This window comes from Microcoleus sp. N3A4 (assembly GCF_036701805.1).
Lineage (GTDB): Bacteria > Cyanobacteriota > Cyanobacteriia > Cyanobacteriales > Microcoleaceae > Microcoleus.
The window spans coordinates 1-57,671 of sequence record NZ_JAUBRJ010000013.1; the positions used below are offsets into that span (position 1 = coordinate 1).

53 protein-coding genes and 1 other RNA gene are annotated in these 57,671 nt (G+C 46.6%); 30 read left to right on the forward strand and 24 right to left on the reverse strand.

The annotated features are described in order from the left end of the window. Positions 1 to 217: 217 nt before the first annotated feature. On the reverse strand, positions 218 to 550 hold the full coding sequence (locus tag QUA56_RS10015) for a DUF565 domain-containing protein (RefSeq protein ID WP_333356561.1): 333 nt from the start codon (positions 548 to 550) through the stop codon (positions 218 to 220). 454 nt (positions 551 to 1,004) lie between these two features. On the opposite strand from QUA56_RS10015, the gene QUA56_RS10020 reads away from it, so the two are divergent. From QUA56_RS10020 to QUA56_RS10035, 4 genes are all read left to right on the forward strand, one after another. Then, positions 1,005 to 1,583, forward strand: a complete 579-nt coding sequence (locus tag QUA56_RS10020; protein ID WP_333356564.1) for a hypothetical protein — start codon at positions 1,005 to 1,007, stop codon at positions 1,581 to 1,583. A 313-nt stretch (positions 1,584 to 1,896) separates the two neighbouring features. After that, positions 1,897 to 3,825: a glycosyltransferase family 39 protein gene (locus QUA56_RS10025; RefSeq protein WP_333356567.1), complete on the forward strand. Its 1,929-nt coding sequence runs from the start codon at positions 1,897 to 1,899 to the stop codon at positions 3,823 to 3,825. A 46-nt stretch (positions 3,826 to 3,871) separates the two neighbouring features. Beyond that, positions 3,872 to 4,522, forward strand: coding sequence for a hypothetical protein (locus tag QUA56_RS10030; RefSeq protein WP_333356569.1), 651 nt, complete (start codon positions 3,872 to 3,874; stop codon positions 4,520 to 4,522). 172 nt (positions 4,523 to 4,694) lie between these two features. Then, on the forward strand, positions 4,695 to 5,651 hold the full coding sequence (locus QUA56_RS10035; RefSeq protein WP_333356572.1) for a nucleotidyl transferase AbiEii/AbiGii toxin family protein: 957 nt from the start codon (positions 4,695 to 4,697) through the stop codon (positions 5,649 to 5,651). Positions 5,652 to 6,094: 443 nt separating this feature from the next. Here QUA56_RS10035 and QUA56_RS10040 read toward each other — a convergent pair whose 3' ends face one another. Both QUA56_RS10040 and QUA56_RS10045 read right to left on the reverse strand, forming a co-directional pair. Further along, positions 6,095 to 6,259, reverse strand: coding sequence for a hypothetical protein (locus QUA56_RS10040; RefSeq protein WP_333356575.1), 165 nt, complete (start codon positions 6,257 to 6,259; stop codon positions 6,095 to 6,097). Positions 6,260 to 6,339: 80 nt separating this feature from the next. After that, entirely contained in the window at positions 6,340 to 7,080 is a 741-nt protein-coding gene (locus tag QUA56_RS10045) for a formylglycine-generating enzyme family protein (RefSeq protein ID WP_333356578.1), read from the reverse strand. A 341-nt stretch (positions 7,081 to 7,421) separates the two neighbouring features. Between QUA56_RS10045 and QUA56_RS10050 the strand changes: the two genes are divergently transcribed. The 8 genes from QUA56_RS10050 to QUA56_RS10085 all read left to right on the forward strand — a co-directional run bounded on the left by QUA56_RS10050 (position 7,422) and on the right by QUA56_RS10085 (position 15,282). After that, a complete protein-coding gene (locus QUA56_RS10050) occupies positions 7,422 to 7,649 on the forward strand; it encodes a type II toxin-antitoxin system Phd/YefM family antitoxin (protein ID WP_333356581.1) in 228 nt (75 codons plus the stop codon). Positions 7,650 to 7,718: 69 nt separating this feature from the next. After that, complete coding sequence (locus QUA56_RS10055; RefSeq protein WP_333356584.1) at positions 7,719 to 9,515, forward strand: serine/threonine-protein kinase; 1,797 nt, start codon at positions 7,719 to 7,721, stop codon at positions 9,513 to 9,515. A gap of 420 nt (positions 9,516 to 9,935) precedes the next feature. Continuing rightward, positions 9,936 to 10,327, forward strand: a transfer-messenger RNA (tmRNA) gene (gene ssrA, locus QUA56_RS10060). A 521-nt stretch (positions 10,328 to 10,848) separates the two neighbouring features. Continuing rightward, positions 10,849 to 11,967, forward strand: coding sequence for an NADH-quinone oxidoreductase subunit NuoH (gene nuoH, locus QUA56_RS10065; RefSeq protein WP_333356586.1), 1,119 nt, complete (start codon positions 10,849 to 10,851; stop codon positions 11,965 to 11,967). 205 nt (positions 11,968 to 12,172) lie between these two features. Beyond that, on the forward strand, positions 12,173 to 12,748 hold the full coding sequence (ndhI, locus tag QUA56_RS10070; RefSeq protein WP_333356589.1) for an NAD(P)H-quinone oxidoreductase subunit I: 576 nt from the start codon (positions 12,173 to 12,175) through the stop codon (positions 12,746 to 12,748). Between the two features lie 191 nt (positions 12,749 to 12,939). Further along, on the forward strand, positions 12,940 to 13,563 hold the full coding sequence (locus QUA56_RS10075) for an NADH-quinone oxidoreductase subunit J (RefSeq protein WP_333356592.1): 624 nt from the start codon (positions 12,940 to 12,942) through the stop codon (positions 13,561 to 13,563). 123 nt (positions 13,564 to 13,686) lie between these two features. Next, positions 13,687 to 13,992 (forward strand): NADH-quinone oxidoreductase subunit NuoK, encoded by a 306-nt coding sequence (gene nuoK, locus QUA56_RS10080; RefSeq protein ID WP_333333126.1) that lies wholly within the window; start codon positions 13,687 to 13,689, stop codon positions 13,990 to 13,992. A gap of 129 nt (positions 13,993 to 14,121) precedes the next feature. After that, the gene (locus QUA56_RS10085) at positions 14,122 to 15,282 is read left to right on the forward strand and encodes a glycerate kinase (protein WP_333356828.1); all 1,161 of its coding nucleotides are present in this window, start codon (positions 14,122 to 14,124) and stop codon (positions 15,280 to 15,282) included. Positions 15,283 to 15,473: 191 nt separating this feature from the next. On the opposite strand, the gene QUA56_RS10090 is transcribed toward QUA56_RS10085, so the two are convergent. Continuing rightward, positions 15,474 to 15,839: a hypothetical protein gene (locus QUA56_RS10090; RefSeq protein ID WP_333356595.1), complete on the reverse strand. Its 366-nt coding sequence runs from the start codon at positions 15,837 to 15,839 to the stop codon at positions 15,474 to 15,476. A gap of 326 nt (positions 15,840 to 16,165) precedes the next feature. Here QUA56_RS10090 and QUA56_RS10095 point away from each other — a divergent pair, with 326 nt between their 5' ends. Further along, positions 16,166 to 16,693, forward strand: coding sequence for an orange carotenoid protein N-terminal domain-containing protein (locus tag QUA56_RS10095; protein ID WP_333356598.1), 528 nt, complete (start codon positions 16,166 to 16,168; stop codon positions 16,691 to 16,693). Positions 16,694 to 16,743: 50 nt separating this feature from the next. Here QUA56_RS10095 and QUA56_RS10100 read toward each other — a convergent pair whose 3' ends face one another. Together QUA56_RS10100 and QUA56_RS10105 are read right to left on the reverse strand one after the other, a co-directional pair. Beyond that, the gene (locus tag QUA56_RS10100; RefSeq protein WP_333356600.1) at positions 16,744 to 16,887 is read right to left on the reverse strand and encodes a hypothetical protein; all 144 of its coding nucleotides are present in this window, start codon (positions 16,885 to 16,887) and stop codon (positions 16,744 to 16,746) included. 485 nt (positions 16,888 to 17,372) lie between these two features. Continuing rightward, positions 17,373 to 19,220: an ATP-binding protein gene (locus QUA56_RS10105; protein ID WP_333356603.1), complete on the reverse strand. Its 1,848-nt coding sequence runs from the start codon at positions 19,218 to 19,220 to the stop codon at positions 17,373 to 17,375. Between the two features lie 403 nt (positions 19,221 to 19,623). Here QUA56_RS10105 and QUA56_RS10110 point away from each other — a divergent pair, with 403 nt between their 5' ends. Beyond that, entirely contained in the window at positions 19,624 to 20,346 is a 723-nt protein-coding gene (locus tag QUA56_RS10110; protein WP_333356606.1) for a response regulator transcription factor, read from the forward strand. Between the two features lie 441 nt (positions 20,347 to 20,787). Further along, positions 20,788 to 22,440: an alpha-amylase family glycosyl hydrolase gene (locus QUA56_RS10115; RefSeq protein ID WP_333356608.1), complete on the forward strand. Its 1,653-nt coding sequence runs from the start codon at positions 20,788 to 20,790 to the stop codon at positions 22,438 to 22,440. A gap of 222 nt (positions 22,441 to 22,662) precedes the next feature. On the opposite strand, the gene QUA56_RS10120 is transcribed toward QUA56_RS10115, so the two are convergent. Next, positions 22,663 to 25,308, reverse strand: a complete 2,646-nt coding sequence (locus tag QUA56_RS10120; RefSeq protein ID WP_445242894.1) for a bifunctional diguanylate cyclase/phosphodiesterase — start codon at positions 25,306 to 25,308, stop codon at positions 22,663 to 22,665. 402 nt (positions 25,309 to 25,710) lie between these two features. Continuing rightward, positions 25,711 to 26,514: a DUF2267 domain-containing protein gene (locus QUA56_RS10125; protein ID WP_333356614.1), complete on the reverse strand. Its 804-nt coding sequence runs from the start codon at positions 26,512 to 26,514 to the stop codon at positions 25,711 to 25,713. Positions 26,515 to 27,154: 640 nt separating this feature from the next. Here QUA56_RS10125 and QUA56_RS10130 point away from each other — a divergent pair. Continuing rightward, positions 27,155 to 27,613, forward strand: coding sequence for a response regulator (locus QUA56_RS10130; protein ID WP_333356615.1), 459 nt, complete (start codon positions 27,155 to 27,157; stop codon positions 27,611 to 27,613). On the opposite strand, the gene QUA56_RS10135 is transcribed toward QUA56_RS10130, so the two are convergent. Further along, positions 27,582 to 27,998 carry a DUF2294 domain-containing protein gene (locus tag QUA56_RS10135; protein ID WP_333356618.1) on the reverse strand — a complete coding sequence of 139 codons (417 nt, stop codon included), beginning with the start codon at positions 27,996 to 27,998 and terminating at the stop codon, positions 27,582 to 27,584. The genes QUA56_RS10130 and QUA56_RS10135 overlap by 32 nt on opposite strands. A gap of 461 nt (positions 27,999 to 28,459) precedes the next feature. Then, positions 28,460 to 28,837, reverse strand: a complete 378-nt coding sequence (locus tag QUA56_RS10140) for a BON domain-containing protein (RefSeq protein ID WP_333356621.1) — start codon at positions 28,835 to 28,837, stop codon at positions 28,460 to 28,462. Positions 28,838 to 28,861: 24 nt separating this feature from the next. Between QUA56_RS10140 and QUA56_RS10145 the strand changes: the two genes are divergently transcribed. After that, a complete protein-coding gene (locus QUA56_RS10145) occupies positions 28,862 to 29,041 on the forward strand; it encodes a hypothetical protein (protein ID WP_333356624.1) in 180 nt (59 codons plus the stop codon). 523 nt (positions 29,042 to 29,564) lie between these two features. On the opposite strand, the gene QUA56_RS10150 is transcribed toward QUA56_RS10145, so the two are convergent. Continuing rightward, a complete protein-coding gene (locus tag QUA56_RS10150; RefSeq protein ID WP_333356626.1) occupies positions 29,565 to 29,849 on the reverse strand; it encodes a glycogen-binding domain-containing protein in 285 nt (94 codons plus the stop codon). A 692-nt stretch (positions 29,850 to 30,541) separates the two neighbouring features. Here QUA56_RS10150 and QUA56_RS10155 point away from each other — a divergent pair. Further along, on the forward strand, positions 30,542 to 30,790 hold the full coding sequence (locus QUA56_RS10155; RefSeq protein ID WP_333356629.1) for a hypothetical protein: 249 nt from the start codon (positions 30,542 to 30,544) through the stop codon (positions 30,788 to 30,790). Positions 30,791 to 30,956: 166 nt separating this feature from the next. Here QUA56_RS10155 and QUA56_RS10160 read toward each other — a convergent pair whose 3' ends face one another. Together QUA56_RS10160 and QUA56_RS10165 are read right to left on the reverse strand one after the other, a co-directional pair. Further along, the gene (locus tag QUA56_RS10160) at positions 30,957 to 31,802 is read right to left on the reverse strand and encodes a cyanophycinase (RefSeq protein ID WP_333356631.1); all 846 of its coding nucleotides are present in this window, start codon (positions 31,800 to 31,802) and stop codon (positions 30,957 to 30,959) included. 357 nt (positions 31,803 to 32,159) lie between these two features. After that, the gene (locus QUA56_RS10165) at positions 32,160 to 32,357 is read right to left on the reverse strand and encodes a hypothetical protein (protein ID WP_333356634.1); all 198 of its coding nucleotides are present in this window, start codon (positions 32,355 to 32,357) and stop codon (positions 32,160 to 32,162) included. 350 nt (positions 32,358 to 32,707) lie between these two features. Here QUA56_RS10165 and QUA56_RS10170 point away from each other — a divergent pair, with 350 nt between their 5' ends. The 4 genes from QUA56_RS10170 to coaBC all read left to right on the forward strand — a co-directional run bounded on the left by QUA56_RS10170 (position 32,708) and on the right by coaBC (position 37,477). Next, the gene (locus tag QUA56_RS10170; RefSeq protein ID WP_333356637.1) at positions 32,708 to 34,618 is read left to right on the forward strand and encodes an ATP-binding protein; all 1,911 of its coding nucleotides are present in this window, start codon (positions 32,708 to 32,710) and stop codon (positions 34,616 to 34,618) included. A 396-nt stretch (positions 34,619 to 35,014) separates the two neighbouring features. Beyond that, positions 35,015 to 35,641, forward strand: a complete 627-nt coding sequence (locus tag QUA56_RS10175) for an alpha/beta hydrolase (RefSeq protein ID WP_333356640.1) — start codon at positions 35,015 to 35,017, stop codon at positions 35,639 to 35,641. Between the two features lie 45 nt (positions 35,642 to 35,686). Beyond that, positions 35,687 to 35,899: a protein IsiD gene (isiD, locus tag QUA56_RS10180; RefSeq protein ID WP_006632739.1), complete on the forward strand. Its 213-nt coding sequence runs from the start codon at positions 35,687 to 35,689 to the stop codon at positions 35,897 to 35,899. Positions 35,900 to 36,277: 378 nt separating this feature from the next. Further along, positions 36,278 to 37,477 (forward strand): bifunctional phosphopantothenoylcysteine decarboxylase/phosphopantothenate--cysteine ligase CoaBC, encoded by a 1,200-nt coding sequence (coaBC, locus tag QUA56_RS10185; RefSeq protein ID WP_333356643.1) that lies wholly within the window; start codon positions 36,278 to 36,280, stop codon positions 37,475 to 37,477. Between the two features lie 151 nt (positions 37,478 to 37,628). Here coaBC and QUA56_RS10190 read toward each other — a convergent pair whose 3' ends face one another. The 4 genes from QUA56_RS10190 to QUA56_RS10205 are packed head-to-tail and all read right to left on the reverse strand — an operon-like array spanning position 37,629 to position 39,034. Beyond that, a complete protein-coding gene (locus QUA56_RS10190; RefSeq protein ID WP_333356646.1) occupies positions 37,629 to 38,018 on the reverse strand; it encodes a transcriptional regulator in 390 nt (129 codons plus the stop codon). Next, positions 37,987 to 38,388, reverse strand: coding sequence for a type II toxin-antitoxin system RelE/ParE family toxin (locus tag QUA56_RS10195; protein ID WP_333356648.1), 402 nt, complete (start codon positions 38,386 to 38,388; stop codon positions 37,987 to 37,989). The genes QUA56_RS10190 and QUA56_RS10195 overlap by 32 nt, the downstream gene beginning before the upstream one ends. Then, positions 38,340 to 38,717, reverse strand: a complete 378-nt coding sequence (locus QUA56_RS10200; RefSeq protein ID WP_333356651.1) for a transcriptional regulator — start codon at positions 38,715 to 38,717, stop codon at positions 38,340 to 38,342. The genes QUA56_RS10195 and QUA56_RS10200 overlap by 49 nt, the downstream gene beginning before the upstream one ends. After that, on the reverse strand, positions 38,714 to 39,034 hold the full coding sequence (locus tag QUA56_RS10205; protein WP_333356654.1) for a type II toxin-antitoxin system RelE/ParE family toxin: 321 nt from the start codon (positions 39,032 to 39,034) through the stop codon (positions 38,714 to 38,716). Before QUA56_RS10205 ends, QUA56_RS10200 begins: the two co-directional genes overlap by 4 nt. Positions 39,035 to 39,184: 150 nt before the next feature. Between QUA56_RS10205 and QUA56_RS10210 the strand changes: the two genes are divergently transcribed. Then, positions 39,185 to 39,658, forward strand: coding sequence for a hypothetical protein (locus QUA56_RS10210; RefSeq protein ID WP_333356657.1), 474 nt, complete (start codon positions 39,185 to 39,187; stop codon positions 39,656 to 39,658). Between the two features lie 92 nt (positions 39,659 to 39,750). On the opposite strand, the gene QUA56_RS10215 is transcribed toward QUA56_RS10210, so the two are convergent. From QUA56_RS10215 to QUA56_RS10230, 4 genes are all read right to left on the reverse strand, one after another. Further along, positions 39,751 to 41,442 (reverse strand): DUF262 domain-containing HNH endonuclease family protein, encoded by a 1,692-nt coding sequence (locus QUA56_RS10215; protein WP_333356660.1) that lies wholly within the window; start codon positions 41,440 to 41,442, stop codon positions 39,751 to 39,753. A 158-nt stretch (positions 41,443 to 41,600) separates the two neighbouring features. Continuing rightward, positions 41,601 to 42,671, reverse strand: a complete 1,071-nt coding sequence (locus QUA56_RS10220) for an aromatic ring-hydroxylating dioxygenase subunit alpha (protein WP_333356663.1) — start codon at positions 42,669 to 42,671, stop codon at positions 41,601 to 41,603. Beyond that, on the reverse strand, positions 42,671 to 43,357 hold the full coding sequence (locus QUA56_RS10225; protein ID WP_333356665.1) for a class I SAM-dependent methyltransferase: 687 nt from the start codon (positions 43,355 to 43,357) through the stop codon (positions 42,671 to 42,673). The genes QUA56_RS10220 and QUA56_RS10225 overlap by 1 nt, the downstream gene beginning before the upstream one ends. A gap of 574 nt (positions 43,358 to 43,931) precedes the next feature. Then, on the reverse strand, positions 43,932 to 45,884 hold the full coding sequence (locus QUA56_RS10230) for an FAD-dependent oxidoreductase (RefSeq protein WP_333356831.1): 1,953 nt from the start codon (positions 45,882 to 45,884) through the stop codon (positions 43,932 to 43,934). A 258-nt stretch (positions 45,885 to 46,142) separates the two neighbouring features. Here QUA56_RS10230 and QUA56_RS10235 point away from each other — a divergent pair, with 258 nt between their 5' ends. The 5 genes from QUA56_RS10235 to QUA56_RS10255 all read left to right on the forward strand — a co-directional run bounded on the left by QUA56_RS10235 (position 46,143) and on the right by QUA56_RS10255 (position 52,751). Then, the gene (locus tag QUA56_RS10235) at positions 46,143 to 47,822 is read left to right on the forward strand and encodes a N,N-dimethylformamidase beta subunit family domain-containing protein (protein WP_333356668.1); all 1,680 of its coding nucleotides are present in this window, start codon (positions 46,143 to 46,145) and stop codon (positions 47,820 to 47,822) included. Between the two features lie 532 nt (positions 47,823 to 48,354). Continuing rightward, positions 48,355 to 49,842, forward strand: coding sequence for a CHAT domain-containing protein (locus QUA56_RS10240; RefSeq protein ID WP_333356671.1), 1,488 nt, complete (start codon positions 48,355 to 48,357; stop codon positions 49,840 to 49,842). A gap of 70 nt (positions 49,843 to 49,912) precedes the next feature. Further along, positions 49,913 to 50,194, forward strand: coding sequence for a hypothetical protein (locus QUA56_RS10245; RefSeq protein WP_333356674.1), 282 nt, complete (start codon positions 49,913 to 49,915; stop codon positions 50,192 to 50,194). A 6-nt stretch (positions 50,195 to 50,200) separates the two neighbouring features. Then, positions 50,201 to 50,365, forward strand: coding sequence for a type II toxin-antitoxin system RelE/ParE family toxin (locus QUA56_RS10250; RefSeq protein ID WP_333356677.1), 165 nt, complete (start codon positions 50,201 to 50,203; stop codon positions 50,363 to 50,365). 295 nt (positions 50,366 to 50,660) lie between these two features. Next, a complete protein-coding gene (locus tag QUA56_RS10255; protein ID WP_333356679.1) occupies positions 50,661 to 52,751 on the forward strand; it encodes a hypothetical protein in 2,091 nt (696 codons plus the stop codon). Between the two features lie 58 nt (positions 52,752 to 52,809). On the opposite strand, the gene QUA56_RS10260 is transcribed toward QUA56_RS10255, so the two are convergent. Genes QUA56_RS10260 through QUA56_RS10270 form a run of 3 tightly spaced genes read right to left on the reverse strand, consistent with a single transcriptional unit; the run spans position 52,810 to position 54,396 of the window. Continuing rightward, positions 52,810 to 53,754 carry a hypothetical protein gene (locus QUA56_RS10260; protein ID WP_333356682.1) on the reverse strand — a complete coding sequence of 315 codons (945 nt, stop codon included), beginning with the start codon at positions 53,752 to 53,754 and terminating at the stop codon, positions 52,810 to 52,812. Between the two features lie 9 nt (positions 53,755 to 53,763). Then, complete coding sequence (locus tag QUA56_RS10265; protein WP_333356685.1) at positions 53,764 to 54,141, reverse strand: hypothetical protein; 378 nt, start codon at positions 54,139 to 54,141, stop codon at positions 53,764 to 53,766. A 33-nt stretch (positions 54,142 to 54,174) separates the two neighbouring features. Beyond that, positions 54,175 to 54,396, reverse strand: coding sequence for a hypothetical protein (locus QUA56_RS10270; protein WP_333356688.1), 222 nt, complete (start codon positions 54,394 to 54,396; stop codon positions 54,175 to 54,177). A 690-nt stretch (positions 54,397 to 55,086) separates the two neighbouring features. Here QUA56_RS10270 and QUA56_RS10275 point away from each other — a divergent pair. After that, positions 55,087 to 55,224: a hypothetical protein gene (locus QUA56_RS10275; RefSeq protein ID WP_333356691.1), complete on the forward strand. Its 138-nt coding sequence runs from the start codon at positions 55,087 to 55,089 to the stop codon at positions 55,222 to 55,224. 194 nt (positions 55,225 to 55,418) lie between these two features. Continuing rightward, a complete protein-coding gene (locus tag QUA56_RS10280) occupies positions 55,419 to 57,491 on the forward strand; it encodes an iron uptake porin (RefSeq protein ID WP_333356693.1) in 2,073 nt (690 codons plus the stop codon). Positions 57,492 to 57,671 lie beyond the last annotated feature (180 nt).

Here is a 57,671-nt window from a genome sequence, read left to right on the forward strand (position 1 = left end):
AGCGTCTCGCTCGCGACCTATGCCGCGAGCGAGACGCTCGCACTCTATATTATCCAATTATATTATTCTGATGCAACCGTCCACGATCTGAAAGCAAAAATGGGATGCTCCCGTCATTAGTCTATATTCTGAGCGCGGGGAGGGTGGGTTTTGTAATGGTAAATTCGCTTAATTGCATAGCTCCTAACTAAACCCGCCCCTAGTGATTCAAAATTTTTTAAGAGCCAAGTTTGAAAGCTTCCACAAATAAATTGTAAGTCAGGCCAATTTTCAGAGCGTTGAGCACCTCCACCCAAAAATAACGTGCCGCAGGCTTCCTCCCACCGTAAACCAGCCGGTTCACCAACTCCGTCAACAACACCAACAGCCCGCCCGCGATAATATCCCAATCAGCGGATTGTCCGGCGATCGTCGAAATAGCTGTTCCCAAAAAATTGCCTAACAGCAGGCTAATTATCAGGAGCGAAATCCGCCGCCAAGGATTGCTCAGCCAGCGTCCGAATTGCTCGCCCACAACGTCAATCAATCTGTTAATTCGGGTATTCTGCATAGAAGTTATATCATTTTAGATTTTAGATGAAAGAATTGGGAATGACTGATGGCGATCGGGGTTTGGATCTTGCCTAGAGTTGCATTATTTTTTTAAAATAGTCAGGACTTACGCACACAAACACGCAATTCTGTCACGGTTCGCTGTGCGTCGCAATCTTAAACCCTTGCAACACTGTTATAGTGCGTAAGTCCTGATGGTATTAAAAGTTATACTGATGAGTCAAAAAATGCTGCGTCAGACAAACTCCAAATCTTTGCCTAGCTTAGTAGGCCGCCATCTAAAATCTAAAATTTAACATATAAGATGGTATTGAGCGATCGCGGAGTTACAGTCCTGAACAGTCAAGTAATTAAGTGTAGCTGTATCTTGTGGCACCGCGGCCCCGGGCTCTACATTAAGGATAGTTATGAATAATTGCGGGTGTGCAGTCTATCCTTTAAGCAGAAAACTTATGAAACTTAAAATTTACCAGAGCGTAATTGGAGTGGCGATCGTCCTAATTACAGGAATGTTTCTAGGACGTTTTGAAATCACTATCTCCAACGGTTCAAATCGATCGAGCGATTGGCCCTCACAAGCTACCGCACTCCCCCCCACACCCCCGGTTTCCCCAGTCGCCACAGCTTCTGCAGACACCGCCAGCGCTCCCAAACCCGACTCAATACCAACCCCCCCAGAGTCAGAGGAGGAATTGCTTTCCTCAATCTCTGTAAATACTAAAGCCACCGGCAGTCTGCGCGTCAGCAACCGCAGCGAACACCCAGTGCGAGTGGCCCTGCTGTCGAAACGGCAAGCCGAGAAATCCTACGGCAAACCGGCGCACTGGGATTTTGCGCCGGGAGAAGGAGGCGACAAGGGACTGATGCTATCGCTGCCGGATGGCAAGTTACAAGTCAAACAGGGAGACATTCTGGTGGTTTTTGCTCAGGATGGTTCTCGCCGCTACTGGGGGCCTTACGTCGCCGGGGAGACAGCCTCGCCCGCTTGGAACAGTACAGCCGGAGAATGGCAATTAATTTTGCAGCCGTGAACGCTTAGCAGCAAGTGCCGAGATTTGGGTCGAGAAAGCCGGTTGATACGGTCTTGTTGAGAATGGTGCAAGATATGTGAGGTTGAACCTGATATCTTGCACCATTATCAAGAACAGGCTTTTCGGCCTGTTCCACAAAGACTAAATTTTCTCGCTTCACAGGCATCTTGCCTGTTCATCAAGCCTTATTGAGAATGGTGCAACATCTCAGTTGAACCGCATTCGATCGAATTGGGAGTTTCGAGAATGCGAATCTTTCGGTAGACTCTCTAAGCGAGCTAAAATTTAAAATCTAAAATCGCAGGAAGTTTGGGTGAAGGAAGTTATTAAAAGTTTGTCAGAGTTTAGGAATCGCCCGCTCGCACCAAAGCTGCTGTCGCTGTTGTGGCTGTGCGCGATCGCCTCGGTGGCTTTTTTGTGGAATCTCGGCAACATCGGCTTAGTTGACGAAACCGAACCGCTGTTTGCCGAAGCCGCCCGTCAAATGACCGTGACAGGGGATTTCATCACTCCTTATTTCAACGGCGAAACCAGGTTTGACAAGCCGCCGTTGATTTACTGGCTGATGGCGGTGGCTTACCGCACTCTGGGTGTTAACGAATGGGCCGTGCGTCTTCCCTCGGCCTTGTGCGCGATCGGTCTGACTTGCCTCGGATTCTATACCCTATCGAAATCGAAGGAAGAAGGAAGAAGGAAGAAGGAAGAAGGGCACGACACGGATTCGGACACGGATACACGGATGAATGCAACTGTGTTTCCTCCCTCGCTCTCCCACTCTCCCACTCTCCCACTCTCCCCCTCTCCTAGTATTCCTATTTTTCTTTCTACTCCTTGGATTGGTGCTGCCCTAATAGCTTTAAATCCTCAAACTATTGCCTGGGGACGGACTGGTGTTTCAGATATGCTATTAGTCGCCTGTATGTGTTCGGCACTGCTCGCATTTTTCCTCGGTTACACCTTAGAAGAAAAGAGAGAAAAAGCAGAATTTTCCACAGTTTCTGCATCGGTATTTCCCAATAAGTGGTATCTGACTTGTTACGTACTAATTGCCTTAGCAATTCTGGCTAAGGGGCCTGTGGGAATTGTCATTCCAGCGCTGATTGTGGGCGGTTTCGGGCTTTATTTGGGAAATTTTCGGCAACTTTGGCGCGAAATGCGTCCGGTGTCTGGAATCTTGATTATTCTGGCGATCGCCCTGCCTTGGTACATTTTGGTTATTTTAGCCAACGGTCAAACTTATATTGACAGCTTTTTTGGCTATCACAATTTCCAGCGTTTTACTGAAGTAGTCAACAAGCACTCGGCGCCTTGGTATTTTTACTTTTTTGTAGTGCTAGTTGGTTTTGCACCTTGGTCGATTTATTTGCCCGTGGCGATCGCCCGCACCCGTTTTTGGCAGCGCAGTTACTGGCGCCGTCAACCGCGATCGGCTCAGTTGAGTTTATTTGCCCTATTTTGGTTCGGCTGCATCTTTGGCTTTTTTACGATCGCCGTTACCAAATTGCCGAGTTATGTATTGCCTTTAATCCCCGCCGCTGCGATTTTGGTAACGCTGCTGTGGAGCGATATTATTGCAGGTAACGAACCCGATAACAGGCGGATAAAGTTAGAAAAAAAATCAAATTCTTTACCGCGAGGACTGTTAGTTACATACATTTTCAATGTCGTATTTTTATTAATTGTAGCCGGAGCAACTTTCTACTGCTACAACTGGCTGGGAGATGACCCGGCAATGCCAAATTTTCCCCAAGCAATTCAGCAGTCGGGATTGCTGATTGTCGGCGGTGCGATTTGGATAACTACAGCGGTGGCGATCGCACTTTTACTCTGGAAGCGGCAACAGCGCTGGATTTTGGTTGCTAACCTCATCGGCTTAGTAGCATTTATCATCTTTGGTCTTACTCCCGCCTACAAAGTGGTCGATATCAACCGCCAGTTACCTCTGAGACAGTTAGCGCAGGTTGCGGTGCAACAAAAACTGCCAGGGGAAGAGTTTATTATGGTTGGTTTCTGGAAACCAAGTCTGGTTTTTTATACCCAAGGGCCGGTGACTTACTACCGAGCTCTCACAAAGGCGATCGACTACCTTAAGGAATCTAAAAACTCAACTTCTCCCTCTATTTTGTTGCTGGGATATCCAGAGAAATTTGTGCAATTAGGATTGCAGCCAAATCAATATCAACTGTTGGATAGTCGGGGCGCTTACCAACTCGCCAGGGTTCCGAGAACAGCATTTCGATAGTGGATTGTATTGCGGCTGTGGTGAGCAGACCTGTTAGGAAGAATTCATGGAATTCACTGGAAAATTTGAAACTCACATTACCGTTTCCCTCAAAGACTTGGACAGAGTAGAGGCGCTTGAACAATGGGGCATTAATCATGGTCTAAAACTTCTCCATATAGTTCTAGACCGTGGGGTTACTGTATCTCAACTAATGTTGACGCGGCATGGGCGAGGTAGCCTGACAAACGAGTTAAAGACGGCATTTGATTCAAGCCAATCTCTAAATGCTGAAGGCTTCACGGTGACACGCATCAAAATTGAGGTGCCACAGTGGAACCAGAGTGTTCCGCAGTCTAATGCCGAAGCACTAAACCATCCAGGCGATCGCTACTTTGAGCATCATATCAAACTGTTGCTTGAACCTTCTGCTGATATTCGGCCTCTGATTGACCTGGCCGAAAGACATTCTGCTTATCTCTCTCGTAATCTTTTCCAGACTCGGAGCGACCAATATTACGAGCGATTTGTCACTCAGCGTTGTATCTCCGTTGGTCGTGTTGAAGCTCAACAAAAACTTCAAACTCTCTTAAAAGCGATCGCTAGTTTGAGATATTTAGCGATCGATCTCGAAGCAGAATTTGTTGTCTATGATAGTAATCTTGACCTTGATTCAGGTTGGATTAAAGGGAAAGAATCAGCAATTTCACAGGGATAATTATCACGCAGAATATAAAAGCCGAGGATAGCCCGAATAATAGGGAAAGAATCAGCAATTTCACAGGGATAATTATCACGCAGAATATAAAATCCTATGATAGGATGTATAATAAGGAAAGATTTACCAATTTCACATTAATAACTATCAAGCATAATATAAAGGAATATTAATGAAATACGATCCGAAGACATACATCATTATTTCAGAACAAGGTCAGAAAATTGAACGCCCAACAGTTTTTGAGCCTGCACTAATTCCCCAGAAGCATCTTCGGGGAGCATTTCGTCTGGGAGATCCAATATTTGAAGATCCAGAAATTAGAACTCAATGGCTGAATATGCGTCGGCAAGTGATGGATTATCTGCTGCAAATTATTAGTTGTTCAATCTGGAAAGATCGCCTTGTCTTACGAGGTAGTTTATTACTGAAAGCATGGTTAGGAGATGTGGCGAGAGAACCCGGTGATATAGACTGGGTTTTTAGACCTCACGATATTAGCGTCAATTCCCCTTTATCTAGAGAATTGTTCAATGGATTAATTCAGATAGTTTCAGATCGTCCTCATGTAGGTAATGCGATTATTGACGTTGACAAAATCTCCATAACAGAGATTTGGACTTATGAACGCGCATCAGGTAGGCGCATTATTTTTCCTTGGAAAGCAGACGGTTTTCCTTCAGGAGATTTGCATATGGATGTGGTTTTTAATGAAGAACTATTGTGCGCTCCAATTGAGGTCTATATCCCTTCGTCAATTGGTGAAAATAGGTTAGTGTGGGCAGCTTCTAAAGAACTGTCATTGGCATGGAAATTGCTGTGGTTAGAAACCGATATGTATCCACAAGGCAAAGATTTGTATGATGCAACACTCTTAGCGGAGCAAACTTCATTGTCCTTTGAGATTCTTTATCAAGTTCTTCAGTCAAGTGAAGATTGGAAGAATCAGGCTACAAAACCAGGATTTTCCTGGAAATCGGGATTTCCTTGGACAGAATCACAATGTTCAGCATATCTAGATTGGGACAACTTCAAGCTAGAGTATCCTGGGGTTGAAGGGGAGGCAAAGGATTGGCAAGCTCGGCTTTCACTGGCCTTAGCACCGACATTTGCCAACCTTGATGATTGAACCTTCGTAGTTATTAATGATGATAATTAGCCTGCCATTTGTTCGACCTACCCTCAACTTGCCTGAAACAATGGATAATGGATAGGATGCCATTTTAATTGTAAAAGTGTGGTAGCCATTCTGCCCGAATTAGCAAGTTGCAGTTGTTCTGTAGACTAAGCTGTTAGTCATTTAAATTTCTTGCCTGAACCCCTTACAGTATGGGATATAGACCACAAATAGTGCAGTTTAAATGTCGAACAGCTTAATCTTTCTCCTGCTTTGACTGTTGTTGGCGGCGTACTGGTAAATTCGGGGTCAATATTGGGGCCTGCTAGTTGGGAATTTGTGGCTGCAAAATCTACTCCAAACTTTGTATTGTTAGCGGTGACTGTTACTTCTTGATAAATGGGGTTGGTTGGATTCGTTTGAGTCCATCCGGGTTGTAATTGAGAGACTATGTGCTAGTTTCCGGGGGCGAGGGTGAAGGAATAGTTGCCACTGGCGTCGCTGTAAGTGAAGGGTTCGTTGGTATTTCGGATGCCGTCGCGGTTAGTGTCAACGTAAACTAACCAGTTTTCCATTCCTGGTTCGTTGTCTGTCGGTTTACCTAAACCTCGGACTACCATTAAGTTGCTAAAACCGTCCCAAGCGTTAAGGCGTTCGTACTTCTTTATTCATAAAGTTATCGCTTTTGCCGTCTAAGTTTTCAAAAGTTGATGGCTACTCTAAAACCTAATGATAAAGCCCTGTAATCAGGGTATTGGTAGGTTCGATAACTACATCTCGGCCAGCCTTGTTGCCACATCATTTGTCCGCCTCGAAAAACTTTGCATCTCCCTGTTGCTGGACCAGCAGGATTTTTTGTAACATTTGGGTCGGTTTGATAATATTCACCATCTTCATGATCGTATAGCTCTTCGTCATACCAATCCAAACACCACTCAGATACGTTTTGCCACATATCCAAACAAGCATAAGGACTTTGCCGATCTTGACGAGTTCCTACAGGCAGTGTAGTTTCAGGGGGTGGAGGAAGGATGTCGTACTCTTCAGGCTCCTCGCTTCCCCAAGGGTATAACTGTCCCTCTGTCCCTCGGCAGGCTTTTTCCCACTGTGCCTCAGTTGGCAAAGCATAGTTTTCTCCCAAAGAATCTTGCAACCACCGTGCAAACGCGCAGCAGTCATGCCAAGATACGCAAGTAATTGGATGCTGCTTGCTAGGCGATCTCTGGGCAACTTCATTGTGGAAAAACCAGTCATAGCCCGTTTTGTTTAGAAAGTCCTGCCATAAATTTACGGTTATTGGTGTTTTCTGAATGGCAAAAGTTGACAACCAAATTTGTCTTAATGGTGCTTCCCTAGTCTCGGCTTCATTATCTTCTAAACAAGCTCCCATTAGAAATTCTCCTTCGGGAACAGTTACCATATCTAGCAAAGATTCCTGCATATAAATTGACTCTCCTTTTTGCTCAATTTTTTGTAGCCATTCAATATCAAAAATCTAATTGCTGCATCCGCACGGGAATTCCATTCCCCACCGTTACTAAGTTACCTCCTTGACGCAGAAGTCCGTCTCCACCAATACTCCAATCTTCCATATCATCGCCTATATCTCTATATGTAAACTTAGCAAAAACTATCGAGCAGTTGGTCAGTTGGATGGAGACACTGTAATCTGGTTTTGGGTTGGTTCACACGCAGAGTACGACAAGTTTCTGGGACAGTTGTAGCAGTGTCTACAGCCAGCCAATATCAATTAGAAAAGTGTATTTAGACAAGTGGAAAATTATGATCCCAATCAAAGAAGCTCAACAGCATTTGCAGCAGTTGATCGATTCGGTGAGTGAGTCGCACCAACCGATCGTTATTGCAGGACAGACTAGCAATGCAGTGTTATTATCTGAATCTGACTGGGCATCTGTGCAGGAGACACTGTATCTTCTATCAGTGCCGGGGATGCGCGAATCGATTCGGGAAGGAATGGCAACGCCGATCGAGGATTGCGATCGCCCTTGAGACTGGTAACTAGGCCGACCATACGTGCCATAATCAGCGATATTATCTGGTACGCGATCGCCTGGACATATGGATGCGCTAATCGGCAAAACTTTACAGGGTGGAAAGTACACCCTCGAACAAGAACTGGGACGCGGCGGCTTTGGGATTACTTTCAGGGCAAATCACCGCTATTTAGGACAGCCTGTAGTCATTAAAACTCTCAACGAATCTCTGCGCCAGCAACCCAATTTTGCTGAGTTCGATCGCAAGTTTCAAGACGAAGCGAGGCGGTTGGCTTCCTGCGTCCATCCCAATATTGTCCGCGTCAGCGATTTCTTTGTGGAAGACGGGCAGCCTTACATGGTGATGGACTACATAGCAGGTCAGAATTTGGGCGATGTCGTACTCCCAAATCGGCCGCTGCCAGAAGAACTCGCTATTCTCTACATAACTCAAATTGGCGCTGCTTTAAAAGTTGTTCATCAAAAGGGTTTGCTGCACCGAGATATCAAGCCGCAAAACATTCTGCTGCGCCAAAACACCCAAGAAGTTGTGCTGATCGATTTTGGCATTGCCCGCGAGTTTACTCTGGGTGCAACTCAATCTCACACTAATATGGTGTCCGACGGCTATGCACCCCCAGAACAGTATTTTGCCCAAGGAAAATATACGCCCGCAACAGATGTTTACGGTCTGGCGGCGACGCTTTATACTTTGCTCACAGGACAAGTGCCGGTGGCTGCAATTTTGCGTACCAGCCAACCGATGCCTTCACCCCGCGACTTGCAGCCTCAGCTAAGTGCGGCTGTCAGCCAAGCGGTGATGCGGGGGATGACGGTAGAAGCTCAAAATCGCCCTGCTAGCGTGGATGAGTGGCTGTCGCTGCTGCACGGGCAGCCTCTTGGTGCAGCGTCGCCGAGCACCGGGCCGACGGTGGCGGTGATTCCGGGACACGGGCCTCAGTCGCCTGCGGGTTCGTCGAGAACTGCGCCTGCTGTGGTGTCTTCTGGGGGAGGAAACCGCAAGGTTTGGTGGATTTTGGGGTTGGTGGCGATCGCACTTATTGTTGCAGGTTTTATCGGTATTGCTAGGGTTTTCCTCAACCGGCCGTCTTCGGAACCCGCACCGGTGGCCCAGGACGATCGCACTTCGACCCCCGCAGATCCAGACGCGCGCTCAAACCCCACACCAATTCCCGCGCCGACACCAACGCCAGCCCCGACTCCCAGAGAAACTCCGCCGCCTGCTGCTGCTGAAACTCCAGCGCCTGCTGCTGAAACTCCAGCGCCTGCTGCTGAAACTCCAACACCAACACCAGCGCCAACACCAGCGCCAACACCAGCGCCAGCGCCAACACCAGCGCCAACACCCGAGGCTGCCGAACCCACACCAACAGAAAAACTTGTTGACAAAGAGTTCCCGCCAGATCGATCGCCCGCACCCAGCCCCGAACAACCGGGAACCAATTATCAGAAGACTCCCACAATCCCTGGGTTTGCCGTTGGTACGCCGGAAAGTCAGATTTTATCCCAATTGGGAGAACCGACTGACTCTCAAGCCCGGGGTTATTGGCCGAATACTCGCACCGCACTTTACGAAGTGCTGCCGAACCGGATTACTCTCGGCTACATTTACGATCGCGATTCAGGCAAGCTTGTGCAAACAGAGGGTTCTTTTGCCCAGTCGGTGGACGATTTGGTAGTCAAAACCACGTTAAACGGGATGTTGGGCGGCGCCAACCGGGAGATTTTGCAGGGCTTGCGCGACGTGCAGCAGCGCCGGAGTAATCGGTTTACGTTTAGGAAGGGTTCGCTCGAAGGAACGATCGAACGCAATGAGCGCGATCGGATTTACATCGGCGTCTGGGACGACAACTTGCATTAATTAGGAATTACGCACGGGTGGTCAGAAACCGGGTTTTTGCTCCAAGACTTCGTTAAAGCAGACAAAAACCGCAAAAAACCCGGTTTCTTTAATCCCCAATCCAAAATCTAAAATCTAAAATCTAAAATCTAAAATCGACTTGACGATCGGATTTACATAGGCGTTTGGGACGACAATTTGCATTAAATTTGGCAGCGGTGACATCCTGCACCCTTGTCAATAAACCTGGGCGGGCTCTTCGGCCCACCCCACAGGAAAACTCAACTCTTGTCGAACAGGCCCGAAAGCCTGTTCAAGAAAATGGTGCAAGATGTAAATATTCTTGACTCAGCTTTGTGCCAAAATCGAAAATCCAAAATCTAAAATCTAAAATCTAGTTGACGCAACACAAAATATTGTCTATAATTACAGAACACACGAGGGGCTGTAATGGTTTCGACAGGGTGGCGAAAGCTGCTCCGTGATGCAGGTCGAGAGTGAGTCTCCTCTCGCAAATACCGGCTCAAACAAAAAAGTAAATGCGAACAACATCGTTCCTTTCGCTCGCAAAGCCGTCGCTGTAGCCTAAAAAACTTCTTGAGCACGGTTTAGAGTGTATGCCACCTCACTCCGTTAACGGTAGCATAACAACCCCCAACGGATGCCCTAGCTAAACGTTTCTAGTCGGCTAGCTAGGAAAGCAATCACTAGAAAATCCCCCCATTTGGGATAAAGATGGTTCCCGCCCCGAGGATTAGAGGGGATAAACCTGTGAACGATCGGAAGGTAAATACCCGCTTTGGACGGCAGTTCGATTCTGCCCAGTTCCATAAAAAAAGTAGCGTAAAATCAATGGTTTAAACCATTTGAAAGCCACTTTAAAGCATTAAAAGGGCCCAGATTTAAATCTGGGCCCTTTTGTTTGCGCTATATCTCGCTTATAGCTGAGTCTAGATCCCCCTCTAAATCCCCCTTAAAAAGGGGAGTAGGGGTTGACTTTGAGCTCTCTTCTCCGCCCCTCTTATTAAGGGGGCTAGGGGGGCTCGAGGTTTGAGACAGGAGAGTGCGTAAATCGTGATTGATTGCTGACTCAAAATCGATCGACCAATCAACAGTCAACAGTCAACAGTCAACAGTCAACAGTCAACCATCAACCATAAATTACCGACCCATTAGCGAAGCTGCGGGCTCATATAATTAGAACTTCACCCTGTCTGTGCGTTCTAGGAGCCTGTCGGGCGATATACTATTAGGCGGTAAAGCATTAAAAATCTTTACAAAGACCCCGCTCTCTAAGCCTATTCCTACTAAGGATGGGTGCAAAAATATATGCGATCGCTCAAAAGCTGGAAACATGAACCCAGGAATTGACTTACAAGGAAGTTTTGTAGAAGCCCTGATGAATTTGGGCTTACCGGCGGACATCGCCCATCTGCTTTGGCTACCGCTGCCAATGGTGCTGATGATTGTCGGTGCCGTATTTGGGGTACTGACTAGCGTCTGGCTGGAACGGAAAATTTCTGCGGCGGCTCAACAGCGGATCGGCCCGGAATTTATCGGCCCTCTGGGAGTCCTAGCACCCGTTGCTGACGGGCTGAAGTTGGTATTCAAAGAAGACATTGTACCGGCCAAAGCTGACGCGCTGCTGTTCACGCTAGGGCCGGTCATTGTAGTGATTCCAGTTTTTCTGTCCTACTTAATCGTGCCCTTCGGAGAGCATATGCTGATCGCCGATATGGGGACAGCGATATTTCTGTGGATTGCCCTGTCTAGCATTCAGCCGATCGGCTTGCTGATGTCCGGCTATGCTTCTAACAACAAATACGCCCTCCTCGGAGGACTCAGAGCCGCTGCTCAATCCCTAAGCTACGAAATTCCCCTAGCTTTGGCAGTATTGGCAGTTGTGATGATGTCCAACAGCCTCAGTACGATCGACATCGTACATCAACAAGCAGGCTACGGGATTGTCGGCTGGAACGTTTGGCGGCAACCTGCGGGTTTCCTGATTTTCTGGATCGCAGCACTCGCAGAATGCGAACGTTTACCCTTTGACCTTCCAGAAGCAGAAGAAGAATTGGTAGCAGGATATCAGACTGAGTATACAGGCATGAAATTTGCCTTATACTACATCGCTTCCTACGTTAACCTCGTCCTTTCTTGCCTGCTAGTAGCCGTTTTGTACCTCGGCGGTTGGGAATGCCCGATTCCGGTCGGAGTTATCACAAATGCCCTGGGATTGAGCGAAACAACTCCTTGGTTGCAGGTAATTACCGGCACGCTGGGCATTACAATGACCTTGCTGAAAGCCTACTTTTTCCTGTTTCTGGCAGTTCTGCTCCGTTGGACTCTGCCGCGAGTTCGGATCGACCAATTGCTAGATTTGGGATGGAAGTTTTTGCTGCCCGTTGCTTTAGTTAATTTGCTATTGACCGCAGCTTTGAAGCTTGCCTTTCCTTTTGCTTTTGGCGGTTAATTCATAATAGGTAAAGGGTAATATAGCAGTTTTCAAGCGGATGAAATACAGCAGACGGCCTCCGGGACACGGCAGTGCTGTGTCCCTACCTGACACCTGTACTTTACTCAACTGAGAAGTTCGATCGCTAAAAAAAATAGCTGTTAACCAATTACCTATTATCAATTAGCAATTACCAAAAACTCAAGTACAGAGAGAGAACACGATGTTAAAATTCCTCAATCAAGTAGGCGAATACGCCAAAGAGACTCTTCAAGCTGCTAAGTATATCGGTCAAGGGCTATCTGTTACTTTTGACCACATGAGACGCCGACCGATTACGGTGCAGTATCCTTACGAGAAACTAATTCCTTCCGAACGTTTCCGGGGCAGAATTCACTTTGAATTTGACAAGTGCATCTCCTGCGAAGTCTGCGTTCGGGTGTGTCCGATCAATTTGCCCGTGGTGGATTGGGAATTTAACAAAGAAACTAAGAAGAAACAGCTCAAGCACTACAGTATAGATTTCGGTGTTTGTATCTTCTGCGGCAACTGCGTAGAATATTGCCCGACTAATTGTTTGTCCATGACAGAAGAATACGAGTTAGCCGCCTACGAACGTCACGAATTGAATTTTGACAACGTGGCCCTCGGACGTTTGCCCTACAAGGTTACAGATGACCCGATGGTGACACCGCTGCGGGAATTCGCTTATTTGCCGAAAGGTGCGATCGACCCCCATGAAGTTTCCTACACCGATCGCCGCGCCGGTCTCCGTCCAGAGGAAATTATCGAAAAGTAGGTAATGGGGCATGGGACATGGGGCATGGGGCTTAGTTAGTAGTTAGTGGTGAGTGGTTACTTGTTAGTGGTTACTTGTTAGTAGTTTTTCTAATAACAAATAACTACTAACAAATGCCCAATACCCAATGCCCAATGTCCCCATGCCCCATTACCAATTCCCAATTACCAATTACCAAAGGATTAAAAATTGTGAATCTAGCCGAAGGCGTTCAAATTGTTTCATTTGGCATACTGTCCCTAATGATGATTGGAGGGGCATTAGGAGTAGTGCTGTTCTCCAATATCGTTTACTCAGCATTTTTGCTGTGCGGCGTATTTACCAGCATTGCCGGTTTGTACCTGTTGCTGAATGCCGATTTTGTAGCAGCAGCGCAGGTGTTGATTTATGTTGGTGCTGTTAACGTCTTGATTTTGTTTGCCATCATGCTAGTAAACAAGCGAGAAGACTTCCGCACAATTCCCAACGCTTGGGTGCGTCAAGTAGCAACTGCACTGGTTTGTGCTGGTTTATTTGCGCTTTTGGGTACGATGGTGGTGTCTACTCCTTGGGCTATTGTAGCGACGACGGGAGCACCTGCAGAAAGTTCGATCGTGACGATCGCCAAACATTTCTTCACCGACTTTTTGTTGCCTTTCGAGTTAGCATCAGTGTTTTTGTTGATGGCAATGGTAGGAGCAATTGTCTTGGCGCGCCGCGATTTCTTTTCGGATGAACTGTCAAACAAGGTATCAGAAACACCAGCTTTTAGTTTGCCGGAACGGCCGCGCGAATTGGTTTCTGCGGGTGATGTTTCTTCACCAGAAACTAAGTAACAGCAGTAACAGTAGGGTTCGCAGTGTGCACCTCCGGCGAAAAACCTGGTTTCTGTTCGCAATTCCTCTATCTGCCTGTTTTGTAGTAATTTTGACTGAGAGAAACTCAAAAAATTTATGCAACTGCAACTCCAGTATTTCCTGTTATTAGCTGCTGCACTTTTCTGTATTGGCATTTACGGTTTAATTACCAGCCGAAATGCAGTGCGAGTGTTGATGTCGATCGAGTTGATGCTAAATGCAGTCAATCTCAACCTGATGGGTTTTTCTAACTATCTTGACCCCGTACAGATTAAAGGTCAAGTATTTACCGTGTTTGTAGTTACGGTAGCGGCTGCTGAAGCAGCGGTGGGTTTGGCGATTGTTTTGACGATTTACCGCAACCGCAATACCGTAGACATGGAAGAATTTAATTTGCTGAAGTGGTAGTTAGTCCTTAGTTATTAGTCGCTTGTAGGGGATTGTAGGGGCTTGTAGCGGCGGGTTTAGGGTCAAATATGTGTCGGTTGCAGATAGTATTTGGACAAAACCCGCCCCCGCATAGAGAGTGTTGAGAATATGGATCGATCGACTGTAACCCCTGTTGAAATTTTACACCGGTGGCAAGCGGGCGCTCGCCCGATCGCTCCCGACTTCGATCACCTTGCCTTTTGCGAACTTGCCGATGATGTGCGATCCTCTTCGAGGGCTTCGCTAACGCGCGCTTTTGGCATTACTCCTGACACTGTAGCCGATGTTGTCCGCTGCAAAACAGATTTATTCTTTTCTATTGTTGGCGAACTGCATACTTTCCCCCTCAAGTCAACTGCTTTTCTCGAAACTTTGTGGAATCTTTGGCTGCCCCTGGCAATGCAATTATCGACTGCAAAACAAAGTTTAAACCGTCCTCTAATTCAAGGGATTTTAGGAGGGCAAGGAACGGGAAAAACTACTTTAGCCCAAGTTTTGAGGCTGATTCTAGGGAAATTGGGATATTCTACTGTCAGCCTTTCTTTAGACGATTTTTATAAGACTTATGCCGATCGCCAACAACTCCAAAAAGCAGACCCGCGTTTAATTTGGCGCGGCCCCCCGGGCACTCACGATGTTGACTTAGGAATAGCAGTTTTAGACAAGTTGCGCGGTTCTCAAACTCGCGAATTAGCAGCAGTTGACCATCCAAAATCTGATGTTCTCAAAGCGAATATAATTAAAAATATAGAAATTCCCAGGTTTGACAAATCTGCCTGGGGAGGTGCAGGAGATAGAACTCAATCAGAAATAATTTCCGGTGCAGATATTGTACTTTTTGAAGGTTGGTTTGTCGGCGTGAATCCGGTGATTGATGCCAAATTGAACGAGTTTTTGGCGGGTGCGCCGTTTCCGATTTTTACTCCAGCCGACTGTCAGTTTGCGCGCGATATGAATGCGAAACTGCACGACTATTTGCCGCTGTGGAAACGATTAGATCGGTTGATGGTTTTGTATCCCCAAGATTATCGCATTTCTCAAGTGTGGCGCAATCAGGCGGAACGGGAAATGATGGCGGCGGGTAAGTCGGGAATGTCAGAGGCCGAAATTAATCGGTTTGTCGAATATTTCTGGAAAGCGCTGCATCCCGAGTTATTTATTAAATCGATGGTTGAGGGGGGCGATGGGGTGGATTTAGTAATTGAAATTTTGGGCGATCGCACTGTAGGCAAAATTTGTCGGGCGATCGACTTAAAATTAGGCGATTAGCGAGATTTAAAATTAATTCTTTAGGGACACAACATTGTTGTGTCCCTACTATATTGCAGCTTATCTTGCACTCTATTGAGAATTCAGGACTAATGCCAAAAAGTGGTTTGACGCGCGAATTATAGGAGTAAGGCGCGCCATCAGCACCCTACAATATAGAGGTTGTGCATCGAGGATGGAGAATTGCTCAATTAACTGCCGGGAGTACCACGATCGATCGCTTTGTCGATCAAATCGTCGGTAACATTGTCCGGTGTACCTGCGGGGTTAATTTCCTGAGCCATCGAACTAAAATCATCTGACTTGCCGCTTGAATCTGCCGGCTTTGCGATCTCTTTAGGAGCGGGAATATCAAATTTAGGTGCAGTTGCAGCGGCGGCAGCTTTGGCGCCAGCACCAGTGCGATCGATTTCACTAACACTAAATTCTTTTGAAGCTTCGTAGTCTGCGGATACATTAACCGTCGGCAACTTTTGTTCTCCAGCTTCCACGTTTTCAGTTATTTGCTGAGCGTCAAATGTTTGAGAGTTATTTGATTCTGTATTTTTTTCAGACATAGCCGACTCCTTTCTATTTTTTTTTACACTTCAATGTATTTACTGTGACTCAATTACGTTGCTTTTTAATCTATCCGCAGATGTATCGCGAGCTTCTATCTCAAGGATGATTTATTTTAGTATGACCGCTCAACATTAGACCTGTTTGCAAAAATTAGGCAACTAAATGCAAGCTCCAAACCCATACATCATCAGTCATTCTCTATTGTTTAATCTAAAATATAAAATTTAAAATCTAAAATCGTATTACCTCTCGGGGAGGGTGACTTGGACTTACAAATCTTGATATTTATATATTCTGTAAGCATTTTTAAGGAATTTGATTTATGAACTCACCCGCCGCGACCAATCCTCACTCTCTTTCCAACGACACTCAAAACATAGTTCAGACAATCAACGGGTTGGGTACAGACGAAAAACTGGCGCTGCTCTACTTTGTTTATGAAAAAATGGGAGATTCAATTACACCTGCCGCTCCCGCCGCGGCAGAACCAGAATTAGCTCCCGTGCTGCTCGATGATTTTTACAAGCTTTCCCATGACGAACAACTGAATATAATGCGAGGTATTGTCAACCGCGACGACACGCCGTATTCTCACGCTTACGGAGCTTTAACAGCTAACAATCAGTTGCTGGTTTGGTATGCTTGGGCTATTGGTATGGGGGAAAAAATTGTCGATATCCCCGAGGGATATGAAGCAACTGAGGCTGTCAATGGCGTGTTGGGTAAAATTGAAGGTCTTGATTTTGAACAGCAAATTTCGGTGCTGCGCGACGTAGCTAATAATATGGGCTACACAAATGTTAAACCAATTGATACTCAGGCTCAAGTAGGGAAAACTGCTAGTCTTTAGATAAGACTCGGCGGTTAAAACCGCTGCAGAGAGTCAAACGAAGATAAGAGTTATACCAATTCTCGCCTCCAGAAAGCAACAATGATGAGTGTGGGTTTGTTTGCGCTCACCTGAGCTCCGGGTGCGTCGCTCAAAGATTGTGGACATTCTTTAAGATTTACGGGTGGCGACGCACCCGGAGGATGCTGTTGCATGAGTTTTGAGACTTAGTATTAGTTCTTGAAACTTATCGAGAGTCAAAATCTCGTCTGCGGCTCGACTAAGCGATCGCCGAACGTCCTCCGCAGACTTATAGCCTTTCTCAAAAAGATGAGGTATGACTGACAGCTTACATAACCACCCAGACGCTTGAGGGCCCAAGCCCAACTACGTACCTCATCTTTCTGAGAACCGCTATATGTATAGTGTTCGTAGTGAGAACTAAAGTTATCACTGCGAACCTATTTTATTGTGGTTGTTCGAGGGGAAGATGATATGAAGTGACCAGCAGTGCGATCGCGCACTATTCTTCTTTTTTCCTTCTTCCTTCAGTCCAGGACGCAAGTGTCACAATCCAATGGACTCGTAGGGTGCGTCAGGCTAAGTTCTCAAATGATTATCGAGGATTTCGAGAGCTGACGCACCTTACTATATATGACAGTTGCGTCCTGGACTGTTCTTCTTCCTTCTAGAGTTTTTTCTAGTTAACATTGCGCGGAATTTCGAGCCGAAAAATCGAACCTTTTTCTAGTTGACTTTCGACCGTAATTGTGGCGTTCATCATCTCGACTAAACAGGCAGTAATAGCTAGTCCTAAACCAGTGCCTGGATATTTGCGGGTTGTGCTTTGGTCGGCTTGGCGGAATTTGTCGAAAATGTGGGGCAGCTCGGTTTCACAGATGCCGATTCCTGTATCCTGAAGAATGATAATTAGCCGATCGCGATTTAATTCCCGCACCTCAATGCAAATGCTGCCCTGATGCGTGAATTTAACCGCGTTGGAAACGAGATTGACCAAAACTTGCCGCAGGCGCAACTTGTCATTAACTATAAACTGATTCTGCAAGCACACGCTGACGGACATTGCCACATTCTTGTCGGTGGCTTGATTTCCAAATTCCAGGGCAACATCGATTACTAAATGCGCTAAATCAAATTGTTCAATTTCTAATTCTGTGCGGCCGCTCTCAATTTTGGCAAGGTCGAGGATATCGTTAATCAGCACTAGCAGGTTTTTGCCGTTATCTAAAATGCGCCCCACACTGTCTGTCTGCTGGGCGGTCAGCAGTTCTTTGTGCTGGCGCAGCAGCACTTGGGAAAAGCCGATAATCGCATTCATCGGAGTTCGCAATTCGTGAGACATGGTGCCCAAAAATTGCGATTTTAACTTCGCTGCTTCTAGCAGTTGCAGTTTTTGCTGTTGAATGCACCGCCCCTGATTTTCCAGTTCTTCCTGCTGGCGAATTAGCAGCTCGTTTTGCAACTCTAAAAGCTGTTCCTGCTTTTTTGATTTTTCGATCGCCCGCACGCTGTTAATCGCGATCGCAGCTTGTTTTCCCATCACCCCCAGCAGTTGCACAGTTTCCCCGTCAATGGCCGTGCTGTCTTGCTCGTTGCCGATCGCCAAAACGCCCAAACGCCCGCTTTCCCCCGACTCGATCGGCGCTGCACAGGCCGCCGCCGGCACCGAGCCACCGGACTCAGACTGCAAAAGTTGAGATTCTCCCGTCGCAAATGCTGTCAACAGCAGCTTGTCTTGGACGTGCGGGGTTTTTCCCGCAGCAAAGTTTTCCGCGCCCCCGACAGCGCTGAGTTTGAGGGCTCTGCAATCGCACTCGGGAATGGCAACCAGGCAAAATTCAGCTCCGGCGATCGCCTCCACAGTCGCGTCCGCGATGGCTTGCAACAATTGGCACAAATTACCCGCGCGCTGGCTCAATATATTTGTAAACCGCTCGATCGCCTGCAAATCCTTCCCTGCGTCCATTACCGTCCTGACTTCGCACAAATTTTTTGCTCTGAAGTTAGCTTTCAAGCGCGCTTCCTGGCGCCAAAATTCTGGTTCTGCTTGGGCCCCGGCTTGAGTTTGTTCGATCGCGTCCATATCTATGTAGGTTCCCACCCACTCCAAAATTTCCTGACTGTCTGGGTTAGCGGGCGCTCCTCTGGCTAGGTTCCAGCGGTAAGTGCCCTCTCGCGTCCTGAGACGAAATTCTATTTCATAACTTTGCGGCGGGCTCGCAGAAGTGTGCGATCTCGCCAACAGACGAGGGCGGTCTTCTGGGTAGACGCACGCCAAATAGCCGAAACCCAAAGCTGCTGCTGCTGGTACCCCCGTGTACTCCTCCCAGCTACGACCTAAATAAGTCGCCCAGCCGCGGGCATTTACTTTCCAAACTATCTGAGGAATTGCCAACCACAGGCGATCGTCCTGAGTTTTGCGAGCGTCAACTTGCAGTTGGGGGGAGGTTATTTCTGATACTTTGTGTAGTATTTCCGCATCGGAAAACTCCGGGCGAAAAGAGTTATTGCCGGGATAGTGAGTCATAACAGGTTTTATTATTATAAATAAGCATTCAAGTTGAGTCCTAACACCGACTCAAGACTCGTGCTGCTAGCTTTACTGATTTGACGTACCAAAGTGCATCAAAAGTTTTTATAGTTTAAACTTATCTCGGTAGTGGTATCTTTACCTCTATCAAGGGGCGGACAATGGCATAATTCAGTTAAACTGTAAAAACATTGAGAGCTTACCTGTCTCGATCGGGCTTTCTCGGCCGTCTGGGCAAAATAATTTAAAAATTAACTTGCTTTCTTGGCGACTGCATGAGTATGCTGGAAAAAGATGTGCGGGTTGTCAAACCCTAAATCAGGACACATTCTCAAATTTACTCAGTTTAGCTGAGTCAGTTGACGATATTTTAAAAGTTTAGCGGACTATTGGAAGAAAGATGAGTAAAATTCGCGTTGCTTTGATAGAAGACCACGATCTGACAAGAGTCGGCATCCGCACAGCTCTACAACAGCGTGACACCATAGAAGTTGTCGGCGATGCCGCTAACGCTACAGACGGATTGAAACTGCTTCAGTCTTCAAAACCTGACGTGGCAATTGTAGACATTGGCTTGCCCGATTTTGACGGCATTGAACTGACACAAAAGTTCAAAAAATCGATGGTAGCGGAGTCCGATCCGAATACAAAAATTTTGATTCTGACTTTTCAGGACAATGAAGAAGAAGTGCTGGCAGCTTTTGCCGCCGGAGCGGACTCTTACTGCATGAAAGATATCAGCTTCGATCAGTTATTAGACGTAGTAAAAGTAACTCACGAAGGTAACTCTTGGATTGACCCCGCGATCGCCCGCATCGTCCTGAAACAAGCTCGCACTAAGGAATCGGTGCCGGAAGAACCGAAGGCTGAGGGCAAAAGAGTCACAATTAAGGCTGCCGAACCCGAGTTCAGTCACATCATTGAAACTTACCCTTTAACCGAGCGGGAATTAGAGGTTTTGGAACTGATCGTGCAGGGTTACAGCAATGCTGCAATAGCCGAAAAGCTTTACATTACTGTCGGTACAGTCAAGACTCACGTCCGCAATATTTTGAACAAGTTGTGCGCTGACGATCGCACTCAGGCTGCCGTTCTTGCCCTGCGTTCTGGCTTGGTTGGATGAAGCGTTATCATCAGGTAAAATCAAGTTAAAATTAGGGTGCGCCTAGCGCACCTTACCAGCGAAAATGTATGGTGCGCGGTGCGCGCCAGCCGGCGAATTGTTTATTGTTAAAAAAATACTCTAGTTTAAGTCCGCATCTATCTCAATGCAGATATTTAAAATAATCTTTTTAGAAGTAAATCCACCTTAAGATAGATGCTAAAAAAATCTTATTTTACTAATAGTTATTCGTGAGCGATCGCAAGTTAGATAAATTCCGATCGCACTGCCGATATTGCGCGATGTCAATTGATAAAATGCACTGGCAGGGGCAAGATTACCAGACTTTTAGGAATAGTTAAACGTTAAAAAAATTATATCTGCGGAGTGATGCCTGAGTTCGCTTAAATTTGCGAAATTAAAAGTATCAACTGCTACTGAAATATTTTAGAAAGAGGTATTATGGCAGCTCCAATTGAATTTAAGTTATTTGCTCCTTACAACAAAGGAGCTGCCTTGATTGGATCTTTTTCTAATTGGGAAGAGATCCCGATGGAAAAGGACGAAGAAGGTTATTTTCGCACGCGAGTTGAGTTGGAGGATGGCGTTTATCAATACAAATTCCGCGTTAAGTCGAAAAGCTGGTTTCTGGAAGCAGATCGGTGGGTAGATGTGGTCGATCCCTACGCGACTGACATCGACGATCCCACTCAAAACGGTCTTGTTCGGATCGAAGAGGGGTCGCGCATTGTCGATACCTACGTCTGGAAACACGACGACAAACCGCTGCCGGCCGATCGGGAATTAGTGATTTACGAAATGCACGTTGCCGACTTTTCCGGCGGCGAAGCAGACCCCCTGGCCCGCGGCAAGTACGAACACGTCGTCGAAAAACTCGATTACCTAGTCGAACTCGGCGTTAACGCGATCGAACTCATGCCCCTCAAAGAATACCCGGGCGACTACAGTTGGGGCTACAACCCCCGCTACTTCTTCGCTACCGAGTCCAGCTACGGAACCACAGAAGAACTCAAAAACCTGATAGACGAGTGTCACGGGCGCGGCATTCGCGTCATCATCGACGGGATTTACAACCACTCGGAATCATCGAGCCCCCTCACTCAAATCGATCACGATTATTGGTATCACCACGAACCGCGCGATCCCGACAACAATTGGGGCCCGGAATTTAACTACGAATTCTACGACGAAAACTTAGGAACTTACCCGGCGCGCAAATTTATTGGCGATACAGTTCGCTATTGGGTTCAAGAATATCATCTCGACGGCATTCGTTTCGACGCGGCGCGACAAATTGCTAACTACGATTTCATGCACTGGATAGTTCAAGAAGCCAAAAATGTCGCCGGCCCCAAACCGTTTTATACCGTTGCCGAATACATTCCCGACGAGCCCAGCATCACCAATCTAGACGGGCCGATGGACGGCTGCTGGCACGACAGTTTCTATCACTCCATAATTCCACAACTCTGCGGCGACAATTTTGATTTAGAACAGCTAAAAGATGTGATTGACTGCAAGCGGCAAGGTTTTTTGGGTGCTACGAATGTAGTCAATTATCTGAGCAATCACGACCACGATCGCGTTTTTGCCGAATTGGGTTCGCGCGGGATTTTGGATGAAGCCGCATTCAAACGGGCTAAGTTGGGAACCGTGCTGTTAATGACAGCAGTTGGCGTGCCGCTGATTTGGATGGGCGAAGAATTTGGCGAATACAAAGCCAAAACAATCGAGCAATCTAAAATTGACTGGACGCTGCTAGGAAATGACATGAATAAAGGTTTGTGGGAATACTACAAAGGCTTGATTCACCTGCGTAAAAATAACCAAGCACTTTACACAGAAAACATCGAGTTTTTCCACGAAGACCCCGACTCGAAAGTTTTTGCTTACACTCGCTGGAACGATGAAGGTTCGAGAGTTGTAGTAGTGGTGAATTGGTCGGAAAATTATCTAGCTGGTTACAGCGTTCCCCACTTCCCGGCAAACGGAACTTGGCACGAATGGACGGGCAATTATGATGTGGAATCTGGCGATGACAATATTATAATTGACTTGCCGGAATACGAAGCGAAAGTGTTTGTTTGGCAGTAAGGCAACGGAGGACACGGCAATGCCGTTTCCCTACCCCAAAATAATCATTATGTAGGGAAACGGTATTGGGAGCATCTCACTTTTGCAGCCAAGCTAGAAATTGGAGATAGGAGGCCCGAGACTGCGGGACAGGAGGAAAGAGGAAGAAAGAAGGAGTCAAAAGAAGTATTTTTACAAATATGAGATGCTCCCACGGCATTGCCGTTTCCCTACAGATATCGCTCAAAATAGCTCTTTTTTGTTTCCCAGTTGATTTTCTAGGCACAATTGGGTTATAGCCCCCACCGGTATTGGTTTGCTAAACAAGTAACCCTGACCCATATCGCACTGAAGCGACTGCAAAAATCCCAACTGTTCTGCTGTTTCCACTCCCTCAGCAATCACCTGTAAATTCAGGCCTTGTCCCAAGGCGATCGCCAGTTTCACAATAGTAGCACCGCTGCTGCCGTTCACCAAATCGGCCACAAAGGATTTGTCTATTTTTAAATTATTGAGCGGAAAGTTTTTCAGAGACCAAAGCGAAGAATAACCGGTGCCAAAATCGTCCAGAGAAATGTGAATTCCCATTTGCTGCAACTGCTGCAATACCGACACCGTAAAATTCACATCTGTCATGGCAATGCTCTCGGTAATTTCTATTTCTAAATACTCGGGATTTAATTCGGTTTCTGACAATATTTCAGCGATGGTTTTTACCGTGTTAGGTTGCATAAACTGGCGGGCTGATAAATTCACAGCTATCCGCATCGGCGGCAATCCCAGTAACTGCCACGCTCGATTTTGCAAGCAAGCAGTCCGCATCACCCATTCGTCAATTTGGCAGATTAATCCTGTTTCCTCAGCTAAGGGAATAAATCGATCGGGAAAAATCAAACCGCGTTCGGGATGCTGCCAGCGAATCAGAGCTTCGATGCCGACTATTTTGCCAGTCTTTAAGTTTATTTGGGGTTGATAGTGCAGCACAAACTCAGAGTTTTTGATAGCTTTGTAAAGCTGATTTTCTAAGTTAAGATCCTCGGAAACTTTACTGCCGATCGCCCGCGTGTAAAACTGATAATTATTCCGACCTTTCTGTTTAGCTTTGTACATCGCAGCATCAGCATTTTTCAGCAAAGTTTCTGCATCTTCTCCGTCGTAAGGAGCCAAAGCAATTCCCAAGCTAGCCTTAGTATAAAGTTCTACACCCTCAAAATCAAAAGGACTGCTTAAACTCTGGATAATTAGCTGGCAAATGTTAGTTGCTTCATCAGGGCTGTTGATATTGTACAGCAGCACAGTAAATTCATCCCCCCCCCAACGGGCAATCGAATCTCCCCGGCGCAAACACTTAGTCAGACGCTGAGATACACCCTGCAGCAACAAATCTCCCACTGGATGACCGAGAGTATCATTAACATTTTTAAATCTGTCCAAATCCAGAAATATCACCGCCAGCATTTCTGCGTTTTGGTGAGCGTTAGCTAAAGCTAAAGACAGCCTTTCATTAAACAGTAATCTATTAGGTAAACCTGTTAATTGGTCGTGAGAAGCTTGATGTCGGATCATCGCCTCGACGCGCCGCTGCATTGCAGCCATGTACAGGTGAGTGCCTAAAGATTTTGCTAGTTTCTGTTCGTCGCTGCTCCACTGTTGAGCTTCGGCGGTTTTGATTTCTTTCCAAGCTGCAAAAGACTGTCGGGGACGATCGATCCGGGCGTCGGAACTGCAACGGCCAGCCCACACAATTTCGGTTTCTACGGCGCCGCGAAAAACGGTGAGACAGCCGATGCACTGTTGGCGGTATTGCAGCGGTACTGCCACAAACGATCGAATGGAAGCTTCGAGAAAATTCGCAGATAAAGATTTGATTTGAGGTTCTGTAGAAATATCGGAAATTGCGTACAAGTGGGGTACGATTAAACTGGAAATATTTGTGTCAATTGAACTGTAATGCTGGGAATATAGATTTTGAAAAATACCTAATTGGCTGGTATCAGCAGTTTGCGATCGATCGTCTTGGTTGGGAAACCCCATGATCTGCTGCCAAAACGGGCTGAGTTCAAGGTCGATGTCCCGGGGCTGCTGGCCGCAGGTATAAAGTAAAGCCGGCCGATCGCCAAACTCGGCTGCAATGTACAGTCGCCCTCCCGAACCGCGCAAATGCTTGACAGTTTGTTCGAGAACTGATTTCCGAATTTCGTTTAGTTCTAGAGGAGAATGCAGCAAACTGCTAATTTGGTTGACAACGGCTTCGTCGCGCGCTTGCTGTCTCGCTTGACTGAGGAGAAAGGATTGGGCGATCGCAATTGAAAGTTGATCGACAAGCAACTGCACCATTTTCAATTCTCGATCGCTAAACCGTTTCGGTTGGCTGTGGTGAGAGACTAACAGCCCCCAAAGCTGATTTTGATGCAAAATCGGCACCGTCAGAGAAGAAAGCGCCCCCAAAGCCGTGAGATATTCAGCGTGACAGGACTCTACAGGACAATAGCGAATATCTTCAACTGCTAAAGTTTTGCCGGTTTCGGGACAATCTAATCGATTAATTGTTTGATGCTTCAATTCCACATCGACAATCACTCGCTGCCGCGCTTTGACAAACATTTCGCGGGAACTGTTGGGAATGTCGCTGGCCGGAAAGCGCAAACCAAGCAGAGATGGCAAGCTGTCGCCGTTGGTGGACTCAGCAATTACCTCACCGCTACCATCGGCCTCAAAACGATAAACTTTTACCCGATCGGTTCCTAAAAAGCTGCGGATTTCTCGTGCCGTTGTCGTCAAGATTTCTTGCAGTTCTAACGAGTTGCGGATGCGATTGGTAATTCGATTGAGTAAAATCTCTTGTTCTAGGGTCGATCTTGACATTAATCTCAGTTTTGTTCGGGCCATCCCTTTTGATCTCCAGGGCTGTTGACAGCATTTTTGCAAGCTACAGTGTTAACTCACCCTGTATTATAGAATACAACACTTTCGCCACGTCTATTGGATTTACCAAACTCGGGATCGATCGACCCGGTTTCTAGGAAGCTTGCTGGTTTCCCGACAAATTTCGGTGAGAAACTCGGTTTCTCTCAGCAGTTACAAGGCTAGGAATTAGCGATCGGGCAAGTAGTGAGGAGGAAAGTCCGAGCGAGTTCGATCGGGACTTTCCTCCTCACTATAAACCAATTGGAAAGTTATCAGGCAAGAGGCATAGAGAAACCGGGTTGATGAGACAAGCTTCTGGCTCAAGAGCGCAGAATGCTGGTTCGTCAACCCGGCTTGTAAGTATTTATACCAGAAAAAATCCCGTTAAGCCGACTCCCAAATTTCCCGAATTCTATCCGGCAAAAAGTCCGCTATTTCCTGAATTCGATCCTGGGACAACTCATCCTTCGTGGCAGAAAATACAGCCGCGATCGCAGTTTCCGGTTTTACCCCAGAAGGAAGTCCGCCTTCTTGTTCCACCCGAAAAGCAAACAAGTCGGAATCGATCGCGAAAGGTGCAGGCCCGTGCCAAGGCGGACGCACCCGGCTCAGCAATCCCACCAGCGGATTCGTATCTTTCCAGAGGTCTGCTATGTCTTTTTGCAGGGTTTTGTCGTCCTCCGGCAAAACTTCTTTGTACAGTTCAGCTTCCACGCGATCGGACGCTTCTGTTGTCATAAAATAGCGCATTGTGCGGTACACCAATTCGGTAATGTCGCGGGCATCAAAAATATCCTCCAAGTGACCTTTGAGCATCACTTTTTCCAAAAACGGCATATCCTTAGAAGCGATTGGAACTGCCGACCCTTCTTGGTGGAGAGACTTGGGAGGATTCGTCTCCATTTTCTGTAACAGTTTCTGGCCTTTTTCTGTTAAATCAGCTTCTTGAAATGCCACTAAAGGCGGCAATAACTCAGCTCCTCCGTAAGGCTCTCCACTAAATTCCGCTTTGATAAATTCCCTTTGGTTGAGGTAGTCCAAATGACCGAGCAATTCCGATTCCGCAACTTCTCTACCGACATACTCCTCGGCTGCGTTCTTAATTTCCGACTCACCCCCGCTGCCTTGGGTGCTGTCAATCTTTTTGAGCAAAATGTAAGTCAGGTCGTCTCTGATTGCAATTGTCATCCAAATCTCCTAGGTTAATATCGGGTTAAACCAAGTAAAAACTGATACTCTTAGTTGCTAAACTTGCGATAATTACTACTTAAAAACCTTGAATTATAAACCTGACAAACAAGTAAGCTGTTAGTCATTTAAATTTATTGTCTGAATCCCTTACAGTATGGGGTATAGTCCACAAATAGTGCAGTTTGAATGTCGAACAGCTTATCTCTCAGAAGGTGGAATTTTTTTAAATTAAGTTGCAGATCGAATCTTCCTTGAGATAGATTCACCGAGGGTGATCGGGGTCTACTTTTGATAGTATCCTGCCAAAGCTCCCGGCACTCTTGAAAGCAATTAAGCGAGGATTATTTCTTAATAATATTTTTCGTATTTATGTTTTGTTACCAAGGCTGACGCACCTGTAGCGCCTAAATTGGTAATTTGCGCTGGGATAGGTAAAAATCAGCAGATGTTATGGCATCGATCGACTGGTGCAGTCTGTGCTCCAGCTTGCATGGATATTGTACAATCGAGCTAGACTGAAGATTAGACATCTGAGAGGTACAAATACGAGCCAATCTGTTTCAAGTGCCGGAGCGCCACTTGAGGAATGCCTCGGGGACAACTTTTTTGATCGAATTAATTTCGTCGATCGGCATTTATGAACTACCCTAATTGGAAGAACAATTTGGAATCCTCGTCTTTCAGTGGCGGTCAACCCCCGGTTGACACCCGCCCTTTAGTGTTGGCTGTAGACGACAATCAGGACAACTTAGAGCTGCTGACACAAATACTCGATTTATTCGGCTGCCAGTGCGTGGGAGCAGTTGACGGGTACGCAGCTCTTTCACTAGCAGTCGATCGAGCTCCCGACTTAATCGTACTCGACATTTGCCTGCCCGATATAGACGGTATAGAATTAGTAAAGCGCATCCAACAAAACCCCGATATCAGACATATTCCGATTGTTGCTATCACAGCACTAGCAAAAGCAGAAGACCGCGATCGGATTCTGAACGCCGGCTGCGTTGCATACCTTTCCAAACCTTTTAATATCAAAGATTTAGAAACTATTATCAGCCACCACCTCAACTCTCAGCCGTTTTTGGTTGAGTTTTAGAGTTAGAACTAGAATCGCGAAATTTAGGTGGATACTCCAAAATTGCGATCGTTCCCGTGCGGCCAGTCTCCAAAGTCGCATCGCTGAGCAAATCAGTGACTCCCACGCCCAAGATTTTTTGGATTAATTCTTTCAGGGGCAATTCGAGAGCTGATTCTAATTGTGTCCGCACCTGCAAAGCCAAATCTTCCTGACCGTTCTGAGCCAGCAGTTTTTCGGGTTGAGTAAGCCCATTTTCGATAACAATTATCAATTTGTTATCCAAAAGATTGCAGAGCGCCTGACTCGTTTGGTGTCCGAGAAGAGAGCGGTACAAAGCTTGAATACCCTGCGCCAGACTCCGTTCTAATTTTCCGCGAGTAGGTTCTAAGGTTTCCCAGGTCATATTTTTTATGTAGAGCAAGATAAGTCAAAAAAACAGTTATAGAAGAAGGAAGTTCGGCAACGGATATAACAGATGGAAGAAGTCATTCGATTTTAGATTTTAGATTTTAGATTTTGGATTGACTTGCGCGAGATAAATTCGGGGGCTTGAGGATTTTAGATTTTAGATTTTGGATTGATTCCACGGATGAATCCGGGGGCTTGTATCCTGGATGCTTTCGGTCAGAAGCAATATCAGAGCTCAGGTTTCAGCAATTAACAACGTCATCACCGTCAGGGCGGTTGCTATAACGGTTAACCGCTAACTGTTAACCGTTATAACTCACATTTTGCACCATTCTAAATAAGGATTTTATGGGCGGGTTCTCCTGCCCACCCACAAGAAATTCATTCTTCGCTTCACAGGCCCGAAAGCCTATTCTTGAGAATGGTGCAACATCTCAGTTATCAACAACCGTCGCGCTAGCCGACAGTAACTTGATCGGTTTCCACCCCAGTTGCCCCCTTCACACCTTTAGCAATTGTCACCAACTTGGTGACAACTTCCTGACTGGGAACAGTACCTTTGAGAACCACCGTAGTGCCATGTTGAGCCACATAAACAGTCTCAATATCCGCAACATCTGGATTTGCATCGAAAGCCTGAGCCACCCGTTTAGCTAAACCGCTTTGATCGTATTCTCCATTCAATCCCAGGCGTTCCGGCGGGATTGTCTGAGTGCTCCCAGCAGGTTGAGCTTGAGCTTGAGATTGAGCAGCAGGTGCTTGGTAAGCGGGAGCTTCAACATTTTCTTGATTTTCAAGTTTTTCTAAACCAAACAGTCTTTTTAGCCAGCCCATAGAGTTTGTCCTCCCACAAAGTTTGTGTTAATTGACGTGTTAATTGACAGGTGGCACGTCGCCGTGCAATTGTTATTCTCAATACCAGGAATTACCATCGCACTCTGGGACGCAAAAACCGGATTTTTCTACAAAAAAGTATCGTTCCAGCCATCCACCAGGGTAGAAAAACCCGGTTTCTTGAGTTGGGTGCGCCACTCGTAAATACAATTTAATGTTGTACAACTTCGCAGATCATCTGCCTGTAGACATAAATTCTCCGGCTTTCAAACAAATACCTGCACTGACCATTCCGGCAAATCAAACTTAAAGCCTTCTTCCCCAATTTCTACGATCGGAACTTGCTTGAGCTTTTCGATATCGAAAGTATTCCCTGCGAGATTTTATCTGGCAAAAATGCGAAAACTTTCGTGCCAGCACCCGTCCATCGGCCCGTCTGCTGCCACGAGTTCGGGAAGTTCGGGAATGTGTTCTGCTATGTTATAAAACATTAACTGAACCGTATTGAACTATAATCCCCAGGATATTCATTAACTGGCATTAGTTCGATCGCATTTATCCCCAAATCGCACAGATAATCTAATTTCTCGATCGCCTGCTGGAATTTACCGCCACTGTCGGAACCATCTGGCCCGGAAAAATCAGCAACGTGCAGTTCGTAAATAACTAATTCTTCTTTTTCGGGGAGTTTTTTGTCGTCGTGCTGCCAAACATAGCTATCAATAATTCATTCCCCGGCTTTGATGCGAATTGTACTTGTATTAGTAGTGCGGTCAATTTCAGTCGCGTAGGGATCGTTGACTTCTACCCATTCGTCCAGCTCAAAACAGGGACTTTGCGACTGAACTCGGAATTTGTATTGATAAATACCGTCTTCTAACTGAATTTTAGTGCGGAAATAACCTTTGTCATCTTTTTCTAAGGCAATTTCATCCCATTTGGAAAATGAGCCGAGCAATGTAGCTGCTTTGTTGTTGGGAGCGAAGAGTTTGAATTCAATTGCAGCGGCCATGAATACCTTATTTGCAAAACTTATAACTGTGATTAGTATTCATTTTGACAATTTTGCAAATCAGTCGCCATCGTTCTGAAGAGTTAAACCTGAAACTCTTATATTGTAAGGTGTTTATGGGCGCACCCGGAGGATTTAGTAAGATGCGCCCCTAAGCACTCGGAGGCCAGATTTAAATCTAAAATGTAGTTAAAGTAACTAAAAATTATTAAGCGCTGTTTATGAAAAGTAATTTAACTTTTGATAACTAGATAAATCGCGGCGAATATTTAAGATTTGTAACTAAAGGAACATTTTTTAGCTAACAGAGCTAATACCGTAGAAAGATGACATTTTAGGCGGAAACGGCGAGGATGAGCTTGTAATTATAAGGCAAGGGAAACCAGAAAAATGAATCCTTTATTCAACTGGATTTTCGCGCGATCGACTTTAAGTCAAGTTTGAGCCGAGAATAGCAATGATTATTTTTGCTTATGTCTTGGCAGCACTTGTTTTCTAGTTTTTGACTCGCAAACTTTGCAGAATCCACCTCAGCTTTAACGACTGCTGCTACATCAGTAATTGGTAATCGGTGAAAATCTTATCCGTCCCTGTTACCCGTTAGATATTCCGAGCAGCGGCTCTAGGGTTCTAAAAGTTTAATTTGGGATGTTGGCAAATTACCGTTACTGTACAACTCTGGAGTGTTAAAAATGCTAAAACAAATGTGCTGGTTGCCCAGACTCGGAGGCAATGGAGAAAAGATATTGCACTTGCGAACCGAAGCCCGTCAAGCGTGGCGGCCTTACACAGCTTTTCCGCAGTTCGCTGCATCCGACTACCGGGAACCCGACGGTTCTAAGGGATGGGCAACATTTCAGAAGCTGAAAACTCAAGGGTGGAATTTAATTTCGACTGAAGAAGGGCAGCAGTCGTATTTTGACCAACAGAAAAGTGCTTAAAAAACCAGAAACCGCAGGAATAAAAGAAGAGGAGTTTACCTCTTCTTTTTATTAGTTCTCAACAAAGTATCGGGGTTTAAAAACCCGTATACTTCGTTGAAGCGGTAAGGTGCACAGTGCACACCTACATAATTTTGACATTTACTTTAGCAGCCTTGCAAGTAAATTAGGCGATCGCCGTTTCCCTTTCTGCTGTAGTTGTTAAGTTATCGAACACCGGCTGGTGAGTTTTCAAGTTAAACCGGTATCCGTGGGGGAGTATGTGCAACTTGGCGCCGCAAATCGCCAAACCCTCATCCTTCAACCGTCCATCTATATTGTCGTGGAGTTTTTCCGACTCGTCGATGATTGTTACAGCGCTTTCGCCAATGACTTCCAACTCGTCACCGCTGACTAAAATAGCTGTATTTTCGTCAATACCAAATCCCAACACGGCCGGTTGCAGCAAGAGTGCGGTAACTAAGCGTCCCAGACGACCTCGCTGGGCGAAATGCTGGTCGATGACAACTCCGGGAAGAAAACCCATTCCCGGGCCCATTGCTACCACCTCAACGCGGGGATTTGTCTCCGAGTCTCCTTCAATAATCATCATGTCTGGCATCATCGCCGCGCCGGCACTGGTGCCGCCAATGATAATCCCTTCCGAGTAGCGTTTGTGCATAGCTACGTCGAGTACGGTGTCTTTCAAGCAGTTAATAATCCGCGCTTGCTCTCCGCCGGTAAAGAATATGCCAGTAGCTTGCTGTATTGCTTCTAAATAATCTGGATTGTTGGCATCTTCGGGTCTCTGGGTGTCAACAACTCGCACATCTTCAGCGCCGAGTCGCTCAAACACTCGGATGTAATTATCTCCTACTTCTCCCGGCAAGCTGGTCGCAGCCGTCATGATCGCAATGTGGGCTTTAGTGCCTCCGGCGCACCGCAAGAATTCCCGCAGAATCTTGCAGTCCCCCTCTTTGTCTTCCGCACCGCCAATAATTAGCAACTTCCCCTGACTTTCGTTGCTCGCCATATTATCTCCACTTTTAATTTATTAAATTTCACTAAAACACAAAATTCTTTTTTCTGAAAACTGCCAAAAGGTATAGATAGATACACAAAAATCTCGGAACTTGATGATGCCTGGACGCACAAAACTCAAGGGTTCTGGGGTTTGTTTGCTCGATCCCCGGGCTGTAAGGATGTTTTTCCTAAAAAAAACCTACCCCCCTAACAAAATATAGGAGGGGTCAAAAAATGAGTTAAATTACAGGACTTACGCGCGCGGGTCATAAACTCGGTTTCTGACTGGATACTTCCCTCATAAACCTCTTATTGCTCGTAGAAGCCGGGTTTACGAGCGTAAGTCCTAAATTAGTCCGATCGCCCGTTAGTGCGATCGCTCGATCAAATTGCTCAATACTGTACGCGCCCGTTCTAAAGGTAGGTGTCTGGGTTTACCGTTCCAGACAATCTGATATTCGTTGCTGTTTTGACCGTCGCCGTAGCCAGAAATCAGCTTGCGGTGAAATGCTTCCTCAGCTAAGTGGTGAACTTTATCCCTGAGAGCAGTTTGTGCTATCTTCATATTTGCTGCCTCTTAAATTCTCTTTCACAGTCATAAACAATTTAAGCGGGCGCTGCACCTCTCAAAAGTTATAGGTTTTTTTTGTGAACTGGGAAGAAAGCAGTCATTAGTCATAAGTGCTGAGTCATCACTGCTCAGTCAGATGTTGAAGGAAGAAGGAATATTTTCCCACTCTCCCCCTATCCCCATTCCCCCACTCTCCCACTCTCCCACTCCTCCTCTCCCGCTATGCTGAAGGCAGAGTTGCTCGGAGTATTGGTCTCACTGCTGCAATATCTATGCCTGCAGGTAGTATCCCATGCACAGACTAGAAAGTTACTGTAAAAAGTTAGCTCAAAGGAGGTTAGAAAATGCTGCAAGAAAAAAGCACCGAAATATCCCGCGTCAATGCTCGAAAAACCGATATATTTGATGTTTTTAACTTCAAACACTATATCGGGCCAAACCCTCATTTAGACACAGCGGCTTTAGTTTTCGATTTAGCGATGACGGGCGCGAGGGAACCTTTGCCGATCGCACATTACCATGAAATTATCGGCGATCGCTACCCGCAACTGCTGCAGGAAACTTTCTCAAACCACGCCCAACTGTTCGGCCGTACCGCCTCAGAAGTAGCAAAACTCGACATGGGTTTGCATTTCCAGCACTGGAATGTCCAGCCGTTTTCTCAGTTTAACAGAATCAGCATAGAAGCACTTCACGCCCGCAGCGCCCGAGCAGTAGTTTACGCTGTGTGGGATTGGTTTGAAGCCATCAATCAAAATCAAGACTTCCCCTTGGAAGCACAAATGGGCGCACTGCAAAATATGTTCCGGCAGTCAGTTTACGGCGGCCCGACAGTTTATTCGTTAATGCGATCGGCATCCCAAAAAGGCATTCCCGCATTTTATTTGTGGGATGAAGGATTGATGCAATACGGTTACGGCAAAAAACTCGTGCGCGGCTCTGCAACTACTTTTGATTCTGACAGCCATTTAGACTCAGATTTTACCACGCGCAAAGACGATTGTAAAGCTTTTCTCGCTACATTAGGATTTCCTGTTCCCAAAGGCGATATCGTCTCTACAGAAAACGGAGCTCTGGCAGTTGCTAGAGACATTGGCTACCCTGTTGCTATCAAACCAGTAGTCGGTCATAAAGGAATAGGCGTCACAGCAGATGTTCGAGATGCTGAGGAATTGCAGGCCGCTTTTAAAAGAGCTGTTAAAGCAATTCCCGAAACAGCATCGGTGCGAATAATTGTGGAAAACAGCATCAAAGGATCGGATTTTAGGTTGTTGTGCGTTGATGGCAAATTTGTTTCTGCAACTGAACGCCTACCCGCTTCGGTAACAGGGGACGGCGAATCAACAATTCGCGAATTGATCCGCCGTGAAAACCGCAAACCAGAACGTTTGGATACGCCAACTTCGGCCCTGAGCAAAATTCAGTCCGACGAAGCGATGGAAATGTATCTGGAAGAACAAGAGCTGTCATTGGATAGTGTCCTAGAGGGCGATCGCACTGTGTCTTTACGCAAAGTCGCCAATCTTTCCGCAGGCGGCGTCAGCATCGACGCTACCCAGACTATTCACCCGGATAACATTGTTTTGGCTCAAGATATCGCCCTACATTTTCGGTTAACTTGTTTGGGGGTTGATGTGGTAACAGAAACTCTGGCAAAATCTTGGAAAACAGGCAATTTTGGGATTCTCGAAATCAATGCCGCGCCGGGAATTTTTATGCACCTCAACCCGGCTGTCGGCGAAGGTGTTGATGTGCCTTCGCATATTATCGAAACTTTCTTTGAATCGGGAAAATCAGCCAGAATTCCGATTATTACTTTCAACCGAATTTCGGTGCAGGACTTGCAAGAAACAATCGACCACATTCTGTTGCAGCATCCCGATTGGACAATCGGTGCTGTTTGTCGCGCTGGACTTTTTGTCAACCGTTCAGAAAAAGTTTTGAATAAGAATTACAATCTTAACGTGCAAACTTTGCTGCGGAATCCCAAGCTCGATTTGTTAATTGCTGAATATCCCGAAGATATTTTGGAAGCTGAGGGAATGTTTTATCGGGGCAGCAATATGGTGGTGCTGGACAATCCGGGGGAAACTGAGATGATTTTGGTTCGAGAAAGCACTGATGATGATACTGTTGTGGTGAAGGAAGGAAGTAATATTTCTGTTCGTCACCAGGGGTTGATCGAACAGTATACTCTGGGGGATGGGGAACCGTTTATACGGGTTTATTTGAAGGAAATAGGGACTGTTTTGTAAGCAAGGTCGGACACGGCATTGCCGTTTCTTGCGCCCCATATCGAGCTCTCCCTTGGGATTTAACTATCACCCGATTAATTGTAGGGACACGGCACGGCCGTGTCCTGACTACCCCAAAATAATCACGCTCTCCCCTGGGATGTAACTATCCCCCGATTAATTGTAGGGACACGGCAGTGCCGTTTCCTGACTGTGGGTAATATTAATTCCTCTGGCACCGGATTTGATATGAGGTGCCAGAGGCGCACCCTACAGTTAACTGTTAACAGTTGGAATTATTGGCAAGCGCGTCTTAATTTCGTCAAGTCAAATCTCGCCCAAAACAAATATCTGGGGTTTTACCCGTCGCAACAATTTATAATTTTCGCAAGGCCAGATTACCAATTACTAATTACGATGTCTTTACAATTTATTAGCATTCCGCCAAAAACCGATCGCAAACCTGTCGCTTTGATTGTCGCTTTGCACGGATGGGGTGCTAATGCTCGCGATTTGACTTCCTTAGCACCGGCTTTCAATTTGCCGGATTATCAGTTTGTGTTTCCCGACGCCCCGTTTCCCCATCCCCAAGTAATGGGCGGCAAAGCGTGGTATGACCTTCAAAGCGAAGACGCTCCAGGATTGGTAGAAAGCCGGCAATTGCTGAGAGAATTTTTGCTGTCTTTGGAAAACAGCACGGGTGTGCCTTTGTCTCGCACGATTTTAGGCGGTTTTTCTCAAGGTGGAGCGATGACTCTGGATGTGGGATTGACTTTGCCCGTAGCCGGTTTAATTTGTCTGAGCGGTTATTTGCACTCCTCGATTTCAACCGTTGCTGGGAGTGCTTTGCCGCCTGTTTTAATCGTGCACGGTACTCAAGATACTATTGTGCCCGTTAGTGCTGCTGTGCGATCGCGCGACAGTTTGACTGCTTGGGGAACTGCGGTGCAGTATCGAGAATTTATCATGGGACACGAGATTCTGCCCGAAGTTATAGATGTAATGCGAAGTTTTGTTGTTGAAACTGTGTCGAAATCTGATTAAAGGCTTAGGATATAGTATGGCGGAAGTCTCGGGCAGGGGAAAAAAATGAAAACTTTAACCAAAGCATCGCGCGATATTGCTGTACTTACTTCTCAGGACGTGGCAGAATTGGCTGTCCGTTTGGAAGTTGACGATTATACAGATCCTTTTGAGGGATTGAATGATTGGCATTTGTTGCGATCGCTTGCCTTTCAGCGGCCGGAGTTGGTCGAACCTTATCTCCACCTTCTGGATATGGAAGCCTACGACGAAGCATAGTCTAAAAAATCTAGCTCAAAAATTTCGACGGAATTGAGGAAGAAGTTAACAGCATATTTTGTTGTGAATTGAACAGATGAGTTATGGATTTTTGTCTATTTTCATCTTAATTTCTTTCTTGATTCTTTTTTATGCACAAATGACCGGCTCATCGATCGGGTTTTTGACAAAAATACGGCGTGATGCCCGATAGATATTGGTAAAAAAAACAGGTTGATGAAAGTATTTGTGCAAGTCCTGATGAGAAAATGACATCGTTTCCGTTTCTATCGGCATAATAATTTTCGGAGTGCAGTGCGAGCGTCTCGCTCGCTTGCTTATATCTTTTTAGCGAGCGGGACTATAGTACAATTCCGATGTTACCGGATTTAATATGACATGAAAGGCAGACGAATTTTAATCGGCGTTAGCGGCGGGATTGCGGCTTACAAAGTTTGCGAAGTAGTTTCAACTTTAGCGAAAGCTGGAGCTGAAGTTAAAGCTATTCTTACTGATGCGGCCGGGGAGTTTGTAACGCCTTTGACTTTTGCTACTCTTTGCCGCCATCCTGCTTTTACGGACAAAGATTTTTGGCAAGCAAGTCACGGCCGCCCCCTGCACATTCAACTGGGAGAATGGGCGGAAGTTTTTGCGATCGCTCCTTTGACAGCTAATACTTTGGCTAAGTTGGCGGGGGGTTTTGCTGATAATTTGCTGACTAATACTGTCTTAGCTTCTACTTGCCCAATTTTGCTGGCACCGGCGATGAATACGGATATGTGGGAACAGCCGGCGGTGCAGCGGAATTGGCGGGAAGTTTTGACTTATCGGCGCTATCATGCTGCGAATCCGGGGGCGGGAATGCTGGCGTGCGATCGCGCGGGTGTCGGCCGGATGGCAGAACCTTATGAGATTTTGCCTCATATTGAATCGCTGTTGTATGCGAAGGGCGATCGAGATTTAGCGGGAAAACGGGTGTTAATCAGCGCGGGAGGAACGCGGGAACACCTCGATCCGGTGCGGTTTATCGGCAATCCTTCGACGGGTAAAATGGGCGTAGCTTTGGCGCAAGCTGCACAGCACCGCGGCGCGACGGTGACGCTGGTACATAGTATCACTGGCGAATTACCTCTGTCAGGCGTGCGGGCGATCGCAGTTACGAGTGCACAAGAAATGCGGCAGGCGATGCTGGAATGCTTTCACGATGCGGATTTGACGCTGATGGCGGCGGCGGTGGCGGATGTGAAACCGGCTGATTACAGCAGTGAGAAATTACCAAAGCGATCGCTCCCCAATTCTTTACCGCTAGCACCGGTAGCGGATATTGTGGCAGAGTTGGGAAGATTGAAACAGCCGCACCAAAAACTCGTCGGGTTTGCAGCACAAACTGGGGATATTGTCAAGCCGGCTTTGGAGAAATTGCGATCGAAGAAATTGGATGTAATTGCCGCAAACCCGATCGACAAAATAGGTGCAGGTTTCGGCAGCAATACCAATCAAGCAATATTAATTAATGCCGCCGGCAAGCAACTAGAAATTGCACCTTGCAGCAAACTAGAAATGGCTCATCGCTTGTTTGATTTTGTGAGGGAAGGGTGATATCAATTCCGTTAGCATCGGAATAATATAAACGGAGGAAACGGCTTGGCCTTAGTCCCTACCACGATCAATTGTAGGGACTAAGGCCAAGCCGTTTCCTCTATATCATAAGGAGTGCAGCCGGAATTGATATGAGGGCGCGATTTACTTCTTAACTTGCATTAACTGGTTCGGGCGATAATTCTGATTCCCCAATCTCCGTTGATTCCGAGTCAGCCGACAACTCAATATCTGCGACAGTAATTTCTAGTTTAAATCCTAACGCTTCGAGCAATTCTACAAAGCTATAAATTTCCGAACCGCCGCTTTCAGTCAGCATCTTATCGAGTTTTTCGTGATGTTCTTTTGCTGACTCCGAAAGAGCATTCATCCTGATTTTAGCCTCAATCACATTTCTGATGGCATTTCTCAAAAGTGCGGGTTCAGGGTCTTTTTCTTCCAAAATAGCCCCGATGTAACCAGCAGCTTCTTCAGCCTCTTTGAGAGATTCAATTAGGTACTCGCGGTAGCTATGACTTGTCGGTGCTTTCACGTCTTTCATAATCTTTCCAGTATGCTATGGCTTGTCGAATATCTTGTTCTTGAGTGCTTTTATCTCCGGCTACCAGGATGACCACCACTGTCAACCCAACTTGTCCGAAGTAGACGCGGTAGCCCGGGCCATAATTAATTCTGAGTTCAAAAACTCCTTCTCCTACTGACTTGATATCTCCGAGATTGCCTTGTTGAACTCGGTCAAGCCTAGACTTGATTCTAACTCTGACATTCCGATCGCGGACGGAATCAAGCCATTCGTCGAAAGGAAATTTGCCATCTGATGTACCGTAACTTGTAATTTCTCTCTCGTTGTACTTCCATAATTTTATCGCAGTCGATCGGCAATTTCTATCGTAGGGCGATCGGTAGTACATTCAGCAGACAACTCAATATCAGCCATATGAATTCCTAGTTTAAATCCTAACGCTTCGAGCAGTGCTACAAAGCAGAAAATTTCCGAACCTGCACTTTCTGAAAGCATCTTGTCAAGCTTTTCCCATTGAAGTTGAGCTGACTCTGATAAATTGTTGAACTTTAGCCGAGAATCTACAACATCTTTGAGTACCATTTGGAGCAATTTAGGTTCATCGCTTGCTTCTGTCAATGTCACCTCGATATAACCTGCTGCTTCTTGGGCATTTCTCAGAGATTCTAGCAGAAATTCTTGGCAACTCCTACTCGTTGGTGCTTTCTCGTCTTTCATAGTCTCTCCAATATTGAATAGCTTTGCCAATATCTCGCTCTTTCCTTTCTCTTATCTCCACCTATTAGCAGAAGTACAATTGTCAGCCCGACTTGTCCAAAGTAAAGCCGATATCCAGGGCCAAAGTCAATTTTGAGTTCAAAAACTCCTTCTCCGACGGACTTACAATCTCCTAGATTACCAGTCATGACTCGCTTAAGCCTTAACCGAATCCTGTTTTTGCCTGTGGTATCCCGGAGCGAGTTATACCAATCTTCAAAAGGATTTGTCCCATCGGCTTTCAGGTAGTTGCGAATTTCCCTGGGTTTTACTTCCATGATTTTATCGTACTTGATTAACAATTTCTCTAGTAAGTGCGATCGACAGTCCATTCAACAAGCAAATCATACTTAAGACAGAGGCATTCGAGCGACAAAATAGTAAACCTTGTTTGAGGAACAAAGTTTAAATCAAACAGGGCATTGTGAATGAATTTAAGATCGATCGCAAAAACCAATCTACTATTCGGCAGCCTGATAATTAGCCTCGGATTGCAAGCACTTCCAGCCGCAGCGCAACCAGTCACGGACGCGCAAATTACTGCCCTCGTAGAAGCGCTGCGACAAGCCGCGCCGCCACAAACCGCAAATGACGGAATGTACAGTCAGTGGCAAGTTTTACCGAACAATATTTCCCGCTGGGCAAAATTCTGTACCAAACAAGATTTAACACCGCAACAATTTGAGGCCGACGCCACAAAAGCCAAATCAATTGTTACCTGTATCGTGCGCGATTTGCTGCGCGACGAATACAAAGCTAGCAGCAACAATGAATTAACCGCTGTACGCCGCGCCGCTTGCTGGTGGATGACAGGGGACTCCGCAGCTTGCAAAAGTGGCGCAACTGCTACTTTTGCGGAGAAAGTTGTCAAAGTTTACCAGCAGCAGCGTCCTAAAAAGTAAAGTTTGTGCTGGCGGAATTTAGATTTTTTTACCGCAGATGGACGCAAATGGTTTTGTGCTGATTGACAGATAAGAGCGATTTGATATCAAATTCAATTATCCTCTAAGCGCCAAAGATTTTTGAGAACATTAATCAGCTCTTTCTGCCGTCGAGCGATTACTTCTGGCGTCCATTCCTGTTCCCGCAGCACTTGGGTAGTAAGTGCAAAGGGTGAAACACCTGTTTTAGTTGTGAAATACTTCTGTTTTTTCACATCAAAATCATAATTTTGTGCCCGATTGTTTTTCGCACGAGATAGTAAAACTAAGTTGCCAAGACGATGCACATATTGATCGCGTTCTTCCTGACTAGGAAACCACTTCACCCACTCACTATTAGCACCTGGATTCTGGGGAAGTACGTGCTCGACAGTAATGTTGGAGAAGTTGTAAGATGCTTCACCTTCTGACAGAGCAGCATCTAAGCGCAGCAAAACATAAAGACGAATTTTTTGAATTAGGTAAAGGTCACTATCGAGGACTCTAAGGATATTGTTTGACTCTTCAGGAGTAAACTGGAGCGGTGAATTGGAATTGAATAAATCTTCCTCTTGCTCAATAGCAGTAAGCAATCTGCTGTAACGTTCAATGCGCTCATTGATATTAGCGCGGACAATCATTAAACCTGCGGCAAGGCGGTCTAAAGCTATAAAGAAACGCACCAAATTATCGGGCTTATTACGGTTGCGAGATAGGTAGAGAATGGCAGGTGGTATCCAGTCAAAATTATCAATTTTGTTTAACCATTTAAATAGTTGATTAATTTCCTCTGCACGCGCCTCGCTTTCATAGGTTGAGTTGTGAATTTCCGAAAAAGCCTTAGCATAAGGAGCTAAAATTTCATCAATGAATTGCTGAGGCCCAGCCGCAGGATTGATGTTTTCCTGAAACTCTTTAAGGATACTCTTGCTAATTTTTTTCTTTTCCTTAATCATGCGAATATGAGAAAACAAATCTTTGAATAACTCGCGTCCCAGATTCTCCTCGGTATCTTCCCACTTTTTAGTATATTTTTCTTGTTGGCTTTCGGGTATTTTTCCGATAATGTCCGCTTTCAAGATATCAGTTATGGAGAGATCCAATCCCCTGTTGTTCAACACAGAAAATATCCGATACGCCGAGTCAAAGTCAGGCGTAGAAACCACTACTAAGAAGCACTGGGTAATGATGAACTGGGCAAGACGTATACGGTGGGATTCGGCGATAGTCTGCAAACGTTGCAAGAATAAATGTGCATTTTCTTTAATAAGCTTCTGACTATCCATCAGCTCAGCACTGTTGAATTCTTTGAGCTTGTAAATACCACCTTCATTTTGAATATATTCCTTAAAAAATTCTGCGTCTCGCTCGCGCAAAGTCAGACGGTAACGATTAGAGATATTCGCGATTAAGCTGCCTTTTTGGTATAGATAAGTGGTCAAGTCATTGGCGTGTTCTGTTGGCAATGATGCCCTGAGAGCAGCTAGTAGTATGGTGAGAGTCGTTAGACGTTGCTGACCATCTACAATTTCAGCGGCTGGCTGCTCCGATTTAATCAAAACAATGCTGCCGAGAAAGTACGGGTTGAGTTCATCAATCGTCTCGTTACCATCTCCCAAGAATGCTAGCAGGTCTTCCAGCAGTTCCCCAGCTTCCTCCTTTGTCCAAGCATAGGGACGCTGGTAGAGGGGAATGGTAAACATAAAGTCATCGCTAAAGATTTTTTTTATCGGATGTTGTTCACCCTTGATGCTGACACGGTTCATGCTGGAGTCCTGTGTTAGGTGTGATTGGTAATTGCTTCCCGAAAGTCAATTTTTCCTGTTGCTATAATACCATGCTAAAGCTTGGAAAGGCGAACTCTCAACTTAGCCTGTGCAGGCTGGTTCATTCGTCCCGCCGCAGGTTTTAATCTGATTCTGAATTATCCATTTTCTGCCTGACTTCTGATCAACTCTTGCACGCTGGCTAAAGCCCGATTTAATTCATAACTTTTTCTTTCTGAATTATGCAAAAAAGCCTGCTGTTCTTCTTCAATCATTAACACATCCTGCCGCACCAAACCATCTAATAACTTTTGAGCAGCACCGAACAAACTATCTTTAATAAATCTGCGAAACCAAACAGGCAATTTGTGCAGCCGCCAAAACGCATTTAATGAGGTAAAATGAATTAAATAAGCGCGAGTTGCTGTCTCGCTCACCGGACAAACCAAGCAGTAAATCTTAAAATCGCTCCCCAAAGTTGAAACCCAGTGCGGGTAAACGTAACTCACCTCCAGCGGTTCCGGGTGCAGTCGGCGCAGAGATTTAAAAAACAACTGAGAAATTGACCAAATTTTATCTATTTTGTAATAACTTTGTGCCTGATAGCGAGCAGTTACTTGATGCTTATCTTCTTCTAAAGTATCTAACACCGGATTTGCCCAAGCTTGCCAATCATCGTGCAAGTGACCGTGGTACATATCCATCAAATTTTCAATTAAAAATGAATAGTGTGCCTGACAGTCGATGACTGAAACTGTGGCAATATAATTGAGATGTTCCCACTCTGGCAAATCCAATAAATCTATTTTTTCGGCTTGCGTTTCGTCGCCGGGAAACAGCCAGATAAAACCGTTTTGTTCTTTGACTGGATAGGAGCGAATTTTGCAGTTAGGTAGCTTTTGATTTTCTGCTAAATAATCGACTTCGGCGCATTCTCCGCTTGCATTTAGCCGCCATCCGTGGTAAGCACATTCGATTAAATCGCCTTTGATTTTACCGTGGCTGAGTTTAACTTGTCGGTGCGGACATCTATCTTCTAAAGCGTTGATTTTTCCTGCACTGTCGCGGAAAAGTACGATCGCCCGATTCCAGATTTTTGCAGCGACGGGGTGAGTTTGCACCTCGGTGCTGCGGGCGATCGCATACCACCGATCGAAATTAATTCCCAACTGGCGGATGTGAGTTTTTTGTCCCCTTGCAGCTACCGATTGTATCGCGTTGTTTTGCATTACAAATGTTCCCAGATTACGCCCATAAAACAACCCAATTTTACAAAATAACAGCCGGGAAAGCAACGACCGTAAATCGTTTTAAATTGCCTTTCTGACAAATACCTGTCGCTAGCTAAATGTTTCAACCAGCTTGGCGACAGTCTAAATCTCAATAATCTTGAAGCAGTGCGAAATCCGTAGGTAGAACAGTCGGGAAGAAAATCTCTCGCTGCACCTACTATGTAGCCTATCGTAGCAGGTCTTTCGACTTCCGATATATTATCTAAAAAGACGATTTTTCCGTGCCGATTTAACAATTGTTTAATTACTGAGAGGGCGGCGGGGAGGTTGGGCAAGTGGTGAAAAGTTGCCGCACTAACTATTAAATCAAATTTGCGTTCTAACACTAATTGACTGGCATCCATTTGGATGTATTCGATATTGGGGGCTGAGCGTTTTTGACGGGCGATCGCCAGCATTTTTGCTGAAAAATCTACGGCGACTACACGATCGTAATACTGGGCTAATTCAAAAGCAAGAATTCCCGAACCGCAGCCAATATCTAATGCTGCACCTTTGCTGGCCGATAGGTTTTTAATAAAGAAATCATTCTGGCTTTGCAAAGTGGCGGCGAAATCGTATTCTGTTGCAAAAGCATCAAACATTACAGATTTATTGCGAATTTTGCAGTTACTGTTCAGCATCTATTATTGCTTTATACTCATTGAATATTTTAACTGCAGATGCACCCAGCTCAACGCAGATATTTTTTTTTCCAAGCTCTGCCTTTTCTTCTCAGCGAAACCACACCCACAAACCATAACTTATCTTAAAAAAAGAATGCAACTGTAGGAAGCCTCCAAACCCTTATTGAATCAGTCAGTCGATTTTAGATTTTAGATTTTAGATTTTAGATTTACTCCAGAAATGAATCTGGGAGGTTGAAGTAGGATAGCAAATTTTTATCTCTCCACGACAGGAGTACGTGGCACGGTATCCATTTTGGGGCGGGTCAATCGATTTTAGATTTTAGATTTTAGATTTTAGATTGAAGCATTGACCCCACGGATAAATTCGGGGGCTTGCTTATCGGATACACGTTTTTGATTTCTCCACGGATGAATCCGGGGGCTTGTATCCTGGATGCTTTCGGTCATTCCCAATTCTTCAAATCTCAAATCTCAAATCTCAAATCTCAAATGGTATGGCTGGGGCCGGGTTTCACCGAGAATAGCAGCCAATAATTGACGATTGATAAAACCCGCCCCGCTGCAAACCTTAGATTTTTAAGACGCCTTCGGGATTCACCGTCAAGAGCGATCGCCTCTGCAAACCCTCCTGATATAAAATAGCATTAGCGGCCAACAAACCGCTACTCACTGCCCTTTCCATTAAACCGCAAGGAAACGGCATTTTCACCCAATCTCCGGCAAACAAAAGATTGGGTACAGCGCAGCAAGTCTCCGGGCGTTCCGCATAACTACCGGGCGGATATCCCGAGAAATTCTTTTGATTTACCAATTCCCGGTGCAGCATATTTGCCTCTTTTAATTCCGGCACAATTTCGTACAATTCTTGCTCAAAAGTAGCGAGCAAAACTTCCTGATTCGGAAATTCCTTCTCCTTGTAACAATAAGCGTGCAGTTCCACAACACTACCGCCAGTTTTCTGATTCCACTCGATGAACTGATCCTGAATTCGGTGGTAAAGCGTGATGCTGTCAGTCAGTTTGTAGCCGGAAAGCGAACTGAAATTGCTGTGTTCCCAGGGAAATTCGCGATCGAACCAAAAACGGCTCACCGCAAACGGATCGGCTATTTTCAAACTCTCGATCCGCTTCTGCACCTGCGGATTCACCTCACCGCTAGCCAAACTAAACAAATGCTGCATCCCCGGAACATCCGCAGCAAAAACATAGTAATCAGCCTTCAATGTTTCTCCCAAATTTTGCGGCTGCGATTGGTTAACCGCTGCGGCCAACTGTACCTCATCTGCTTTTTTCTCAACTACCTTAAATCGAGGCAAATCCCGCTGAGCTGGCCCGCTGACTACTCGCCCTTCGGCATCAAAAACTGCCCCGTGACAAGGACAGTGAAATTGACCGTCGTTCTGTTTCTGAACAGTGCAGCCTTGGTGAGTGCAGCTCAGAGAAATTGCCTCTTTACCCGACGGTGCGGCGGCAAATACGCTGTCCCCTGCGCCGAAATATTCCGTAGAGTTGCTGTCAGTTAACAGCGCGTTTCGCTTCACCCAAAAAGGGATTTTACTTTGCACGTCTCCCGACTGGTAAGTCAAAGAATCAATCTTGCCGTTTTCCCAGCGAATCTCACTGACTGCAACATCTGTCAATACTTTGCCACCTTTGCTTTCAATGGATCTGGCAATAGGCTGCACCAAACTCGTACCCATATCTTGCCGCGTGCCGCTGAAGGCCAAACCCTCTGGATTTCCGAAAAAGTAAAAGTGGAAAAATTGCATTAATTCTCCCGCGCTCAATTCGTCGGGAGCGTTGAGGCTGGACTTAGCAAAAGGCAGAAAATACAAGTCATAAAGTCCGCGCGGAAATTCACCTTTTACCCAGTCGGCAACTGATATATTGTCGAGGCGATCGAAAGTTTTTTGAGTTTGAAAACCGCCGATTTCCCGAAACACTTGCCAGTGAGCGGGTTTTGTAAGATTGATTCCCCACTTGAGCCGATTGGGAGAAGATATCCCCAAGTCAACTATGTTCCAGGGAAAAGCTGAATGGTTGGGACGGAAAACTTCGGGTTTGTATTTGCCGTCTCGAAACACAACGGCGTAGGATTCTAAAGATACAAAGTTCTCGGTAATTTCTAGTTCTTCAACCACACTTTTGAGGTTGTAGTATTGCGGAAAAAAACCGTGAAAACCGTGTTCCATCATAAAAGTTTCGTTCCCGACTTGAATCGGCCAACTAGCAATTTTGCCGCCGAGTTGGGGCGATTTGTCGAGCAATGTTACGGCGAAACCCCGCTGGGACAATTCGTAAGCACAGGCGAGCCCGGCCAAGCCTGCGCCTACAACTGCAACGGTTTTGCGGTTATTCAGCATTCGCGGCAAGTCAATAGAATCTTGCACAAAAACGGTGGGCTCTGGCTTGGAAAATCGAGAGTAGCCCAGCAGCCCGCCGGCGGCACCGACTCCGAGGAATTTGAGGGCGGTTCTTCGAGAAACTGGTTGGGATAGCGGTGAATTGGGTGATTGACTCATCAGCGGTACGCGGTAACGGGCTTTGAACACAAGGACGCCATAAGGCATATATCATAGACCGAAAGCATGATATGTGAAGAAATACTAAGACGCATCCCCCCAGCGCGATCGCGATCCTCTTCGAGGGCTTCGCGATCGCACTTGATAGAGTAATCTCCGACACAATCTATCTAAGGTATGATATTTTTTGGGCTGATGTAAAGTATTCTTACGCCCGCTACACCGAAATCCAACTGTAAAACCCTATACTTATTAACCGTGACATTTAAACTATTGTGGAAATTGCGGCGCCGAGAGTTTCTTAAAGCTTTTTCGATCGGCTTAGCAGCCCCTTTTTTCTATAACAGCGCAGCACATTCTCAAGACTATTCAAATTCCCAAAAAAGTGCGCTCGCCACCAATCCCACAGCCAGAGAAAACCAAAAAGCCGGCACCGCCGACTGGGAGTTAGAAAATCCTGCCACCAAGCGAGAAATCGAAGGTTACGCCTCTTTGACCAGCGTCAATGTCGGCGGCGAAATTAAATTATTTGTCAACACGAAAGAACCCAATTATACCATAGAAATATTCCGCACCGGATGGTATGACGGACTCGGCGGGCGGCGGATGAACGACCCAATTATTCGCAAGGGAACCAGACAGCCTCCGCCGATAGAAGATGAAGCATCGGGACTGATAGAATGCAATTGGAAAGACCCGTATATTTTGCGAATTCCCGATCGCGCCGATGACTGGACAAGCGGCATTTATTTAGCCAAACTAACCGCCAGCCGAACCCGAAAGCAAAGTTATATCATCTTTGCAGTCCGGGATGACGATCGCAAATCAGACATTTTATTTCAATCCAGCGTCACCACTTATCAAGCCTACAACAATTGGGGCTACAAATCGCTTTACCGCTGGAACAGTCACGCAAAACAAGCCTACAAAGTTTCCTTTAATCGGCCCTATGCCATGAGTCCCAACCGCAAAGCCAGTTACGGCATAGGTGCGGGGGAATTTATAACAAATTTTCAGCCAAAAAGGAGAACTTCGAGCGCTGGTTGGGAATACAATATGGTCAGGTGGCTGGAAAAAGAAGGCTACGATGTTACTTATGCCACCAACATCGACACGCATTTTAACTCCCGATTGCTGTTGTCTCATAAAGCATTTTTGTCCGTAGGTCACGACGAATATTGGTCGCGAGATATGCGGGAAAATATAGAAGCAGCTAGAGATGAAGGCGTCAGTCTCGGATTTTTTGGTTCCAATATTTGCTATTGGCAGATCCGCCTAGAGCCCAGCCGGATTACCGACGAAGTAAACCGAACTGTAGTTGCTTATAAAGAAATGGCAGACTTAGACCCTCTGGGCGGATTGAAACAAAAAGTTGGCGCGGTTAATTCACCAGTAGAAATAGCGGTCGGCGGGCAATTAAACTACGGCATCGACAAACCAGAACGCGCTCAAATAGGAACAACTAATCATAAATATCCAGCACTTTATTCCTTAGTAACAACTCGCTGGCGAGACCGCACTGTCGGTAGTCCCGAAGATGCTTTAATCGGCGTTATGTACGAGACATTTCAAGTTAATTCTGATATTGTCATTGATGAAAGCGCCCCCGATTGGCTGCTAGAAAAAACCGAGTTAAAAAATGGCGAAAAATTGCCGGGACTGTTGGGTTATGAAGTCGATCGAATGTTTGGCAATGCCCCGAAAAATATAGTTCGCGTCGCCCATTCTCCATACCCTTACGGCGGCGGCACTCGGTATGCTGACATGACGGTTTATACAGCAGATTCGGGGGCGAAAGTATTCGCGACCGGTTCGATGCAGTGGGCTTGGGGATTGGACGATTACAATGCGCCGCAGTTGCGGCCGCCAGTTTTAAATGCCGGAGCTCAGCAGATAACGCGAAATGTTTTGGCAAAGCTGTTAAGTTGTGGTCATTAGTCAGTTGTTAATTGTTATTGGTTATTTGTAAGATGAATACGATCGGGTGGAAAAATTGGTTTTTATGGGCAGGATTGACGGCTTTTTTTTGTTGTTTACAAGTACCTGTTTCTGCTATAGCAATCCTCGCATCAGTCGCCTCTCTCGATCGAGACCAGAATCCTTGCAGTGCGAGCCAGAAAGCTCGCGTATAATGCAAGCAAATCATTTAGGATTGCTATAGGCATCTCTTGTTCCAAGGATACTCAGAAAAATTTTGTCTAAGCAGGGATGGAGCCCGCCGGAGTTCAGCTATTTCTCCGATCGAGATCGGCTGCTGCGGCCACATCCTCCTGCATAGCCCTCTATTCCTTTCTCAGCCGGAATAGGCGATTTTTATGCACAACTTCTGCATAATTTATAAAACTTTACATGAATCGCGAATTTCTTGGCGCGGGGACTCTGTGGGTGTTGGTGTCCACGCCCTAGGGCAGAGATTTGCGGTTTGTCTTGAATGCTATAATCGTGCCGCGATCGCCAGCACAGTCAAATATTGCCAGCCACATCCCAACTTTTGCCAACTGCTGCCGCCAACTGCGCCCTCAACCGCCCCAAAACCATGCACTACAAATCCCAGCAGCAACGCCAAAAACACGCGACTCAGAAAAAAATTAAAAAAGCTATTTTTTACTGTTTGACAGCAATATTTTTCTGCTGGAGCACCGCGAACCTCGCTACAATTGCCCAAAACACAGGCGAGGGCGGGCTTAACGGGCAAGAAATGAGAAATTTGCTCGATCGGGGAAACCTCACCGAAGCCGTAACCAAAATCGAACAAGACTGGGAAGAAGACTATCAAAAATACTTTGAACAAGACTTTGCAGCCCGTGCAAAAACCGCCCAAGCAATATCAAAAACTCTCTCCCGCCTAGCAGTTCAAACAAAGAAAAAACCAGCTTTAATTTACGCCATCCCGCGCACTGACCAACTAGAATTAATCTTAATATTGCCCGATCGCCCGCCAATTCTCCGCAGCGTCCCGGAAGCCAAACAAGAGAAACTGCTCTCAGTAGTCCAAGAATTCAGCAGCGAAATCACCAACCCCGTAAAAATCAACACCACCAGCTATCTAGAACCAGCACAACAACTCTACAAATGGATAATTGCACCTCTAGAAACAGATTTGCAAACAGCAAGAATTGAAACCTTGCTGTTCTGCGTCGGCGAAGGTTTGCGAACCGTACCGCTAGCAGCAATGCACGACGGACAGCAATTTCTGATTCAAAAATACAGCCTCGCCCGCATCCCCGCCTTCAAATTTATAGACAGCAATTACACCAACCTCAGAAACGCCCAAGTCCTAGCAATGGGAGCATCAAATTTTTCAGCAATGGCGGACAAAGAACCGCTGCCGGCAGTCCCGTTAGAATTGATCGCGATCGCCCGACAGTGGCCCGGTCAATCCTTTCTCAACGAAGATTTCACCCTAGTTAACTTGCAATCCCAGCGACTGCAACAAAAATACGGAATCATCCACCTCGCCACCCACGCTGAATTCCGCCCCGGAACCCCAAATAACTCCTACATTCAATTTTGGGACACGCAACTCAGACTAGATCAAATGAGAGATTTAAAATGGAACAATCCGCCTCTGGAACTGTTAGTATTAAGCGCTTGTAGAACCGCCTTGGGAGACAAAGAAGCAGAACTCGGATTTGCCGGCTTAGCACTGCAATCGGGAGCAAAATCAGCCCTCGCCAGCTTGTGGTACGTCAGCGATGCGGGGACTCTCGCCCTGATGACAGAGTTTTACCAGCAGTTAAAAATCAGCACCGCAAAAGACACTCCCATAATTAAAGCTGAAGCTCTCAGGCAAGCACAAATTGCTGCGCTATCAGGCAAAGTGACGATCGAAAACGGTCAACTGCGAAGTTCCCGAGGCGAAACTCCCTTGCCCCCGTCCATCCCCAAACTCGACAGCAAAGATTTATCCCATCCGTATTATTGGGCAGCTTTCAGCATTATCGGCAGTCCTTGGTGAATTCTGATTGAAAATGGCTAAGTTAAAATAACGTTATCCCTCCTCTAATGCAACCATTCTCCGATCGCATATGACCGAAGCCGCCACGATCAACACTCAACTCATCGATACCCTCACCCAAATTATCCTCGCTCTCACCGAGGAAGAGCGCCACATCCTCATCCATAAACTTCTAACTCCAAATCAAACTTCAGACACTACAAAGGCCGATCGAGAAACTCTTAAGCAGGAAATAGCGATCGGCGCCGGACAGCTTCAGACAGGACAATATACAGAGTACGATGACAATTCTCTGCCGAATCTTCTCCTCACTATCAAAGAACGCGGACAACAACGCCTAAAACAGGAGTAAGTACCTGTGAATCGTTATCGCCTTTCCCAGCAAGCGGAAAAAGATTTAGAAGATATATGGATTTATCTGGCACAGCAGGACGAACTTGGCGCCGATCTCCAAATGGTGCGATTGCTAGATCGCTTTCCCATGCTTGCCCAATTTTCCGAATATGGGGCGACAGCGAAATGAACTCCTCACAGGATTGAGAAGTTTTCCCGTCAAACCTTAGATTATTTTCTACATAATTCTCCCAGAGAGAGTCGAGATTGTGAGAGTCCTGCATCAATCGCGGGATGTAGAAGGACAATTTTAGCGATCGAGCCAAATGCCGACTTCTCGATCGCCTATCTTTCTGAACGTAACTCTTGACCGATCGAGGTGATAAACTGTACAACATATAGTAATTCAATGCCTGTAGCTGCAAAAAAACCACCTACCGCAAACCTTTCAGCAACATAGCGGGGGTCTTCAAGGGGAAAGAAAGATGAAAAAATTAGAATTTTTGCTACAGAAAGAAGGCGATCGCGCCTGGTTGCCCCTAGAAACCGCCGACGTGGAAATTCTAGAAGGTAAATACCGCGTGGTTGCTCGCATTCAGCACCCCAACACCGACATCGAAATTCGCGTCACCCATACTTCCTTCAACGAAGCGGCCCCACAGCGGAAAGTCCAAAGCCGATCGGCCCGCACCAACCCCGAAGGATTAGTCGTGATCATTCCCTACACCAGGCTCAAACCCGGAATGTGGGAACTTTCCTGCTTCCCAGATCCCAAATCAACACCCTTAAAACCTTGGCAGTACGGCGTTCAGTTGGAAGTATTGCCCGCAGAATCGGAAACCTCCGAACCCCTAGCACCGATCGACCAAACCGAACCCGCAACTTCCGCCGCAGCACCAAAAATCGCAGCACCGGTCGATCGCGCAGCCCCACAAATCGCAGCACCGGTCGATCGTCCCGCACCAACCCAACTCCCACCAGCCGATTCAGCACCGCAGCAGACCAAAATCTACCAATTCCCCATTCCCCAAACCCCCCAACCTAAACCGCAGGTCAAACTCGAACTCATCCTCGATCGAGAAACCTTCGTCACCCAACTCGGTCGCCCCTTAATCATTTCCGGTAAAATTGACATTCCCCAAACCCCCCAAAAAACCAGAAAAACAGCAACTCTCATCCCCGAATCGGAAGCGCTAGAACTCAAACAACTCATCGGTTCATCACAACTGCAAATTTACCTGCGCGACCCCCAAACCTCACAAATTCTCGCAGAAATCCAGCAGCCGATGCCAGAACAAGCTCTCCCCTGCATCTTTGCTTGCGTTACCTACATCCCAACCGAGTGCAAAAGCCGCCTAATTTTAGGAGAAGCAATTCTCAGCAGCGGCGGCGTCACCCTAGCCACCAAACTATTCACAATTACAGCCCGTTTAGAGCATCTTCTAGAGGCAATTAAAGACAATTTCATCGAAGAAAAGCATCAAGCCGAACCCTCCCCAACAGCCTCAAAACAGCCTCGGAGCCAAACAAATCTATCCTTTCTCAAGCTAGTAGAAAAATCCTTAGACTCTCCATCCCCCGCCGAATCTCCAACAAATGAACTCCTACCCCCTCAACTGAATTCCCGTCAGACTCCAAGTGCAGGCGGCCTAGAATTGCCAGCATTCGGTAACAAACTGCCCGACAGCAACCGATCGCAATTGCTCTCGGAAATATCCAATTCGCCTCAAACAGCCGCAGAGTCGATCGACCCACAAACCCAGCCTTTAGACCTCCCAAATCCCACTCAAACAGCGGAAATCCGGGCGATCGACCAAAAACCCGAAAACAGCCCCGAATTAGAAACAACCGCCCCAGAAACCCAGCCAGCACCCACAAAACAGGCATTTCAAACCTTAAACGTCGAACGTCGATTTTGGTCGCGACTGAGTTCCTTAGCCAGCAACGGCGAATCCCCCGACTGGCTCAAAGCAACCACCCTGTCGCCCACTGCAAAAGCCACCGCCAATAGCAGCGAAGCAATTGCCGTTGTGGAAGAAAGCAGCGCCACCCAGCAGCAATCCGAAACCGGCGAAACAATTTCCGACCCCCAATCCACCAGCCCGGAAGCCAGAGAATTTGTCGTTTTTGACGAACCCCCGCAGCCGAAACAAGTTGCTCAAAAAACCGCAACTGTCGCAGCAGAAGAAACTCCCCCGATTCCCTACGTTTTGCCAGAAGACGAGTTAGTACCGATGCCGATTTTGGAATTGCCGCGCGCCGAAATCCTCGCCGGCGGGCCCGTAAAAGTGCAAGTGCAACTCCCGGAATTAATGCCCCGGATTTATGTGAAAGTTTGGGTGTACGATCGACAAACCTACCTGATTCTCGACGGGCCGCGCTGGATTACCGAATTTAAAGCTAACGGGTTGGGAAACGTCCGAGCAAGTATCGAGTTAGAGATTCCCTACGGCTGCATGGAAGTCGAATTTGAGGCGATCGCCGTCGAAATGCAAACTCAGCGGGAAAGCCACAAAGTAAGCGTTCACCGCCAAGTTTTACCTCCAGCCGGGCCAAGTTTACCCCTCGAAGGGTAAGCCGAAATCCGCGTGCATCCCCGTTCATCCGCTGACATCTGCGGTTAAAAAATCCTACTTACTTCCCCGCCAACTGGCGAAACTTCTTCTTAAACTTATTCTTATACACGTAGATCGATCGCTGCCAATCCTCAACTTGCAGCGACATCTCGGCCTCCAAACCCGTGCGGTTCCAAACATCCTCCTGACACTTGCGGCGGCAAAAATTCATCGGTTCCGAGTAAACTTTCCCACTCGATAAAGTTGGCTTCGGGCCGCACCAGTGAATCACAGTCGCCTGAGTGCGATCGGCCGCAGGCCCGCTTTCTTCCACCGGAAACCGCTTTCTCACCAAATCTTGGTCAAAATCCGGCACCAACAACTGCATATCCACACTCTGCACCCGCAGCCGATTTTCTTGCGCCGCCCGGAAAATCATAAAGTTCAAAAACCCCATTTCTCCGTACTTAAATATCCCCGGATTTGCCGCCGTAAAATCTAAAATTTCTACGTATTCTTCCAAGCTAAAAACGCCGCGCTTTGCAAAAAAGGTACCGGTGCAGAAATAATTGGCTCGATCTTTCGACCAGTTAAAAGTGGGGAAATGCTTCTCAACGCCCGGAATGTCAAAGAAAAATTTTGAAATATCTGCATCAGAATTTTCCTGACAAGGTTGGTCTACAATAAAATCAAATTCTTGAAAATTAGCAAATTTGAGAACATCGCCCCAGACGATCGTATCGGCATCCAAAACCATAAAATTTGACCAAGGACTTTCCCAGAAAGCAATCATTTTAGTTTTGCCCCAACCAAAACTTTTTTTTCTGAGAACTTCTTCAGAAACGGTTCTGCGATCGATAACTCGCACCCCGTAGGACTTTTCCAAAGCACTCACAGAAAACGTACCGTCAATCAACAGACAAATCGGCACATCTCCCAGGAAATATCGGATGCTAGCACAGCAACCCTTAGCAAACAGATAATCCTGGTCGCAGCAGGCAATAATAATACCAAAATCTTCCATAAACCCTCACTATTTTACTAACTTGCTTAGCCACAGCGTTGCGGTTTTTTGTTCTGACAGCAGCTCGATTTTCAAGTTTTGCATTGTCGCCAGCTTAGCACTAAACTTTTGCGATCGCCCGCCGACAAAAACATCGCTAAAACCGCTAGGAATATTGGGTATAGTTGGTTTCGCCTGACTGCGCGCTTCCGGGTAAAGCAACACCAATTGCAGCCGCACTTTCGGTTCTAACAAATGACTCGTTGACAGTATATTTCCCAGACTGACTTCCGAGATATCACTGACAACCAGCGGCTTTGCGGCACGATCGATCCTGCGAGCAATTTCGGGATTTTCAAATGCCCCATTGCTTAGTCCACCAAGTCTCGGCTTGAGAACTAACTGCATTCGACAGCACCCCGCCCGTTAACAGTACAACTGTCAGAACTTTCCACATTTGCCGTTTCCAGCTTGGCACAGCGCGCTAATTTTAGTCGCTAAAAGGTAAGCAACAGCGATTTGCATCCCCCAATAAGTCGGAAATAGGTAGCGAGTTTTAGTCGATCGGATTCCTCCCAATATAACATCCGGCAGCACGACTGCCAGTGCTGTCACAGCCATCACCGCCAACACAAACAGCCAAACCTGGAAAGCTCGTCTCATAACACAGAAAATAAACTGCATACCCTACGATTGCCAATAAAATTAAACTTCTGCTATTTGTTAGCAAATTACGACTGTCCTGGATGCAGTCCTTACTCTCATAAACTGGGTTTTTTAACTTCGATCGAGGGCATAGGCGCAAGTATTTTTCTGCCTCTAAACCAGTTGATGCGTAAGGGAATGCAGGACAATTAAGGGATACTTTGGCAGTAGCATAAATCACATAGAAAAGGTGCTTTCAGATCGGGAAGCTGTGCCAAAAAAATAACTGGCTGTGAAATGCCTTCGCAGCGAGGCAGCAAAACTCTAATTTTAGGTAGCAGACATTCAGTCGGTGGTCGCTGCCAGACCACAAAACAATGGTGTTAAGATAGCGGCAAATAAAACCCGGCTACGAACCGTCTAAAAAATGGCATCGCGCTGGCAAGTCCCGGCTGCTGGGGGCATCAAAAAACCCAAATTACTCAAGCCAGAAATTTGGCTGGGACGGGGTAAATCTACCAGTATTTAGCCGTCCGTTGCCCACTACCGGCGGGAAAATAGCCCCTTGCGGGCAGCGAGGGTTAAAGTTAGGTTAAAAAAAAACTTGACATAATAGGATAGAAAGCTGTATAAGGGATGCGACAAGCAGCTACAATCTTACCTATAACTGTCTGTTAAGTCTGGCGTAACCAAGGATTACGGGCAGTTGTGAGTTTGAGGAAGATTGCGATCGAACCCGGAAAACCAGTTGTCGATCGTCCGCAGAGCAACTCAAGCTTGTCTGGCGATCGAGAGATGAAATTAGCAGGTGATGGTATAATCAACTGTAATGTAAAGTGGGCTTGACCTGAATTGATGCCTGGGCCGTACAAGGGGCCAGCCCCCTACGTTCTTGCAGGAACTAGACACGCCTACTGTGAATCAACAGTTATGGATAGGTTGTATTTTGGCAGTTATTGTCAACAGGCAAGCAACCACAAAAATTAGCAGTTGGGAATTGCTGCTCGTCGAGTTGAATAGAGTGTGAAGGTGTGAGGAAAATGAACAGAACTTTGTGGAATTTACTGCTAGTATCCCCGGCAATTCTGGGTCTATCATCAGTCGTCAGTACCGCTGCGATCGCAGCAGAAGCTCCAGCAACCGCTGAAGCCAACCAGCTAGCTAGAACTCAGTCATCTGAGTCAAAAATTGCAGAAATAGTTGCAGAACCAGTTGCAGAAACAGTTGCAGAACCAGTTGCCGCAGCCCCTGCGACCCCAGAAAAGCTGGCTTTAAACAGCAGCGCAGAGGCAGCCCAAACCCCGGTCGCCAACTCCGCAGACGCTGAAAAACTGGCTGCAATCGAACCAGACACCAGCGCGGCAGCACTGCAAACAACAGGGAGCGACATCGAGTCAGCAGCCCCAAGCGCTCCCGCCAGCACAGCAGCAGCGACTGAACCCCTGGCAGCAGCAAGCACAGCCGCACCGTCGCCCCAAGCATCAGACTTGGCCGTGCAAAGCAGCCAGACAGACACCGCTGGGAAAATTGAAGTGCCAGCAGTAGCCAGCACCCCAGCTACTACCCCAGCTACTACCCCAGCTACTAAGGTAGAAATTGCTCAGACAGTACCCGGAGGAATGGGCGGCCCGATCGTCCCAGCAGCTCCCCAAGCACAGCCGACTCAACAGTCGGGAACAATGTCCCAAGTGACATCTGTCTCTCAGCTCTCCGACGTGCGGCCGACAGATTGGGCATTCCAAGCCCTGCAATCCCTAGTCGAACGCTACGGTTGTATCGCAGGCTATCCCGACGGCACCTACCGCGGCAACCGCGCCCTGACTCGCTACGAATTTGCAGCCGGCGTCAACGCTTGCTTAGACAAAATAACCCAGCTAATTGGGTCAACAGGTAACTTGGTCACCAAAGACGACTTAGCCATCCTGCAACGCCTGCAAGAAGAATTTGCAGCCGAACTCGCTACCCTGCGCGGACGGGTAGACGGCTTAGAAGCTCGCACCGCAGAACTCGAAGCCAACCAGTTCTCCACCACAACCAAACTGGCAGGAGAAGTCATTTTTGCCGCCAGCGATACCTTCGGAGATGGTGTCGGCCTTAACGACGACAAAACTGCCACCAACCTCGGCTACCGGGTGCGGTTGAACTTCAACACCAGCTTCACCGGTCGAGACTTGCTCAGAACCCGCTTGCAAGCTAGAAACATCGCCAACTACGGTACAGCCAATACCGCTGGTACGAACATGGCTCGTCTCGCCATCGACGGCGATGACGGCAACCAATTCTCCCTCGATCAATTGTGGTATCGCTTTCCAGCCGGGAATGCTACAGTCTGGTTCGGCCCGAGAGGACTGAGGCTCGATGACGTTGCCGAGCTGACGGCTCCCTTGGAAAGTAGTGGCAACGGTGCTCTCTCCAGGTTTGGACGTTATAACCCAGCAGTGTTCCGCGGTCCCGAAGGAGCTGGTGCTGCGATCAAATACAACTTAGGCCCCGTGAGAGCCACCGTAGCTTATCTTGCTTCCGACGGCGACGCTCCCAACCCAGCCGACGGCAGGGGCGTTTTCGACGGTTCTTTCAGCGCTTTGGGCCAGCTCAACTTAAATCTGGGCAAAGCATTTGACATTGGGGCAGCATACACCCGGAAATACAATCGGGGAGGCGATGTTGGCATCATGGGCGGCACCGGCAGTTCTTTGGCTAATCGTCCCTTCGGTCAATCAGCCACTGCATCAGATAACTTTGGGGTACAGGTTAACTTCAAACCGAGCCAGCGCTTTCAGCTTGGCGGTTGGTACGGTTACACCAAGGCTGAACAACTGCGGGGCGGCGACAATGAGGCTACCATCCAGAATGGTGCTGTTTTCTTGGCGCTGCCAGATTTTGGTAAGCCTGGGAACCTCCTCGGTTTGATCGCCGGCGTACCGCCAAAAGTTACTGAGAGCGATCTCGGCAGAGACCGCAAAACCTCTTATCACTTAGAGGGTTTCTATCGCTTCCAAGTTAATGACTTTATTTCGGTGACACCGGGCGTTTACGTGATTCTGAATCCGGAACACAACAACAACAATGACGATATCTGGGTAGGAGTCCTGCGGACTACCTTTAGTTTCTAAGGTTTCCAGACATAGTTAGAGCTAAAAGCGGCAGGAAACTGCCGCTTTTAGTGTTTGGTTATTTGTGATTTGTTATTTGTGATTTGTTACTGGTTATTGGTTATTGGTTATTAGAACAAACAACAAACAAATAATAACTGACTACTGACTACTGACTACTGACTACTGACTACTGACTGC

Coding starts and splice junctions, on each gene's coding strand:
- QUA56_RS10015 (WP_333356561.1), bottom strand. CDS start 550: ATGCAGAATACCCGAATTAACAGATTGATTGACGTTGTGGGCGAGCAA.
- QUA56_RS10020 (WP_333356564.1), top strand. CDS start 1,005: ATGAAACTTAAAATTTACCAGAGCGTAATTGGAGTGGCGATCGTCCTA.
- QUA56_RS10030 (WP_333356569.1), top strand. CDS start 3,872: ATGGAATTCACTGGAAAATTTGAAACTCACATTACCGTTTCCCTCAAA.
- QUA56_RS10035 (WP_333356572.1), top strand. CDS start 4,695: ATGAAATACGATCCGAAGACATACATCATTATTTCAGAACAAGGTCAG.
- QUA56_RS10040 (WP_333356575.1), bottom strand. CDS start 6,259: ATGGTAGTCCGAGGTTTAGGTAAACCGACAGACAACGAACCAGGAATG.
- QUA56_RS10045 (WP_333356578.1), bottom strand. CDS start 7,080: ATGCAGGAATCTTTGCTAGATATGGTAACTGTTCCCGAAGGAGAATTT.
- QUA56_RS10050 (WP_333356581.1), top strand. CDS start 7,422: ATGATCCCAATCAAAGAAGCTCAACAGCATTTGCAGCAGTTGATCGAT.
- QUA56_RS10055 (WP_333356584.1), top strand. CDS start 7,719: ATGGATGCGCTAATCGGCAAAACTTTACAGGGTGGAAAGTACACCCTC.
- nuoH (WP_333356586.1), top strand. CDS start 10,849: ATGAACCCAGGAATTGACTTACAAGGAAGTTTTGTAGAAGCCCTGATG.
- ndhI (WP_333356589.1), top strand. CDS start 12,173: ATGTTAAAATTCCTCAATCAAGTAGGCGAATACGCCAAAGAGACTCTT.
- QUA56_RS10085 (WP_333356828.1), top strand. CDS start 14,122: ATGGATCGATCGACTGTAACCCCTGTTGAAATTTTACACCGGTGGCAA.
- QUA56_RS10090 (WP_333356595.1), bottom strand. CDS start 15,839: ATGTCTGAAAAAAATACAGAATCAAATAACTCTCAAACATTTGACGCT.
- QUA56_RS10095 (WP_333356598.1), top strand. CDS start 16,166: ATGAACTCACCCGCCGCGACCAATCCTCACTCTCTTTCCAACGACACT.
- QUA56_RS10100 (WP_333356600.1), bottom strand. CDS start 16,887: ATGCAACAGCATCCTCCGGGTGCGTCGCCACCCGTAAATCTTAAAGAA.
- QUA56_RS10105 (WP_333356603.1), bottom strand. CDS start 19,220: ATGACTCACTATCCCGGCAATAACTCTTTTCGCCCGGAGTTTTCCGAT.
- QUA56_RS10110 (WP_333356606.1), top strand. CDS start 19,624: ATGAGTAAAATTCGCGTTGCTTTGATAGAAGACCACGATCTGACAAGA.
- QUA56_RS10115 (WP_333356608.1), top strand. CDS start 20,788: ATGGCAGCTCCAATTGAATTTAAGTTATTTGCTCCTTACAACAAAGGA.
- QUA56_RS10120 (WP_445242894.1), bottom strand. CDS start 25,308: ATGGCCCGAACAAAACTGAGATTAATGTCAAGATCGACCCTAGAACAA.
- QUA56_RS10125 (WP_333356614.1), bottom strand. CDS start 26,514: ATGACAATTGCAATCAGAGACGACCTGACTTACATTTTGCTCAAAAAG.
- QUA56_RS10130 (WP_333356615.1), top strand. CDS start 27,155: ATGAACTACCCTAATTGGAAGAACAATTTGGAATCCTCGTCTTTCAGT.
- QUA56_RS10135 (WP_333356618.1), bottom strand. CDS start 27,998: ATGACCTGGGAAACCTTAGAACCTACTCGCGGAAAATTAGAACGGAGT.
- QUA56_RS10140 (WP_333356621.1), bottom strand. CDS start 28,837: ATGGGCTGGCTAAAAAGACTGTTTGGTTTAGAAAAACTTGAAAATCAA.
- QUA56_RS10150 (WP_333356626.1), bottom strand. CDS start 29,849: ATGGCCGCTGCAATTGAATTCAAACTCTTCGCTCCCAACAACAAAGCA.
- QUA56_RS10155 (WP_333356629.1), top strand. CDS start 30,542: ATGCTAAAACAAATGTGCTGGTTGCCCAGACTCGGAGGCAATGGAGAA.
- QUA56_RS10160 (WP_333356631.1), bottom strand. CDS start 31,802: ATGGCGAGCAACGAAAGTCAGGGGAAGTTGCTAATTATTGGCGGTGCG.
- QUA56_RS10165 (WP_333356634.1), bottom strand. CDS start 32,357: ATGAAGATAGCACAAACTGCTCTCAGGGATAAAGTTCACCACTTAGCT.
- QUA56_RS10170 (WP_333356637.1), top strand. CDS start 32,708: ATGCTGCAAGAAAAAAGCACCGAAATATCCCGCGTCAATGCTCGAAAA.
- QUA56_RS10175 (WP_333356640.1), top strand. CDS start 35,015: ATGTCTTTACAATTTATTAGCATTCCGCCAAAAACCGATCGCAAACCT.
- isiD (WP_006632739.1), top strand. CDS start 35,687: ATGAAAACTTTAACCAAAGCATCGCGCGATATTGCTGTACTTACTTCT.
- coaBC (WP_333356643.1), top strand. CDS start 36,278: ATGAAAGGCAGACGAATTTTAATCGGCGTTAGCGGCGGGATTGCGGCT.
- QUA56_RS10190 (WP_333356646.1), bottom strand. CDS start 38,018: ATGAAAGACGTGAAAGCACCGACAAGTCATAGCTACCGCGAGTACCTA.
- QUA56_RS10195 (WP_333356648.1), bottom strand. CDS start 38,388: ATGTACTACCGATCGCCCTACGATAGAAATTGCCGATCGACTGCGATA.
- QUA56_RS10200 (WP_333356651.1), bottom strand. CDS start 38,717: ATGAAAGACGAGAAAGCACCAACGAGTAGGAGTTGCCAAGAATTTCTG.
- QUA56_RS10205 (WP_333356654.1), bottom strand. CDS start 39,034: ATGGAAGTAAAACCCAGGGAAATTCGCAACTACCTGAAAGCCGATGGG.
- QUA56_RS10210 (WP_333356657.1), top strand. CDS start 39,185: ATGAATTTAAGATCGATCGCAAAAACCAATCTACTATTCGGCAGCCTG.
- QUA56_RS10215 (WP_333356660.1), bottom strand. CDS start 41,442: ATGAACCGTGTCAGCATCAAGGGTGAACAACATCCGATAAAAAAAATC.
- QUA56_RS10220 (WP_333356663.1), bottom strand. CDS start 42,671: ATGCAAAACAACGCGATACAATCGGTAGCTGCAAGGGGACAAAAAACT.
- QUA56_RS10225 (WP_333356665.1), bottom strand. CDS start 43,357: ATGCTGAACAGTAACTGCAAAATTCGCAATAAATCTGTAATGTTTGAT.
- QUA56_RS10230 (WP_333356831.1), bottom strand. CDS start 45,884: ATGAGTCAATCACCCAATTCACCGCTATCCCAACCAGTTTCTCGAAGA.
- QUA56_RS10245 (WP_333356674.1), top strand. CDS start 49,913: ATGACCGAAGCCGCCACGATCAACACTCAACTCATCGATACCCTCACC.
- QUA56_RS10255 (WP_333356679.1), top strand. CDS start 50,661: ATGAAAAAATTAGAATTTTTGCTACAGAAAGAAGGCGATCGCGCCTGG.
- QUA56_RS10260 (WP_333356682.1), bottom strand. CDS start 53,754: ATGGAAGATTTTGGTATTATTATTGCCTGCTGCGACCAGGATTATCTG.
- QUA56_RS10265 (WP_333356685.1), bottom strand. CDS start 54,141: ATGCAGTTAGTTCTCAAGCCGAGACTTGGTGGACTAAGCAATGGGGCA.
- QUA56_RS10270 (WP_333356688.1), bottom strand. CDS start 54,396: ATGAGACGAGCTTTCCAGGTTTGGCTGTTTGTGTTGGCGGTGATGGCT.
- QUA56_RS10280 (WP_333356693.1), top strand. CDS start 55,419: ATGAACAGAACTTTGTGGAATTTACTGCTAGTATCCCCGGCAATTCTG.